Genomic DNA, 57,271 nt, shown 5'->3' on the forward strand with positions numbered 1-57,271 from the left:
GATGTGTATGTATTTCAGACTTGTTCTATTCCTATCTCGGGGCCCCACACCCCCCGAATCCCTCTCACCCCCCCGGAACACAGACGCCGGCGACCACGGCGGCATCGTGATGCCATCGTGATCGCCGGCGTCGAACCGTCCGTACCGGTGAACCGATTTATGGACATGAGGCGAATCCGGTACGGCGCGGCGGCCCTGGCGGCCGCCGCCTTTCTGCTGACGGGATGCGGCGGCTCGGAGTCCAGCAGCGACGCGGTCGGCAGCGCCGCCGCGCCCGCGGCGCCGGCCGCCGACGCGCCCACGGCCGAGGTCATGGCTCAGAGCGGGGACCGGGCGCCCGCCACGGGTGGCGGGAGCGGCGGGCAGGAGAAGGTCAGGATCGACCCGGCCGACCGCGCGATCATCTACCGGGCCGAGCTCACCGTCGAGGCCAAGGACGTCGCGGCGGCGGCCGACCGCGCGAAGGCGATCGTGACGGGCGCGGGCGGGTACGTCGCCGAGGAGCGCAGCGAGTCCTTCTCCCGCGGCGAGCAGTCGACGATCGCTTTCAAGGTGCCTCCGGCGCGCTACGCCGACGTGCTGGCCCAGCTCGGGCGCGACCTCGGGAAACGCACGGCGATGCGGCAGAACGCGCAGGACGTCACCGAGGAGGTCGCCGACGTCGCCAGCCGGGTGAAGTCGGCGGAGGCCGCGCTCGGGCAGTTCCGCACGCTGCTGTCGAAGGCGAACAAGATCGGCGAGATCCTGGAGATCGAACGGGAGATCACCAACCGTGAGGCCGATCTGGAGTCGCTGCAGGCCAGGCAGAAGGCCCTGGAGGCGCAGACCGGCATGGCCACCGTGACGCTCACCGTCGTGCCCCCTCCGAAGGCCTCGGCCCGGCACGGGCAGAAGGAGGACGCGTCCGGCTTCCTCGCCGGGCTGCGGGCCGGATGGGACACCCTGATCAGGTCGACCGTGGTCGCGCTGACCGTGCTGGGCGCGCTGCTGCCCTGGCTCGTCGTGGCCGGGCTGGTGTGGCTGGCCGTCCGGGCCGTCGCGCGCCGGGTGCGCCGCCGTGCCGCCCCGCCGGCCGGTCCCGTGCCCCCCGGTCCCGTGCCCCCCGGCTACGGGCCGGCCTCGCCCGCCGGGCCGGCCCCGAACCCCGCACAGCCGCCCGTCGCCCCGCCGGGCCCGCCCCAGGGCGATGGCCGGGACGAGGACCGGGACGAGGACCGGCGCCCGGCCGAGCCCGCGCGAGGGTAGCGCGCCTCAGCGCGCCCTCAGCGGGCCTCACCGGGCCTCACCGGGCCTCAGCGCGTCTCAGCGCGTCTCAGCGAGCCGACGACTCGTGGACGAAGTCGGTGAGCCGGGCGAGCTGGTCGGGGTCGGTCGAGGGGAGCACGCCGTGGCCGAGGTTGAACACGTGCCCCTCGGCCACCCGGCCGCGTTCGAGCACCTCCCTGGCCCGCCTCTCGACGACCTCCCAGGGCGCGAGCAGGATCGCGGGGTCGAGGTTGCCCTGCAGGGCCTTGCCCGCGCCCACGCGGAGCGCGGCCTCGTCCAGCGGCACCCGCCAGTCGACGCCCACCACGTCGGCGCCGGCCTCGCCCATGAGGCCGAGCAGCTCACCGGTGCCGACGCCGAAGTGGATGCGCGGCACGCCGAGGTCCGCCAGGCCCGCGAAGATCCTGCCGGTGTGCGGCAGCACGTAGGTGCGGTAGTCCTGCGGCGCGACCGCACCCACCCACGAGTCGAAGAGCTGGACGGCCGAGGCCCCCGCCGCCACCTGCACGCGCAGGAAGGCGAGCGTGATCGCGCCGAGCCGCTCCATCAGCTCGTGCCACAGCTCGGGCTCGCCGTACATCATGGCCTTGGTGCGGTCGTGGTTCTTGGAGGGGCCGCCCTCGATCAGGTACGACGCGAGCGTGAACGGCCCTCCGGCGAAACCGATCAGCGGGGTCCCGCCCAGCTCTCCGGTGAGCGCCCCGACCGCCTCCGTCACGTACGGGACGTCGTCCGGCTCCAGGGGCCGCAGGACCTCCATGCCCGCCTTGTCGCGGATGGGGGTCCCGACGACCGGGCCGACGCCCGGCTTGATGTCGAGGTCGACGCCGATGGCCTTGAGCGGGACCACGATGTCGCTGAAGAAGATCGCCGCGTCCGTGCCGTACCTGCGGACCGGCTGCATGGTGATCTCGACCACGAGGTCGGGCGTGGCGCAGGCGGTGAGCATCTCGACGCCCGCGCGCACCCTGCGGTACTCCGGTAGCGACCGCCCGGCCTGGCGCATGTACCACACCGGCGTGTACGGAACGGGCTCGCGCCGGCAGGCGCGGATGAAAGCGGAATCGGCGAGCTGGGGTTTCACGGGACCAGCCTGCCATGTCCCTGCGCCGCCCGGCGCCCGGACCCACGACCTGGGGTTCCAGAACGACGCGAAGAAGGCCGCTGATCGCGTAAGGTGAACCCCATCCCCTCCTGTGAGTCATCTCACAGCTCGGCAATGTGTTCGCCAATCGGCCATCCGGCATCGATTCCAATACCACTTTCGAGACACGCCGAGTGCGATGCGGGGAAATGTCGCCGGGACGTGCCAACGTCGGATCAGTCCCGAGCGACCGCCACGACCGTGGATCCGACGAGAGGCCCCGGAGCGATGACTTCGATGTGGAGTTCCCCCGAACGCCGCACTGAGCACTGTGCCGGCAGCGACGCCGCGCGCCCCGCCCGCCCGAGCAGCGCGGCGCGCGTGACGGGGCGGAGAGACCGCGCGGACGGCCGCGGCGACCGCCGGGACCGCACCCGCGGACGCGCCCCGATACGGACGGCCGGCCGGGTGACGGCTCGACTGGCGGCGACGGTTTGACGACTTCCCATGCCCCCCACAGCCACCCCCCTGCTTCGCGCTCTCCCGAATCCGACCTACTCTTCCGTCATGACCCTCGGTGAACCGCCCGCGCCTCCCGCCGCCTTCCGGCGCGCGCTGGAGACGCTGCGCCCCGCCGAGGTACGGCCGGAGATCGAGCTGGAGGACATCCCGGCGCCCCAGCGGCTCGCGCCGTACTCCGGTGCCGTCGGGGCGTCCGTGTACCGTGACGACGACGAGCTCGCCGTCGGCCGCCTGATCATGCTGTTCGACCCCGAGGGCCAGCGCGGCTGGGAGGGGCCGTTCCGCCTCGTCGCCTACGTACGCGCCGACATGGAGCCGGAGATGACCACCGACCCGCTGCTGGGGCCGGTGGCGTGGAGCTGGCTGACCGAGGCGCTCGACGCCCACGGCGCGAGGTACGCCGCGGTGGGCGGCACGGTCACCCGCGCTGTCTCGGAGGGATTCGGCGGCAAGGCGGACGATCCCGTCACCACCGAGATCGAGCTGCGGGCCTCGTGGTCGCCGCTCGACGAGGACCTGTCGCCGCACGCGGCCGCCTGGTGCGACCTCATGTGCCTGGCCGCGGGCATCCCCCCGCTGCCGCCCGACGTCGCCACGCTGCATCCGCGCCCCGCCCGCCGAGATGATCCGAAAGTTCCTTAGCCCGTGACAGAACCCGTAGTCCAGCCACTGTTGGAGCCGCGCGAGGGAATCCCGCCCGTCATCGAGGACTCCGCCGCGCTCGCGGCCGCCGTGGACGCCTTCGCCCGCGGGACGGGGCCGGTCGCCGTCGACGCCGAGCGCGCCTCCGGATACCGCTACAGCGGCCGCGCCTACCTGGTGCAGCTGCGCCGGGCCGGCGCGGGCACCGCGCTGATCGACCCGGTCAAGTGTCCCGACCTGTCCGCGCTGGACGAGGCCGTACAGGACGCCGAGATCGTCCTGCACGCCGCGAACCAGGACCTGCCGTGCCTGGCCGAGCTGGGTTTCCGGCCGCGGCGGCTGTTCGACACCGAGCTGGCCGGGCGGCTGCTCGGCTACGAGCGGGTGGGCCTGGGGACCATGGTCGAGCTCGTCCTCGGCCTGCGGCTGGAGAAGGGGCACTCGGCGGCCGACTGGTCGGCCCGCCCGCTGCCTGAGGACTGGCTGCGCTACGCCGCGCTCGACGTGGAGGTGCTGGTCGAGCTGCGCGACGTCCTGCACGGCGAGCTGGCCGCCTCCGGCAAGCTGGAGTGGGCGCTGGAGGAGTTCGCGTCGATCCTCGCCGCTCCCGCCCATCCGCCGCGTAACGACCCGTGGCGGCGCACCTCGGGCATCCACCGGGTGCGCACGCTGCGCGGGCTCGCCGTGGTGCGGGAGCTGTGGACGCTGCGCGACGAGATCGCGCGGGCGGCCGACCTCGCGCCGGGCCGCGTGCTGCCCGACTCGGCGATCGTGCAGGCCGCCCTCGACCAGCCGCGCACGACCAAGGCCCTCACCGAGATCACGCCGTTCGTCGGCCGCAGTGCCCGCCGCCACCTCAACGACTGGCTGGCGGCGGTGAACCGGGCCCGCACCATGCCGGAGACGGCGCTGCCGCAGCCCGTGGGGCCCGGGGACGGCCCTCCCCCGGCCAACCGGTGGGCCGACCGGGACCCGGCCGCCGCCAAGCGGCTGGCGGCGGCGCGGGCCGTCGTGGCCGCGCTCGCCGACGAGCACCGCATGCCGACGGAGAACCTGCTCCAGCCCGACGCCGTACGCCGGCTGACCTGGGAGCCGCCGGTGCCGATCAGCGAGGAGACCGTGGGCGACCGGCTGCGCGAGCTGGGCGCGCGGGAGTGGCAGATCGGCCTGACCGTCCATCCGCTGGCCAAGGCGCTCGAACGGCTGGAGATCAAGGGAGAGGTGTGACACGCGGGGTGACGGCCCGGACGGGAATTCCCTCTTCGGCTAGGCCCCGCACCATGTCCAGCTCGCCGTTCCGCCCGGGGCGGAGGACGACTTCCACACCCACGACAACGCCGGCGACCGTCTGGAGTTCCTCCAACCGGCGTGAGCACGCGGAGGCTCCCGGAGGCGCCCGGCCGTACCGGCGCGCCTCCGGGAGCCCGTTCGCTCAGCTCGCGTCGTCGTCGTTCACGACGAGCCGGGTGAAGCCGCCGCCGATCGTCGCGTTGACCGGCACCGAGGCGACCACCTGGTAGGACTGCGGCGCGGACGCCACAGCCGTGTCGCCGTTGACGGGCACCTGGAAGGACGCCTCCAGGGACCTGGCCGGGATGACGACCTCCTGCGCTACCGAGGCGACCACCGGGGCGGCCCCGGTCGCGATCGTCTGGATCTGGACCGTCACCGGCACGGCGCTCTCGTCCGACAACCGCACGGTCATCGTGGCCGTGCCCGGCCCGTCGCCCTCGTCCACCGTGGCGCCCTCCACCGACACCTGCGGCAGCCCGCCGGTGCGGGCCTCACCCGCGGTCATCGTGGTGAACGCGAGATCGGCGAGGTAGACCGCGCCCTTCCGGCTCGCACCCGAGATCCGGATCTCGCCGATCTGCTGCGGCTTGACGCCGGTGAGCGAGCTCAGCGGGACGCGGACCGTGCGCAGCCAGGTCTTGGGCAGCGGCGAGACCGTGCCGGGGAACGCCGTGAGCGCGTCGCTCACCTCGGACACCCTGACCGTCTGGGAGGCGCCCCGCTTGTCGACGATCTCGAGCGCGAGGTCCACGTCGCCGGTCGCCGTCTCGTCCCTCGCCGCGCGGAAGGTCAGCGCGTCGTAGCGGGAGACGTTCTGGTCCGGCTTGTCCAGGGGCACCGTCACCGTGCCCGTGGGGTCGCCCCAGGAGAACCGCAGCACCGGAGTCGAGGCGACGTTGTTCGCGTACGTCGCGGGCGTCCAGGAGGGCGCCTGTGAGGTGGTCAGCGTGGAGGCGCAGGACGGCAGGCCGCTCTGCGGCGAGCGGCCGAGCATCCCGGCGCAGACGACCGCTGTGGCCGAGCCGGAGACCCGCGTGGACGGCGCGAGCGACGTGAAGGGGGCCACGTCGAGGCGCCTGCCCGCGGGCGCCTGGGCGACGGCGTGCACGACGGCCCGCCCGGCGGAGGCGGGGGTGCCGCCGCTGCCGTCGAACAGCGGCAGCAGGCCCTGCTCGCCGCCCTGGACCAGGCGGAAGAACCCGGCGATGTACGCGGTGCCGACGGCGTACTGCTCGGCGGCGGTCAGCCGCGACGGCGCGGTGCCGCCGCAGACCGGGTCGTTGCGGTTCGACCAGTCGTCGGACGCGGGCGCGTGCGCCACTCCCGGGGTCCACTCGGTGTTGAAGAAGTTGTGGTCGGCGCCCATGACCATCAGCGAGGAGCGGAAGGCCGGGTCGCCGTCCGCGGCGTACCGGGAGTCGTCGTAGAAGTGCTGGCCCTGCTGGTTGGAGACGTCCCCGTCGCAGTACGGCAGGATGACGGCCATCGGCGTGCCGGGCAGGGTCGCCCGCGCGAAGTCCGTCGGCGCGAGCGGGAGCACCGCCCTGATCCCGTACGGCCTGGCCCGGCCCGCGTTCATCAGCGCGGCCTTGACGACGCCCTCGCCGCCACGTGAGTGGCCCATCAGGCCGATGTCGGACATGTCGAGGCGGCCCTTGAACAGGCTCACCAGCTTCGCGTCGCCCACGCCCTTGTCGGCGTCGGCGAGCAGGTCGAGGTGACGCATGACGACCTCGCCCCGGGCCAGCGCGCCCCGGTCCTCGCTGTAGGGGTTGTCGGCGGCGTTGACGCCGTTGGCGCTGACCGACACGACGACGTACCCGTGGCTCGCGAGCACGTCGGCGGGGCCGTCGTAGCCCTGGTAGCTGGCGATGGGCTGCTGCCCGGCCGGGCAGGGCCACTGGGTGTTGGACGTCGTCCAGGCCGTCGGGTTGTAACAGGCGGAGTGGCGGCCGTGCAGGAAGACGACGAGCGGGCGCCTGCCGCGGGCGCCTTCCGGCAGGTAGACCTTCGCCCGGATCTCGGCCTGGCGGCCGCCGAGCCCCTCCAGGGTGATGGCGGTGTCGCCGAGGTCGTACTCGTCGTGGGTCACGACGTACGAACCGGGAGCGGCGGGGTCGACGGGCGCGGGAGCCGGCTTGCCGTGCGTCTTGGCGGGCGCCGGAGCGGGTGTGGGAGCGGCCCTGCCGGTCACCGCCGCGGTGGCCTCGGGGACCTCGCCGTTCCAGGCCACGTCGACGGACGACGCCGTGACGACGGCGGGGTCGGGGGTGACGACGGTCAGCGTCATGCCGTCGGGAGACTCCTCGGCCGGGCCGAGCGACCGGCCGTCCGCCGCGAGTTCGGGGACGGCGTCGCGGACCGGCAGCGGCGTGTTCAGGTGGAGCGTGACCCGGTGGCCGCCGCCGACGGGTTCTACGGTCCAGGTGCCGTCCCCGCCGGTCGATGCGGTCGGGCCGGGCGGGCCGGGCGGCGCGGCGTGCGCGGGTCCCGCGAGGAGGGGTGTGGACAGGGCCGCGGCCGTGACGGCCGCGGCGAGCGCCTTGGTCCAGACGCGAACAGGAGAGCGCATTGGTTCCTTTTCGAGTGCAATGCCCCAAGAAACCCACTTACAGGATGGATTCTTGAGGTTTGTAGGGGTTGCATCCCGAATGAGATCGCTACCTGCGGCATGTACTGATTCCTGGTGGTTTCCCGCCGGTTAACGATCACTCACAGGCACGGCGGCCCCGCCGATCCCGGAACCGGTTACTGACCAGTAGCATAGGGAGCCGGAAGCTACCGACAAGTAGGAGCGAACCCGTGCCTGCGTCCCGTGAAGTCGTCTTCGTCGACGGCGTTCGGACGCCTTTCGGCAAGTCGGGCCCGAAGGGCCTGTACGCCGAGACGCGTGCCGACGACCTGGTAGTCCGCGTCATCCGCGAGCTGATGCGGCGCAACCCCGGCCTCCCTCCGGAGCGGGTGGACGAGGTGGCCATCGCGGCCACCACCCAGATCGGCGACCAGGGCCTGACCATCGGCAGGTCCGCGGCGGTGCTCGCCGGCCTGCCGAAGTCGGTCCCCGGCTACGCCATCGACCGCATGTGCGCCGGCGCGATGACCGCCGTCACCACCGTGGCGGGCGGCATCTCCTTCGGCGCGTACGACGTGGCCATCGCCGGCGGCGTCGAGCACATGGGCCGCCACCCCATGGGCGAGGGGGTGGACCCCAACCCCCGGTTCCTGTCCGAGCAGCTCGTGGACGGCTCGGCACTGGTCATGGGCATGACCGCGGAGAACCTGCACGACCGCTACCCGTCCATCACGAAGGAGCGCGCCGACGCCTTCGCCGTGGCCTCGCAGGAGAAGGTCGCCAAGGCGTACGCCGACGGCAGGATCCAGCGCGACCTGGTGCCCGTGGCCGCCCGCAAGGCCGCCGAGGGCTGGGGCCTGGCCACCGTGGACGAGGCGCCGCGCCCCGGCACGACGCTGGAGGGCCTGCGCGGCCTCAAGACGCCGTTCCGCGCGCACGGGCGGGTCACGGCGGGCAACGCCTCCGGCATCAACGACGGCGCGACCGGCTGCATCGTGGCCGCCGAGGACGTGGCCGGGGAACTGGGCCTGACCCCGCGCATGCGGCTCGTGTCCTACGCCTTCGCCGGGGTGGACCCCGAGGTCATGGGCATCGGCCCGATCCCCTCCACCGAGCGCGCGCTGCGTCTGGCCGGGCTGTCCATCGACGACATCGGCCTGTTCGAGATCAACGAGGCGTTCGCCGTACAGGTGCTGGCCTTCCTGGAGCACTTCGGCATCGCCGACGACGACCCGCGCGTCAACCCGTACGGCGGCGCGATCGCGTTCGGCCACCCGCTCGCCTCGTCGGGCGTACGGCTGATGATCCAGCTCTCGCGCGAGTTCGCCGAGCGGCCCGACGTCCGCTACGGGATCACCACGATGTGCGTCGGCATGGGCATGGGCGGCACCGTCATCTGGGAGAACCTCACATGAGCACGATCGAGACCTGGAAGGCCCTCCTGGAGGGCAAGAACGCCGACGAGGTGGTCACCAAGGCGCTCGTGCGCGACGTCGAGCTTCCGTACGGCGCGGGCACGATGGCCCTGATCACGCTCGACAACGGCCTCGACCACACCAAGCCCAGCACCTTCGGCCCGCACGGCCTGCTCGCGCTGAACGACGCGCTCGACGCGATCGCCGCGCGGTCCGACCTTGCGGCCGTCGGCGTCGTCGGCAAGCCGTTCATCTTCGCCGTCGGGGCCGACCTCAAGGGCGCGGCGGCGGTGTCCTCCCGCGAGGAGGCGCTGGCCATCGGACAGCTCGGGCACCACGTGTTCCGCCGCCTCGGCGAGCTGGACGTGCCGTCGTTCGCGTTCGTCAACGGCGCGGCGATGGGCGGCGGGCTGGAGATCGCGCTGCACTGCACCTACCGCACCGTCTCGTCCGGCGTCCCGGCGATCGCACTGCCGGAGTGCTTCCTCGGCCTGGTGCCCGGCTGGGGCGGCACCCAGCTCCTCCCCCGCCTCATCGGGCCGGAGAAGGCGCTGAAGCTCGTCATCGAGAACCCGCTGTCGCAGAACCGCATGATCAAGGGCCGCGACGCGTACGCCCTCGGGATCGCCGACGCGATGTTCGAGCCCGCCGACTTCGTCGAGGAGTCGCTGCGGTGGGCCGCCCAGGTGCTGCGCGGCGAGGTGACCGTCGAGCGGACCGACCACACCGCTGAGGACTGGGCCCCGGTGATCGACCAGGCCAGGACCCTCGTGGACCTCAAGCTGCGCGGGGCCTCCCCCGCGCCCTACCGGGCGCTCGACCTCGTGGCCCTGGCCCGTACGGCGTCGCGCGACGAGGGCTTCGCCGCGGAGGACGAGGCGCTGGCCGACCTGCTCATGAGCGACGAGTTGCGGGCCGGGCTGTACGCCTTCGACCTGGTGCAGCGCCGGGCCAAGCGGCCGGCCGGCGCGCCGGACAGGTCGCTCGCCCGCCCGGTCACCAAGGTCGGCGTGGTGGGCGCCGGGCTGATGGCCTCGCAGCTCGCGCTTCTGTTCGCCCGCCGCCTGGAGGTCCCGGTCGTGCTGACCGACCTCGACCAGGCCCGGCTCGACAAGGGCGTCGCGTACGTCCACGGCGAGGTGGACAAGCTGCTGGGCAAGGGCCGGATCTCCGCCGACCAGGCCAACCGGCTGAAGGGCCTGGTGACGGGGTCGCTGACCAAGGACGCCTTCGCCGACGCCGACTTCGTGATCGAGGCGGTGTTCGAGGACCTCGGCGTGAAGCAGAAGGTGTTCGCCGAGGTGGAGGAGGTCGTCTCCGAGACCTGTGTGCTGGCCACCAACACCTCCTCGCTGTCGGTCACCGACATGGCCGCCGGCCTGCGGCACCCGGAGCGGGTGGTGGGCTTCCACTTCTTCAACCCGGTCGCGGTGCTGCCGCTGCTGGAGATCGTCCGGGGCGCCGCCACGGACGACGCGACTCTGGCCACGGCGTTCGCGGTCGGCAAGACGCTGAAGAAGTCGTGCGTGCTGGTCAAGGACGCGCCCGCGTTCGTCGTCAACCGGCTGCTGACGCGGTTCATGGGCGAGGTCACGGCGGCCGCCGACGAGGGCACCCCGCTGGAGGCCGCCGACCACGCGCTCGACTCGCTCGGCCTGCCGATGACGCCGTTCGCGCTGCTCCAGCTCGTCGGCCCGGCCGTCGCGCTGCACGTCGCCGAGACCATGCACGCGGCGTTCCCGGACCGGTTCGGCGTCTCGCAGAACCTCGCCAAGGTGGTCGCCGCGGGCAAGCCGGGCCTCTACGGTCCGGACTTCCAGATCGACCCGGAGGTGCGGGCGCTGTTCGAGGGCGGCTCGTCCCCCTCGACCGGCGAGGAGGTGCGGCTGCGCGCGCTGCGGGCCCTCGCCCAGGAGATCAGGCTCATGCTCGACGAGGGTGTGGTGGCCGCGCCGCAGGACATCGACCTGTGCATGATCCTCGGCGCGGGCTGGCCGTTCCACACCGGCGGCATCACGCCGTACCTCGACAGGACGGGCATCTCCGAGGAGGTCACCGGCTCCCGCTTCCTTGCGCCCGGCGTCGCCTCCGTACCGGCCTGAGAGGCCGGCAGTGGAGCCGCCGCGCCACCCCGCGCGGCGGCTCACCGCTCAGGCGACAGGCGCTGACGTTCCCTTGCCGGTGGCGCCCCTGGATATCGGTACGAACGCGTCGATGCGGCACACGGGCATATGTCGCCCCTCCTCTGTAGTCTCTATGAGCAGGAAGGGAGCAGGCCATGACAGCGCAGCCGCACGACTTCGTGCCCGGCGAGACGCCGTTGCCGGAGAAGAACCTGCGGGCCATACGCGCGGCGTTGACCATCCCCCAGGACCGCGAGGCGTTCGACGCGGGACTGAAGGCAGTGCTCGACGAGGTCAGGGTCAGCCTGGACCTGGGTGCACTGAACGCGTTCGTACACCGGTGGTGGATCTCCGCCTGCGACTCGGTACGCGATCCCGAAGGCCGCCGACAGATGCACGAGCGGGCCGAACAGGTCCTGGCTGGCGGACCTCGTTCCGAGGGGAAGCCCTGGCGCGAGATTCTCGCCGCTCGCGGGATCGATGTGTAGGTGTACAAGCTCGTCATCGATCCGATAGCCGAAGAGCAGATCGCAGCGCTGCCAGACGAAGCGCTGCACCCGCTCGCGGAGTTGTTCACGCTTCTGGAGACCGCTCCGTGGAGCGGGGAACCGTACAACCAGGCCAAGCCGAGATCGAATATGCTCACCCACCCCTTCGGCGAACGGGGCCTAGCCACTTACGTCGTCCTAGAGGAGCAGCGTGAGAGCTACCTTGTTCGCATCGAATGGCCATAGCTATCCGCCGCCGAACTGATCACTCGACTGGACCTCGCTGCCCTGAGGGCTTGACGACGCGTCCGGTAGCGGGAGTTCCGACAGGAACGCCACACCGTACCCGGCGTGAACATCAGCGACGGCGCCATGCTTCTCCAGCTCTGCACGCAGCCGCTCTGCGCAGTGGGCAGCGGTGTCCAGTGGGGGTTGCCGGACCGAGATCAGCCGATCGGCCCCCATCAGGCCACCGCCCTGCAGCCGCTGTCCGGGCGGCCAAGGCACCGGACCTCCGACAACTCGACGGCCACACCGTCAAGGCGACACCGGGTGTTCGCCGAGGACTTCCGAGCGAAAGGCCAGCCCTTCCCCCGGCAGGCTCTACACCTGTCCATCTCCGTAACCATGGGATCAAGGGTCGGAATTCTCGTTCTCCCGAGCCCATCAGCATCCGCCGCGAAGCGCGAGAGTACGCCGAATCCCTGGGAGTCACCGCGTGACCGGCACCGGCAGAGTCCTGTACGTCATCGTCTGCGCCGCAGGGCCGGCCGGCGACGTCGGCAAGCTCGTCACCATGGCCCAGGACGACGGATGGACCGTGCAGATCGTCGCCACTCCGAACGCGCTCGACTTCATCGACGTCCCCGCGCTGGAGAAGCAGACCGGCCGCCCCGTCCGCAGCCGGTACCGCAAGCCAAGCGACCCCAAGCCCCCGAGGGCCGACGCCATCATCGTCGCCCCCGCGACCTACAACACCATCAACAAGTTCGCCCAAGGCATCGCCGACACCTACGCCCTCGGCCTCCTCGCCGAGGCCCCCGGCCTCGGCATCCCCGTCGTCGTCCAGCCATTCGTGAACAGCGCGCTAGCCAGCCGCACCCCGTTCCGGCGGGCGGTCGAGACGCTACGTGACGAAGGTGTGCACGTGCTCTTCGGTCCCGGCCAGTTCGAAGCTCACCCACCCAGCGCCGGGGCCGACCGCGTCGACTCCTACCCATGGCACCAGGCGTTGTCGGTGATCGCGCAAATCACCGGAGTCCCGGATAATCCCGCCGCCAATCCGATCAGGAGATGGGATCAGCATACTGACGCGCGGACACTCGCAACCATACTGATCAAGAAGCATGAGACCATGCCACGCCGAATACTCGCCCGACTCTCAGCCGCGCCGGGTGAAGCCGTCGATGCCGACACCCTGGGCAGGGGCGTGAACGCGACCCCAGAGCAGGTCGCCGAAGCGGTGAGCCGCATCAACTCACACGCCGAAGCCTTCGGGTTCATCCCACTCGTGACCTTCGAAGGTGCGGGATATCTCATTGATCCCTCGACGGCGCACGTCGTCGCTGATGCCCTGGCTCAAATCGACCGATAACGCCTTTCCCGGCAGCGACGACCTCATGCCAGGAGCGTTCGCCCCGACCACGAGAACCATGCCATGAGTCAGCAGACAGTAACCGATTCCGGATCAATGTCCGAGGAAGGACACGGACACTATGACGCAGCCCGGCGACTACGGCCTGCCTGGGTCGCTGAAGCGAGTGCTGACCGAGGTGGCGGCAGAACGAGCCGCCCAGGATGCGATGTGGGGCCTGCAGGACCACCCCGATGGCACCGGGCCCGCGTACGCGCCCGAGGCCGACCTGGCCAAGCGGGCCGTGGCCGACACCGCGGCTGAAGGCCGGCTGACGTGGCGGCACATCCTGCACGAAGAGGTGCTGGAGGCGTTCGCAGAGGATGACGCCGACCGCCTGCGCTGTGAGCTGATCCAGGTCGCCGCGGTCGCGGTCAAGTGGGTCCAGGACCTCGACAGACGCACCCAAACACCCGGCAGGCCTGCGACCGCACCAGCCGGGGAGGCTTGATGGCTGGGTTACGGAGGCGGGTTCTACCGGCGGCACGGCTATGCCGAGACCGGGCGGATGCTCGGCATCCCCGGCGGTCACGAGGACGTGCATGGAACACCGGGCGCCGAGGCTGAGCCGCCGCGCCACAGCGGCGCGGCGGCTCGCCGCGCTTCCACAAGGTCAGGCCGCGTGCCGGTAGGCGGGGTAGGTGAGGTAGCCGGCGTCGCCGCCCTGATACCAGGTGGACTGGTCGTGCGGCGCGATGGGGAGCCCCTGGCGCAGCCGCTCCACGAGGTCGGGATTGGCGATGAAGGCACGGCCGAAGCTGATCAGGTTGGCGCCGAGCCCCAGCCAGTGATCGGCCGCCGCCTTGTCCGTCTGCCGGGCGCCCATCGGGAAGACCGGGTTGACGATGAGCGTGCCGGGCCAGGCCTTGCGCAGTTCGACGAGCACGTCCTCGTCGGTAGTGGCCTCAAGGTGGACGTACGCCAGGTCCAGGGGGGCCAGCTCGGCGAGCAGCGCACCGTACAGCTCGGGGACGTCGGTCTCCTCCGCGCCCCAGATGCCCGCGCCGGGCGAGAGCCGGATGCCCGTCCGGGGGCCTCCCACCGCCTCGACGGTCGCGGACACCGCCTCCACGGCGAAGCGGATCCGGTTGGCGATCGACCCGCCGTACGCGTCGGTGCGCAGGTTGGCGGTGCTCGACAGGAACTGGGCGATGAGGTAGCCGTTCGCGCCGTGCAGTTCGACGCCGTCGAAGCCGGCGTCGACCGCCCGGAGCGCGGCCTGCGCGTAGGACAGGGCGTGCTCGGGCACCTCGGCGGTGTCCAGTGCCCTCGGCACTGGGGCGGGCTTGGGCCCTGCGGGGGTGAACACCTCCCCTGGGGCGGGGACGGCCGAGGGGCCCACCGGCCGCATTCCCGTGGTGTCGGGGTGGGAGACGCGGCCCCCGTGCATGATCTGGGCGAAGATGCGGCCGCCGTTGGTGTGGACCGCGTCGGTGACCGGCCGCCACGACGCGACCTGCTCGTCCGTGTACAGTCCCGGGGTGCCCGGGTTGGACTGCCCGACAAGGCTCGGCTGCACCCCCTCGGTCACGATGAGCCCGGCGGTGGCACGCTGGGCGTAGTAGGTCGCCATCGAAGCCGTCGCCAGGCCGCCCGCGGCCGCGCGGACCCGGGTCATCGGGGCCATCACCACACGGTTGGGCAGGGTCAGCGCGCCGAGCTGGTAGCGGTCGAAAAGGGTCGTCATTCCTGAGTGCCTTTCAGGGGTTCCTGCGGAAGGACGCGTCCGCCGGCTGGACACGGCGACTACGCTAAGACCTGACACTGACGTCAGATGCAAGCATTAGGCCCAGATTTTTCGACAGGAGGCGCGATGCGGATCGGCGAGTTGGCGTCGCAGGCGGGGGTGAGCGTCCGCTCCCTGCGCTACTACGAGGAGCAGGGCCTGCTCACCAGCACGCGCAGCCCCAGTGGCCAGCGCCACTACACCGACGACGAGGTCGAGCGGGTGCGGCTCATCCAGTGCCTGTACGCCGCCGGGCTCTCCAGCCGGACGATCGTCGAAGTGCTCCCCTGTGTCGACTCGCCGAGCGAGCGGAACTCCGACGAGGCGTTCGAGCGGCTGCTCCAGGAGCGAGAGCGGATCAGCCGGCACATCGACGAGCTCCTGCAGGCCCGCGACGCCCTCGACCGGCTCATCGACGTCAACCGCGCGCACCGCGCTCAGCTGACGGCTCGCTGACCATGCCCCGGTGTCAGGTCGCGTTCTCGCGTAGTTCCCTGGTGGCCGCCCGATAGGCCCCGGCGACGGCGAACATGTCCAGCGGCACCGGCGCCTGTTCCCTCCGGCCCGTAGGGCGCGCCGACCTCGTCCAGGTGCCGCCTGGACGCGCACAGGCGGCGTCGTAGTCGTCCAGGCCGCCCTCGACCAGCTCCTGGGCGGCGCCGGAGGCTGGGTCAGTCCGGAAGGAGGGTGCGCAGGGCCAGGTCGGCGACTGCGTGGAGCTCCTCGCGGGTACGGCCCGCGGCCGCCTGAACCGCGATGCCGTCGGTGATGGTGTGGACGAGCCGGGCCATGGTGGCCGGGTCGTGGCCGGAAGGCAGGTCGGGAGCGCGCTCAAGGCGCCGCCGAAGGGCCACCTCCCCGGCCATGCGGCAGGCCAGGGCCAACTCGCGGACGGGGGCGGCGTCGGGGCCGCACGCGTGAACGGTGTTGACGTTCAGGCAGCCAGGAGGCGTGTCGCGTCCGGCGGTCAGCTCGACCGCCCCCTTCACCAGGCGCTCGACAACCTCCCGGACGGTGGTCGCCGCCAGAGCCTCGGCCGCGAACGCCCCCGGACCGTTGACGTAGCGGTCGAGAGCCTTGGCGAACAGTTGCTCTTTGGTGCCGAACGCCGCATAGAGGCTCGGCTTGTTGATGCCCATCGCCGCGGTCAGGTCGGACAGGGAGGTGCCCTCGTAGCCCTGTCGCCAGAACAGTTCAAGGGCGTGGTCGAGCGCGACGTCGGGATCGAAGGCGCGGGGGCGTCCTCCGGGCATGCCGTTCCTCCTCAGTTTTGTACCTATCGGTACGTTACCTCTTGATTTCGCAGCCGGCCTCACTTATTTTCATACCGATCGGTACATAACTGAGGAGGCCGGTGACGTGATCAGGACCGGAGTGGTAGGGGCGAGCGGGTGGGCCAGGGCCTCGCATCTGCCTGCGCTGACGGCGCTGCCGGAGTACGAGGTGACGGCGGTCGCGACGACACGCCAGGAGAGCGCGGACCGGGTGGCGGCGGAGTACGGCGTGCCGCTGGCGTTCGCCGATCCGGGCATGCTCATCACCCACGACCAGGTGGAACTCGTCGTGGTGTCGGTAAAGGCACCCGAGCACGCCAAGGTGATCAGGGCCGCCCTGGAGGCGGGCAAGCACGTGCTGTCCGAGTGGCCGCTGACCGTCGACCCCGCCGAGGCGGCCGAGCTGGCCGATCTCGCCTCGGCCGCCGGGGTGGTGCACGCTGTGTGCCTGCAGGGCTGCCACTCGCCGGACGTGCGGTTCGTCGCGGACCTGGTCGCCGGCGGGAGGATCGGCCGCCTGGAGTCGGCGATCCTGGTGGCCTCCGGCAGTCCGCTGGGCGGCGCGAGCATCTCCCCGGAACTCGCATGGAGCACTGACCCCGCGGGAGGCACGTCGGTCCTGACGATCATGGCGGGCCATCTCCTGCCGATGCTGGAGCAGATGGCGGGCCGGCTGGTGGAGGTGACGGCCCGGCTTCCCCGACTTCACGACCAGGTCGCCGTCGCGGGGACCGGGGAGACGCTCGTCAACCGGGTGCCCGGCCAGGTGCTGCTCCACGGGCTCCTCGACAGCGGTGCCACCGCATCGGTCGCGGTGCACGGGGGCAGCGGGAGCCCCGACGGGTTCTTCGTGAAGCTCGTGGGCTCCGAGGGCACGCTGACCGTCACGCAGCCCAGGCCGGGTGTCTACATGCACTGGACCGACTGGGACATCCGGTCCGGCGAGGAGCGGGTGACCGTCCCCGACGCCTACCGTACCGTCCCCTTCGACCCGGCGGCCGGACCGGTGGCCAACGTGGCGGCGCTCTACCAGGAGATCGCCCGGGCGCTCGCCGAGGGGCGCCCTGCGTACCCCGACTTCCACGCCGCCGCGCGCCACCACCGGGTGCTCGCGGCGATCGAAAGCGCCGCGGAAACCGGCGGCACGGTCCGAGTCTCGTGACGGACCCCTCACCGCGCCCGCCGCGTACTCCCGCCGGTCCACCGGCGATAGCCTCTCGTGCGGACAAAACGGGAGGTCGCGGTGCCGGAACTGCTGATGGGGCTCAGCCTCGGCCTGGGCGCGGGCGTCACCCCCGGAGCGCTGCTGACGCTCGTCATCACGGCGAGCCTGCGCGGCGGGTTCCGCTCGGGGGTGCGCCTGGCCTGCGTGCCGCTGCTGTCCGACCTGCCCGTGGTGCTGCTCGCGGTGACGGCCGTCGGGGCGCTGCCGCAGGTGCTCCTGCGCGTGCTGTCGGTCGGGGGCGGGCTCTACGTCGTGTATCTGGGCGTGGAGACGCTGCGCGAGGCCCGTACGGCCCAGCCGCCCCGGCCCGGTGAGGACGCGCCCTCCTCCGCGAGGCAGGTCCTGCGCGGTGTGGTGGTCAACCTGCTCAACCCCCACCCCTGGCTGTTCTGGATCGCGGTGGGCTCGCCGGTCTTCGTCTCGGCGTGGGACCGGGCCCCGGCGTACGCGCTGGCCTTCGTGGGCGGGTTCTACCTGGTCCTGGTGGGTTCCAAGGTGGCGCTGGCGGGAGCCGTGGGGGCCGGCCGGCATCGGCTGACCCCCCGCGGCTACCGCCTGCTGCTGGGCGCGAGCGGCGTGCTGCTGGCCGCCGTCGGCGCCGCGCTCACCGTTCGAGGACTGCTTCCCCGGGGGTTGTAGCCGCCACCCTGCTGCGGCGGCGGCCGTACAGGAAGTAGACGGCCGTGCCCACGACCATCCAGGCGAAGAACCGGATCCAGGTCTCCACCGGCAGGTTGAGCATCAGGTAGGCCGAGGCCAGCACCGACAGGATCGGCACCAGCGGCACGAACGGCGTGCGGAAGGAGCGGGGCAGGTCGGGCCGGGTCCTGCGCAGGATCACCACCGCCACCGCGACGATCACGAACGCGAACAGCGTGCCGATGTTCACCAGCTCCGCGATGGCGCTCAGCGGGATCAGCGCCGCGAGCAGCGCGGTGGCCGCGCCGATGACGATCGTGATCCGGTACGGCGTGCGGAACGTCGGGTGGACCCGGGCGAGGGATCGGGGCAGCAGGCTGTCGCGGCACATCGCGAACAGCACCCGGCTCTGGCCCAGCATGAGGATCATCACGACGGTGGTGAGGCCGGCGATGGCGCCCACGCTGATCAGCGTCGCCATCCAGGGCTGGCCCACCGAGCGGAACGCGTCGGCGAGCGGGGCCGACGCGCTGAGCTCCGAGTAGTGCTGCATGCCGACGACCACGAGTGAGACCGCCACGTAGAGGATCGTGCAGACGACCAGCGAGACGATGATCCCGATCGGCAGGTCGCGCTGCGGGCGGCGGGTCTCCTCGGCCGCGGTCGCCACGACGTCGAAGCCGATGTAGGCGAAGAACACCAGGGCGGCGGCGGTGAAGACGCCGAAGACGCCGTACGCGACCGGCTGCACGCCGAACAGCACCTGGATGAGCGGGGCCTTCATGCCCTGCCCGGCGGCCATCAGGTGCGGCGGCGGGATGAACGGCCGATAGTTGGCCCCCTTGACGAAGAACAGCCCGGCGATGATCACGAGCAGCACCACGGACAGCTTGACCGCCACCATGGCGCCGTTGAACCGGGCCGACATCTTGATCCCGGCGACCAGCACCCCGGTCAGCAGGATCACGATCAGCGCCGCCGGGACGTTGAAGACGGCCTCGTCGCCGGCGATGGACGGCGGCAGGTAGATCCCGAAGTTCTTCAGCAGCGAGGCGAAGTAGCCCGACCAGCCCGAGGCGACCACCGCCGCGCCGAGTGCCAGCTCCAGCATCAGGTCCCAGCCGATGATCCAGGCCGGGAACTCGCCGATCGTGGCGTACGCGTAGGTGTAGGCCGAGCCGGCCACCGGGACCGTGGCGGCGAACTCGGCGTAGCACAGGGCCGCGAGCGCGCACACGACTCCGGCGATCACGAAGGAGATCGCGACGGCCGGGCCGGCCGTGTTGCGCGCCGCCACGCCGGTCAGCACGAAGATGCCGGTGCCCACGATGACGCCGATGCCGAAGACGGTGAGATCGAGAGCGCTCAGGCTGCGCCTGAGCCGATGTTCGCCGCCTTCGGCATCCTCAATCGACTGTTCTACCGGCTTCGTCCGGAAAAGGCTCATCCGCAGGCTCCTCATCACGTCGATGACCTGCAGACTTCCCGGTCACGCCGGGATTACTCATAGTTATCAATCGGTGGGCTGCGCCAGCCGCGCCGGATGGCTCTCCATCACCTGCGACCGGCGCGCCACGGCCTCCGTGATCTGACGGGCGAGGTCCTGCCCGGTCAGGCCGATGTCGGAGAGGATCTTGGCACGCTTGGCGTGGTCGAGGAACCGCTGCGGGATGCCGTAGGTCCGCACCGGCACGTCCACGTCGGCGTCGCGCAGCAGGCGCGCCACGGCGTCGCCCACGCCGCCGACCCGGCCGTTGTCCTCCACCACGGCGACCAGCTTGTGCGCGGCGGCGGCCAGCACCAGGGCCTGGTCCAGCGGCTTCACCCAGCGGGGGTCGACCACGGTGGCCGAGATGCCCTGCGCGTCGAGGAGGTTGGCGGCCTCCAGGCAGATCTCGGCCATCGAGCCGACCGCGACCAGCAGCACGTCGGCGTCCCCGGCGCGCAGCACGTCCATCTCGCCGAGCTTGCCGACGGCTTCGACGTCCGCGGGCAGGGCGCCCTTGGGGAAGCGGACCACCGTCGGGCCGTCCTCGATCCCGACCGCTTCGGCCAGCAGCTCGCGCAGCCGCGCGCCGTCGCGGGGGGCGGCCACCGACAGCCCGGGGATCACCTGGAGGATCGACAGGTCCCACATGCCGTTGTGGCTGGGGCCGTCGTCCCCCGTCACACCCGAGCGGTCGAGCACGACCGTGACCGGCTGCCGGTGCAGCGCCACGTCCATCAGGAGCTGGTCGAAGGCCCGGTTGAGGAAGGTCGCGTAGACCGCCACGACCGGGTGGAGGCCGCCGAGCGCGAGCCCGGCGGCGCTGGTCAGGGCGTGCTGCTCGGCGATGCCCACGTCGTAGATCCGGTCCGGGTACGCCTCGGCGAACGCCGCGAGGCCGGTGGGGTGGAGCATCGCCGCCGTGATCGCGACGACGTCCTTCCGCTCCGCGCCGATCTTGACCATCTCGTCGCTGAACACGTTGGTCCAGCTGTGCGGCTTGGGCCGCTCCTCGCCGGTCTCGATGTCGAAGGGCTGCGGCGAGTGGAAGCAGTCCTCGTCGTGGTTCTCCGCGTGCGCGTAGCCGTTGCCCTTCCGGGTGAGCACGTGGACGATGACGGGACCGCGGAAGCCCCTGGCGCGGCGCAGGGCCGCCTCCACGGCGCCCTCGTCGTGGCCGTCGATCGGGCCGACGTACTTCAGCCCGAGGTCCTCGAACATGACCTGCGGGGTCAGGATGTCCTTCAGGCCCTTCTTGATGCCGTGCAGCGTGTCGTAGAGCGGCGCGCCGACCAGCGGCACCCGGCCGAGGTTGCTCTTCACCAGCTCCAGCACGTGCTCGTAGCCCTGGGTCATCCGCAGGGACGACAGGTGGGAGGCGAGACCGCCGATCGTCGGCGAGTAGGAGCGCCCGTTGTCGTTGACCACGATGATCAGCGGGAGGTCCTTGCGCCCGGCGATGTTGTTCAGCGCCTCCCAGGCCATGCCGCCGGTCAGCGCGCCGTCGCCGATCAGCGCCACCACCGTGCGGTCCGTCTCGCCGCGCAGCACGAGCGCCTTGGCCAGCCCGTCGGCGTACGACAGGACGGTGGAGGCGTGGGAGTTCTCGATGAAGTCGTGCTCCGACTCGGCCCGGCTGGGATACCCCGACAGGCCGCCCTCCTGCCGCAGGGTCCCGAATTGCGCGGCCCTGCCGGTCAGCAGCTTGTGCACGTACGCCTGGTGGCCGGTGTCGAACAGGATCGGATCGCGGGGCGAGTCGAAGACCCGGTGGAGGGCGATGGTCAGCTCGACGACGCCGAGGTTGGGGCCGAGGTGACCGGCGGTCCTCGCGACCGTGGAGACCAGCAGGTCGCGAATCTCCTCTGCCAGCACCGGCAGTTGCCCGGCCTCAAGGCGCTTCACGTCGAGCGGATCCTTGACCGTCTCCAGAATCCCCACCGCTCATCCTTTCCGCTCGCCATCGAACGGATCGAGTCTAGTTCTAGGGAGGCCTGGTGGTATCAGGGGTTGCGCCGAACCTGCACAAGACCTTCCCGGTGCCGACGTCGATCCCGCTTTACCCGTCGCCGCCTCCTGCCCTACCCTCATGATCCACGCAAGGAAAGTCCGCGTTGCCGGGTCTTCGGGCCGTTCGCCAGATTCCTGACTATCTCTCTGTCCGCTTGGGATGCCCACTGATGATTCGCATAAGCCTCCGCGCGGCGTCCGTCGCGGTCACGGCGGTGGCGGGGGCCCTGTCCCTCACCGGTGCGGCTGGCGCGTCCGGCACGACGGCGACACCGGCCGCGTCGTCGGCGCGGCCCGTGCCCACCGGCCCGGGGGCGCTGACCAGGAACCCGCTCTACACCACGGGCGAGTTCGAATCCTCCGAGTGCACCGAGCCGAGCCGCCGGGCCGGCGACCCGGACTCCTACCGCGCCTACCTGGACGACCTGCTCGGCTGCCTCAACCACACCTGGAGCGAGGAGTTCCGGCAGGCGGGGCTGAGGTTCTCCCCGCCCAGGGTGCGTTACATCAGGAAGAGCGTGGACACGGGCTGCGGCCAGTACGTGGCGAGCTACGCGGCGGGCCTGTACTGCCCCAGGAACAAGACGATGTGGATCCTGCTGTCCGAGGAGGAGCTGTCCGACCCCACGGGGTTCGGTCTCTTCACGGTCGTCACCCACGAGTACGGCCACTACGCGCAGGACCGCGCCGGCATCCTGGCCGAGTTCGCCCGGCAGTCCTCCAAGGTGGGCAAGAAGCGGGCGGACGACCTCAACCGCCGCGTCGAACTGCAGGCCGAGTGCTTCTCCGGCGCCTTCGTCGGGAGCGTCTGGAGTTCACTCGGCCGCGACCGGCACGACTGGGACGAGCAGCTCAGGTGGGTCGCCGGCGACAGGTGGCACGGCAGGACGGGCAACATCCGCTACTGGCTCAAGCGCGGCTGGCACGGCAGAGGCCCGGAGGTGTGCGACACGTTCTCCGCCCCCGCCTCCAGGACCGCCTAGCCGCCTCAGGGAGCTACCCGGGACAGCGCTTCGAGGGGGTCGGCGAGCACCTGGGCGAAGGCCAGCTCCGCGGCCCCCATCAGCGTCGCGTCGTCGCCCAGGGCCGAGGTGCGCAGCCGCACCTGCTCCCGCGTCGCGCGCAGGGTGCCGGTGGCGATCCGGCTGCGCACCTGGGCGGCCGAGCCCAGGTAGATCTCCCGCAGGATGCCGCCGAAGACGACCATCTCGGGATTGAAGATGTTCACCAGGCTGGCGACGCCGAGCCCGAGCCAGTTCCCCACGTGGGCGAGGGCCTCCTGGGCCATCACGTCGCCCCGGTCCGCGGCGTCGACGACGGCGCGGACCGCGTCCCTGCCGATCATCTCGCCGTACCGGCCGGCGTGCTCCATCAGGGCCGGCTCCCCCACCTCGGCCTCCAGGCAGCCGCGCGAGCCGCACGCGCACGGGCGGCCGTCCGGGTTGACCACCATGTGGCCCACCTCGCCGCCGTACCCGCCGTACCCCCCGAGGAGCTGGCCGTTCACGATGATGCCGCCGCCGATGCCCACGTCGCCGTGCAGGTAGATCAGGTCGCGGCAGCCCGCGCCGATCCCGCGGGTGTGCTCGGCGAGCCCGCCGAGGTTGGCCTCGTTGCCCACCGCCACCGGCAGCCCGAGCGCGAGCCGCTTCGTCAGCTCCTCCCCCAGCGGCACCTCGAACGCGCCGATGTTCGGCCCGATCCTGACCACGCCGTCGGAGGCGCGGACCACTCCGGAGACCGCCGCCGCCGCGCCGACGCAGATCGTGTCCTCGCGCGTCTTGCGCCGCATCTGCCGGGCGAAGCCCGCCAGCGTCCCCACGACCTGCGCCATGTCGAACGGCCCGCGCGCCCGCGCGGCCTCCCGGCGGTCGAGGATCACGCCGCCGAGGCCGATCCGCGCGGCGGCCAGCCGGTCGACCCCGACCTCGAAGGCGAGCACGTAGACGCGGGCCGTCTCCGGGCGGACGACCAGCGACGGCCGTCCCGCCCGGCCGGTGTCCCTGGGCAGCTCCTCCCTGACGAGGCCGGCCGCCGTCAGGTCCGCCGTGAGCGCCATGATGGTGCTCCGGTTCAGCCCCATCAGCGAGGTCAGCTCGGCCCGCGAGGTGGGCCCTCCGAGGTGGACGTGCCGCAGCAGAGTCCCGAGGTTGTGCTTGCGGATCTCCTCCTGTGAGGGACCGGCGCGCATCATCGGGGCAGCCTCGGATTCCGTGGGGGTCGGGGGGGAACCTGAGCAGGTCAGGGGTCGGAGATCACCTTATCGGTCCCGATCACGTCATCTTCTGCCGGTCGCCGCCGCGCGCTTCCGCGACAGCGCGTCCACGCCCGCGGCGAGCAGGAGCACCGAGCCGGTCACGACGAACTTGACGCCGGCGCTGTAGCCCATGAGGCCCATGCCGTTCTCGATGACCGCGACCACCGCACCGCCGAGCAGCGCGTCGAGCGCCCGGCCCTTGCCGCCGAAGAGGCTGGTGCCGCCGATGACGGCCGCGCCCACCGCGAACAGCAGCACGTTGCTGCCGCCGGTGTTGGGGTCGACCGAGTTGGCCCGCGACGCCGCGATGATGCCGCCGATCGACGCCATGAAGGAGCAGATGACGAAGGCGGAGATGCGGATGCGGTCAACGTTGATGCCGGCCCGGCGGGCGGCCTCGGCGTTGCCGCCGACGGCGTAGATGTGCCGGCCGTACGCCGTGCGCCGCAGCACGAAGGTCCAGACGATCAGCAGGATCACGATCAGCGGGACGACGATCGGCACGCCCTTGAGCGACACGATCGCCGCGTTGCGGCTGCGCTCCAGGTTGAGCACGTACACCGCGAACCCGGCGACCACGGCGAGCGTCACGACCCGGGCGGCGATGACCGCGATCGGGGTGGCGACCAAACCGCGGCCCGCGCGGCGGCGCGCCTGCAGGAACTGGATGGCGGCGTACGCCGCGACGCCCACGACCAGCGCCGCCCAGCCGACGGCCGGCGGGACGTTCCTGTTCGCGATCGCGAGGATCGTCTCGTCGCGGATCGAGATGTTGGTGCCGTCCTTCACCAGCAGCAGCACGACGCCCTGGAAGGCCAGGAACGCCGCCAGCGTGACCACGAAGGAGGGGATGCCGAGCTTGGCCACCAGGGATCCGAGGACCAGGCCGATGACCGCGCCGGTGACCATCGCGGCCAGGACCGCGAGATACCAGGGCCAGCCCTGCAGGGTCAGCAGCACGGCGAGCACCGCCGCGCAGACGCCGCTCGCGAAGCCCGCGGACAGGTCGATCTCGCCGAGGAGGAGCACGAAGATCAGGCCCATGGCGATGACGGCGACCGCCGCCCCCTGGGTGAACAGGTTGGCGAAGTTGACCGCCGACAGGAACGCAGGGCGCAGGACCGAGAAGACCACGCAGAGGATGACGAGGCCGAAGACCGCGGGCAGCGCCCCCAGCTCGCCGCCCTTGACGCGCTCGATGTAGCCCTTGACGTGCACGCCGAGCGCGGACTCGGCGTTCTCCTGCTTGGGGAGCGTTTCGGTTGTCATGATGCCGCTCCGTTGCCGTTCTTGAGCCCGAGCTCCCCGCTGCGCCCGGAGGTGATCAGTTCCACGATCTGCGCGTGGGTCACTTCGGATGCCTTGACCTGGGCCGCCATCCGGCCCAGATACAGCGCCGCGATCCGGTCGGACACGGCGAAGACGTCGTTCATGTTGTGGGAGATGAGCACCACCGCGAGGCCCTTGTCGGCCAGGCGGCGGACCAGTTCCAGCACCTGCGCGGTCTGCGCGACGCCGAGGGCGGCGGTCGGCTCGTCGAGGATGACGACCTTGCTGTTCCACAGCACGGCCTTGGCGATCGCCACGGTCTGCCGCTGACCGCCGGACAGGCTGGAGACGTGCTGGCGCAGCGACTTGACGGTGCGGACCGACAACCCGGCCAGGGTCTTGGCCGCCATCTCCTCCATCGTGTCCTCGTCGAGGACCAGACCGCTGCGGCGCTCGCGGCCCAGGAACATGTTCTGGACGATGTCGAGGTTGTCGCAGAGGGCGAGGTCCTGGTAGACGATCTCGACGCCGAGCGCCGCCGCGTCCCTGGGCCCGCTCACGTGGACCCGCTCGCCCTCGAAGAAGTACTCGCCCGAGTCGATCGGGTGGATGCCGCCGATGCACTTGACCAGCGTCGACTTGCCGGCGCCGTTGTCGCCGACGAGTGCTGTCACCTCGCCCGGATAGGCCGAGAAGGCGACGTCGTGAAGGACCTGCACGGGGCCGAAGCTCTTGTTGATGCCGCGCAGTTCCAGGATCGGTCCCTGGGACACGATGGGCTACTCCGTAGATCGATGGGGCCGGTACGGCGCCGTTCTCCGGGCCGCCTCTCGTCGCTCCGGGCGGTGCGGGGCGCCCTGGTCCTTTCGGGACGGGGCGCCCCGCACGGTGCTCGTCGCGGCTCAGCACGTCACCCGCTCAGGGGGTCCGCGTCGCCGTACGCACCCGGTGGATGGATGTGCTTAGCTGATGCCGGCCTCGGTGCACTTGTCGGCGAAGTCGCCGGTGCACAGCTCGTCCTTGCTCACGAAGCCGTCGGCCACGACGTCCTTGACGTTGTCGAAGAAGATGGCCTGGGGCTCCAGCAGCACGGAGGGGACGTCACGGTTGCCCTCGGTGTCCTTGACCGAGCCGCTCGCCTGCGGCTGCTCGCCCTTGGCCAGCGAGACCGCGAGCTGCGCGGCGGCGTCGGCCTCCTTCTTGATGGCCTTGTAGACCGTCATGCACTGGTCGCCGGCGAGGATGTTCTGCAGGCCCTGCACGGTGGCGTCCTGGCCGGTGACCGGGACCTTGCCGTTCAGCTTCTGCTTCTTCAGCACCGAGATGGCGGCGTTGCCGAGGCCGTCGTTGGCGGCGAGGACGCCGGCGATCTTCGGCTCCTGGGTCAGCATCTGCTCGAAGATCGTGCCGGCCTGGGTGTTGTCCCAGTCCGGAACCGACTGGTCCGGGCCCTTCTTGTAGTCGCCGGAGTCGTACTTTGGCTGGAGCACGCCGTCGTAGCCCTGCTTGAACAGCGTGGCGTTGTTGTCGGTCGGCGAGCCGTTCAGCTCGGCGACGATCGGCTTGTCGGCCTTCTTGTCGGTCAGGCACTTGACCAGGCCCTCGCCCTGCAGCTTGCCGACCGCCGTGTTGTCGAACGACACGTAGTAGGAGGCGCTGCCGCCGAGCGTGAGGCGGTCGTAGTCGATCGTCGCGACGCCCTGCGACTTGGCCTTGTCCAGCACGGCCTTGCCGGTGCCGCTGTCGAGGTTGACGATCATCAGGACGGTCGCGCCGTTGGTGATCATCTGGTCCGCGATCGTCTGGAACGCGGTCTTGTCGCCCTGGGCGTTCTGGATGTCGTACTGCACGCCCGCCGTCTTGAACGCCTCTTCGAGGTACTTGCGGTCGGCGGTCTCCCACCGGGCGGAGGACTTGCTGTCCGGCAGGATGACGCCGATCTTGCCGGGCTTGGCGTCACCGGCGGCGGCCGAGGGGGCGCCGCTGGACTGCGCGGAGGTGTCACCGCTCTCGCCCCCGCAGGCGGTGAGACCGAGGGTGAGCGCCGCGGCCGCGGCGCCGATGCTGAGGATCCCCTTGCGCATGATGCGTGGGTCCTTTCTTTGGCTGGGGGTCTATGAGGGGGTGCGGCCGAGCCGGTGCCCCTTCCCGCCGTCTGGGCAGATCTTGTGGGCTGTAGGCACCTTGGCCACCCGGTACGGCAGGGGCCGGGTCACGGCGTTCACCGCTCCAGGGAATGTTGTTTGAGACAACGTAAGCCCAAAGCCGAGGTGGTGAAAGACACAGGACGGTAACGTTTGTTGTCCGCGGTAACAATGAAGAAACGCACGATCAACATCGGGAGGCGTTCCGTCCCGCCTGGCTCGACGGTCGATGGTGACATCTTCGTGACCCCCGGCCTCCTACTGTCGGCGGGGACGCCCCCCGTGTACGGCGGCGGGGCCGGGGATGCGGAGGCCGGTGATGCCCCAGCCCGTCCCGTCCTGCCAGTCGCCGCGCTGCCGTGCCGGCGGCCGTGAGGTCGTGCCCGGCCTGTCGCTGGAGATCGCGCCGGGCGAGCGCGTGGCGCTGCCCCGGGTGCCCGAGTTCGCGGGAGGCGCCCGCCTGAAGGAGTTCGCCACGCTCAGCGGGCGAGGCTCTGCCCGAGCAGCGCGCAGGCGGAGACGGCGGCCACCGTCAGGACGGCCGTACGGACCCGCCCGCCGTCGAGGTAGCGGCGCAGCGGCCCCGAGGCCGCGAAGCCGAGCAGGACGAAGGGCACCAGCACCGCCCCCGCGGCCAGGGCGCGCCCCGGGAGCCTGCCGAGGACGGCGAGGATGACGAGCGACTGCGCGGCGCTCAGGCAGAAGAACATCGCGAGCGTCGCCCGGATCTGCGGGCCGCGGGCGCTCTGGTAGACCAGGGCGATCGGCGGGCCGCCGATCCCGGTGGCCGTGCCGGTGATCCCCGAGAGGAACCCGGCGGCCGTCAGCGTCGCGCCGTTGCGCGGCACGGCGACGGCGCGGGCGGTCAACACGACGGCGACCAGCACCATCACGCCGACCAGCACGCCGAGCGTCGCCGTGCTCACGTAGACGACCACGAGAGCGCCGATCGCGCTGCCCGGCAGCCGGCCCAGCAGGGCCCACCCCGCCCCCCGCCACTCGGCCCTGCGCCACTCCCGGGCCAGGGTGAACAGCGGCATCGCCATGTTGACGACCTGGACCGCACCGGGCATCACCGCCGGATCGAGCAGCGTGATCAGGGGTGCGGCCACCAGGCCCAGCCCGAACCCCACCCCGCCCTGCACGACCGCCCCGATGAAGACCGCCACTCCCCCGATGAGCAGCAGCGCCACGTCGTGATCCATGCGCGGACCCTAGCGGCGCCCCCATACCGCCCGGCAACCGGTTATCCAGGGCCCAGGAACTCGGACAATCACCGTCAGTAATCGAAATATGTTGCGAGAGTAATCAGAGCCTTCGTAGACTCCCACGTGGCGACATCGCCGTAGCGCTTTTTGTAGACAGGATCGTAGCCTCGCGGTATGGGGAGCGAGCAACGCCACACGACGATCCGGGTCAGCGTCGAGATCAGAGACCTGATAGCGCAACTCTCGGAGCAGGAAGGCAAGAGCATGACCGCTTTGGTCGAGGACGCGGTGAGGGAGCACAGGAAGAAGCTCCGCTGGCAGCGTGTCGCGGAGCAGATGGAGCGGACGCGAAGAGAAGACCCGGAAGGCTGGGCGGAGTACGTCGCGGAGCGCGACCTGTGGCTGGGCCCTCCGTCAAATCGCATCGCCCCCGAGTGGGAAGGTCTGATCGATCTGCCCGAGGATCTCCCCGGCGAGTGCAAGGAGAGGGATGAGGGTTAGGCAAGGCGACATATGGTGGGCCGACCTCGGCGAGCCGATCGGCCGCGAGCAAGGGTACGGCCGGCCTGCCGTCGTCGTCAGCAACGACATCTTCAACAGGCTCGTACGGGACCCCGTGCTTGCCGTCCCGTTGACGACACGATTCCGCGGCTGGGACACGCACATCGAGATAGCGCCCGAGGAAACGGGTCTGCCGAAGACGAGCTGGGCGATGGTCGAACAACTGCGCGCGCTCTCACCTGAACGATTCGGCACAAGAATCGGAGTCGTTCCGCCCGACATACTGTCGGAGATCGCCGACTGGGTCGTCGACATGTTGTAGGACGGCGGCGCCCTCCTGGACGGGACTGAGATCCCGTCCAGGAGAGCGTCATGTCCGATAAGGATTCGGTTCAGCTCCTGGCGAGCCCCTCAGCTCTTGGCGAGCAGGGAGCGCAGGACGTACTGCATGATGCCGCCGTGACGGTAGTAGTCCGCCTCGCCGGGGGTGTCGATGCGCACGACGGCCTGGAACTCGACGTCCCCGGCCCGCACGGTGACGGTGGCGGGGGTCGAGCCGGTGTTCAGCTCCTCGACCCCGACGATGTCGAAGGTCTCCTCGCCGGTCAGGCCCAGCGACTCGGCGCTCTCACCCTCCGGGAACTGCAGCGGCAGCACGCCCATGCCGATCAGGTTCGACCGGTGGATGCGCTCGTACGACTCGGCGATGACGGCGCGCACGCCGAGCAGCGCGGTGCCCTTGGCCGCCCAGTCACGCGACGACCCCGAGCCGTACTCCTTGCCGGCCAGGACGACCAGCGGGATGCCGGCGGCCTGGTAGTTCTGCGACGCGTCGTAGATGAACGCCTGCTCCCCGCCCTTGGTGAAGTCGCGGGTGTAGCCGCCCTCCACGCCGTCGAGCAGCAGGTTGCGCAGCCGGATGTTGGCGAAGGTGCCGCGGATCATCACCTCGTGGTTGCCCCGGCGGGAGCCGTACGAGTTGAAGTCCCTGACCTCGACGCCGTGCTCGCGCAGGTAGCGGCCCGCCGGGGTGTCGGCCTTGATCGAGCCCGCGGGCGAGATGTGGTCGGTGGTGACCGAGTCACCCAGCTTGGCCAGGACCCGGGCGCTCCGGATGTCCGTCACCGGCTCGGGCTTGGCGGGCATGCCGTCGAAGTACGGCGCCTTGCGGACGTACGTCGACTCCGGGTCCCACTCGAAGGTGTCGCCCGTCGGGATCGGCAGCGACTGCCAGTGCTCGTCGCCCTTGAAGACGTCCGCGTAGTCGCGCTGGAACATGTCCTGGCTGATCGACTCCGACACGACGGCCGCGACCTCCTCGGGCGCGGGCCAGATGTCCTTGAGGAAGACCGGCTGCCCGTCGGAGCCGACGCCGAGCGGCTCGTTGTTCAGGTCGACGTCCATGGTCCCGGCCAGCGCATACGCCACCACGAGCGGCGGCGAGGCCAGGTAGTTCATCTTGACGTCGGGGTTGATCCGGCCCTCGAAGTTGCGGTTGCCCGACAGCACGGCGGTGACCGCGAGGTCGTTCTCCTGGACCGCGGCGGAGATCTCCGGCTCCAGCGGGCCGGAGTTGCCGATGCAGGTGGTGCAGCCGTAGCCGACGAGGTTGAAGCCCAGCTTGTCCAGGTACGGCTGGAGGCCGGACCGCTCGAAGTAGCCGGTGACGACCTGGCTGCCCGGGGCGAGCGAGGTCTTCACCCACGGCTTGCGCGACAGCCCCTTGTCCACCGCGTTCTTCGCCAGCAGGGCCGCGCCGAGCATGACGTACGGGTTGGAGGTGTTCGTGCAGGACGTGATCGCGGCGATCGTGACGACACCGTGGTCGATCTCGAACGAGGTGCCGTCCGAGAGCGTGACCGGGGTCGGCCGGTGCGGCCGCTCGCCGTTGCGCCGCACGGTGTGCGGCACGTCGCCCGCTCCACTGTGGGAGATCGCCGGAGAGTCCGACGCCGGGAACGACTCGGCCGACGCCTCGTCGGCGGGGCCCTCGATGCACTCGTCGGTGACGTACGTGCGGACCGCCGCGCGCCAGGCCGACTTGGCGTCCGCCAGCGGGATGCGGTCCTGCGGGCGCTTGGGCCCGGCGATCGACGGGACGACGGTCGACAGGTCGAGCTCGATGTACTCGCTGAAGACGGGCTCGGGCGCCGAGGGGTCGAGCCAGAGGCCCTGCTCCTTGGCGTACGCCTCGACCAGCGCGACCTGCTCCGGGGAGCGGCCGGTGAGCTTGAGGTAGTCGACGGTCTGGCCGTCGATCGGGAAGATGGCGCAGGTGGAGCCGAACTCGGGGCTCATGTTGCCGATCGTGGCGCGGTTGGCCAGCGGCACGCTGGAGACGCCCTCGCCGTAGAACTCCACGAACTTGCCGACCACGCCGTGCTTGCGCAGCATCTCGGTGATCGTGAGCACGAGGTCGGTCGCGGTGGCGCCGGCCGGCAGCTTGCCGGTCAGCTTGAAGCCGACCACCCGCGGGATCAGCATCGAGATCGGCTGGCCGAGCATCGCGGCCTCGGCCTCGATGCCGCCGACGCCCCAGCCGAGGACGCCGATGCCGTTCTCCATCGTGGTGTGGGAGTCGGTGCCCACGCAGGTGTCCGGGTAGGCCTTGCCGTCGCGGGTCATGACCACGCGGGCCAGGTGCTCGATGTTGACCTGGTGGACGATGCCGGTGCCCGGCGGGACGACCTTGAACTCGTCGAACGCCGTCTGGCCCCAGCGCAGGAACTGGTAGCGCTCGCGGTTGCGCTCGTACTCCCGCTCGACGTTGCGCTGGAAGGAGTCGGGATGACCGAAGAAGTCGACGATGACCGAGTGGTCGATGACCATCTCCGCCGGCGCGAGCGGGTTGATCTTCGCCGGGTCGCCGCCCAGGTCGCGTACGGCCTCGCGCATGGTGGCGAGGTCGACGACGCAGGGCACGCCGGTGAAGTCCTGCATGATCACGCGGGCGGGGGTGAACTGGATCTCCACGCTCGGCTGGGCGTTCGGGTCCCAGCCCGCGATGGCGCGAATGTGGTCGGCGGTGATGTTCGCGCCGTCCTCGGTGCGGAGCAGGTTCTCCAGCAGGATCTTGAGGCTGTACGGGAGGCGCGCCGACCCCTCGACGGCGTCCAGCCGGTAGATCTCGTATGACGCGTCACCGACGCGCAGCGTGTCACGGCTGCCGAAGCTGTTCGCGGACACGAAGTTCGCCTCCCCAGGGTTCCGGGCTTGTCACAGGTTTCGTGTGCATCCTCCCGCACGCACGGGACACTCCTGACAATTAGGTTGCCCTAACCTGTGCGGCTCGGCGGATGTCTCGACGTCAAGATATCCCTCAAGATATCTCGACATCAAGTTACTAGCGGGTAGGCCGACGGCCATAGCATCGACGTCGGCAAACAGCCGGATTTTTCGGCTTTCGGGAAGTTCCTACGGATGCTTCGGGCGCGTCCCCGCTCAGGCGGGCATCAGCCGCAGGCAGAACAGCGCGATCACCACGATCGACAGGGCGGGGCCGAGGAACTGCTTCTCGAACGCCTTGCCGGTCTTGATGCCGATGTCCCACGGCAGGAGCCAGCGGCCCTTGATCGGCCATAAGACGGGACAGCCGCGCTCGGTCAGGCAGTCGCCGATCACGTGCACCAGGCAGCCGACCCCGATGGCCAGCCCCAGCCAGGAGTAGGTGACGCCCAGCGACATGAAGGTGAGGAACAGCCCCGCGGTGAGCCCGATGTTCACGACGGCGGAGGTGAGCGTCTTGCCGGGCACGCCGATGCCCACGGCGCGGATCGCCAGGCCGATCATCAGCACGACCAGGATGTCTCTGCCGATGGCGTAGCGATCGCCGAGCAGGTGCGCGCCCACTCCCATCAGGACGCTGAACAGCAGCGAGTGGGTGGCGTGCCGGTGCCCGCCGCTGACGAAGTTCACGCCCTTGCTGAGCAGCCAGGTCACCGGTCCGAACGTCTGGGCGATCGTGGCACTGGGGTGGTCGAGATCGGGCAGCATGGCCGCGCCCGCGCACACCACGGCGCCCGCGACGAGCTCGGGCGGGGTCAGGATCGGCCCCGTCAACGTCGCCAGCTCCGGATGTCCCACCGCCTCCGGCAGCGCCACCAGGGCCGGCGCGACCGCCAGCCACACCGCGGCCCCGCTGAGGGCGTGCGAGTGCCCCATCATGACAAGATCACGCTTCGAGAGCGTACGGCAAAGCACCGACAAATTCCGCGAAGCACCCACCCGCCGGGCGCGTGTCGCACCCCCACCCCACCGCACCGCACCGCAACGGGGGCCGGAACGACAAAGACGGGATCGTCCCGCTCCAAGAGCACCCCCCAGCCCTCTCAGAGCAGAACGATCCCGTCTTCGTGAGAGATAACGCTACGGTCTCGGGCCCTGTTCCCCCTAATCGAAAAACTCCCTCGTGAGCTATGTCACTCTTACCCGAGGATTGTCGGCAGAACAATCGCGATATATCGTTGAGCCATCGAGAACGAATCGTGAACCAGAAGGGGGCACTGCGATGAGTTCGGCACACGCGGTCGGCGGGCCCTGGGCCCGCCCGGAGTTCGGACACAGTCACGAGTTCGGGCACGAGTTCAGGCACGAGATGCGCCGTCACATGCGGCGCGCGTTGCGGGAGACGTTCATGAAGGGGGCGGCCATGTGGCAGCAGGAACATCACGAGGGCGGCGGCCCTCACGAGCACCGGCACCGGGGCGGCATGCGGGGGCGCGGCCCATGGGGCGGCTTCGGGCCCGGCGGCCCGTTCGGCCCGCCGTGGGCGGGCGGCAACTTCCCGTTCGGCCCCCGGGGGTTCGGACGGCCCAGGAAGGCCAAGCGCGGTGACGTACGGGCGGCGATCCTCGCCCTGCTCGCCGAGGAGCCGCGCAACGGCTACCAGATCATCCAGGAGATCGCCGAGCGCAGCCAGGGCGGCTGGAAGCCCAGCCCGGGCGCGGTCTACCCGGCGCTGCAGCAGCTCACCGACGAGGGTCTGGTGCGCGCGGAGGAGACCGACGGACGCAAGACGTTCCAGCTCACCGAGGCCGGGCGCGCCTACGTCGCGGAGCACGGGGACGAGGTCCGGGCTCCCTGGGAGGAGATGACGCCGGACATCGGGAACGACGTCCACGAGCTGTTCGACCTGTCCAGGCAGGCGGCGTCCGCACTGTTCCAGCTCGCCCACTCGGGCACCGAGGGGCAGGTCAGGCAGGCCAAGCAGGTGCTGGCGGAGACCCGCAGGAAGCTGTACCAGATCCTCGCCGACGGCGACCCCGCGGAGGAGTGACGATGGTCTCCCCCGACGAGGTCTCCCCCGGCGAGCCCGCCGCCGGAGGCGGCGCACACCCCTCCCGTGGCGGCGACGCGCCGAGCACCGGGGCTCCGGGCCGCTCCGCGTCGGACGGCGGCCGGCTGACGGGCGACTCCCCGCGTGGCGACTCCCCGCGTGGCGACTCCCCGCGCGGCGGGTCTCCGGGCCACGGCTCCCAGGGCGATGCCCCGCATCACGGCGGACCGCCGAGCGGCGGGCTGCGGACCGGCGGGCTGCGGATCGGCGACCGGGAGCGCGACGAGGTGACACGGCTCCTGCACGACGCGTTCGCGCAGGGCCGCATCACCCGCGAGGAACTCGACGAGCGCCTCGACGCGACGCTCTCGGCGCGCACGGCCGAGGACCTGCGGCGGGTGACCGCCGACCTGCCCGGCGCGTGGCCGGGCGACGCCTGGACGGGCGACGCCTCGCACGATGCGGCGAACGGCGGCCGTTGGGCCGGTCACGCGCGGGCCGGGGGCCCGTGGCGCCCGGGGTTCCCGCCCGTCGGCGTGCCCGGTTTCCCGGGCTCCCCCGCGGGCACGCGCCCCGGGCCGTACGGCGGGCCCTGGGCGGGGGCCGCCGCGTTGGGCCACCTCCCCGGGCCGCCCTGGGCCCGGCGCCACTGGCACCCCCACGGTCCGGCCTGGGGGCACCACCCCGCCGCACGCATGGCCGGGCACAGGGCCGCGATGCGTCCGATGAGGGGCGGGCTGCCGCTGGTCGCGATCGCCGCCGTGGTGATCCTGACCGTCGCGCTCGCCTCGGGGGTGGCCTGGCCGCTGTTCGTCGTCCTCAGGCTGCTGTTCGTCGCCTGGCTGGTCTCGGCGGTCGTGGGCCTGGTCCGGCACCGTCACCGCGTGCGGCGGTACGGCGCGGGACACCGCTGAGCGGCGGGGTTCCTCGCACCCGCCCGGCCGCCGTACGCGGTTGACCGGGCGGCCGGGGAATTGGGCCTTGACCGGAGATCAAGAGCGGCCAACTATCGACATGTCGCCCTCGGGGGAGAGTTTGCGGCCACGCCGACGAACGGAGGGTGAGATGAAGCCGGCCGAGCCAGATCCCGAGGTGGTGCAGGAGACCGAAGGAACGGCGGGGACGAGGCAGATCAGGATCAGGCTGCTGGACGCGGCGGAGACGGCCGTGTGCAGCAACTCGACGGGGAACTGACACCCACCAGACGTCCGCGGAAGACCCACGCGCGCCACGTTTCCAGATCCGGGCCGGAGCCGTGCGCGCTCCGACCAGCGATTCGGCTTCGGCCGAAGGAGGCTCCATGCCCGGAGAAGCGTTCGAGCACGTCAGACAGGCCGCGGGAGAGGTGCTTCCCGCGGCGGAGTACCGGACCGAGCTCTACGACCACCTGCGCCGGATCGAGGGCGTGGTATGGAAGCTGGAACGCGCCCAGCACTTCCACGAACCCGACACCCCGAGCTGGGTCGCCATGATGAGCGGAGACTGGGACCGGTCGCTCGCGCTGATGGACGAGATGCGCTTCGCCGACGACCTGCCGCCCCGGGCGGAACTGCGCCGGCTGCGGATCGTCGAGATGCCGCCGACGCCGTACCTGCAGTGGGAGATCGTCCTGCTCGCGGCGCGCACGCGGGCGGGCGAGCGGGCACGGGCGCTGCACGCCCGGTCCGTACGGCACCTGGAGAGCCAGGCGCCGCTGCCCGAGCTGCTGATCCTCGACAGGGACCTGATGTACGAGGTCCTCTACGACGAGATCGGCGCCCATGTCGGCGGGCGGCGGATCACCGACACCCGGGTCATCGAGGGCTGCGCCCGGGCCGTCGCCGAGCTGTACGCCGACGCCGAGGACATGGTGGCCTTCCACGACCGCGAGGTCGCGCAACTGCCGCCTCCGGTCGCCCGGCGGATCCTGTCCCGCCCCGGCCACCCCTGAGGCGCCCCCACCCGGCGGGACAGGGCTCAGGCCCTGTCCCGTCCGTGCTCCTCCAGCACCGCGCGCAGGGTGGCGAGCGTCACGGCGGTCCGGGCGAGCTCGGCGGCCGGGACGGCGGCGGTGCGGGCGGCCAGCTCGTCCTCAACGGTCGGGCGTGCCGCGGCCAGGAGACGGGAACCCTCGGGCGTGAGGCTGAGCACGGAGGACCGCCGGTCCTCCGGATGCGCCGCACGCACGCACAAGCCCGCGTTCTCGAGCCGGTCGACGGCCTTGCTGACGGCTCCGACGGTGATCCCCACCTCCCGCACGATGTCGAGCACCCGGCACCCGGGGCGGCCGCCGATGATTTCCAGGAACTCGAACTGACCCAGGCCGATGCCGTGCTCGGCGCGCAGCCGGTCGCTCACCGTGTTGTACAGCCGGGTCTCGACACGGACGAGGTCGGTGAACAGGCGAGTGATGTCCGTCACAGCCGCCGCCTCGATAGATTCCAAGGAATCATCTTCCATGGAAACAGGTTGAGGATCAGAGGTGCATTCCACGGAATGCATCTTCTCACCCCCGACACCATGGAGGTCCGGATGACCCGCCTGCAGCGCGAGGCCGTCGACGCCCTGCACCGTAACGCCCCCGTCCCCCCGAACCCGACTCTGGCGGAGCAGCGCGCCGGATTCGCCCGCGCCCTCTCCCGGCCCCTGCCCGACGACGTCGCGGTGCACGAGACGGTGCTCGGCGGCCGTCCCGCGCTCGACCTGACCCCGGCCACCGCCACCGGCCGCGGGCGGCTGCTCCACTTCCACGGTGGCGGCTACGTCCTGGGGTCGCCCGGCACGCACGCGGGAGTCACCGCCCGGCTGGCGCGCCGCGCCCGGCTGCGGGCGACGTCCCTGGACTACCGGCTGGCCCCCGAGCATCCTTTCCCCGCCGCGGTGGACGACGGCCTCGCCGCCTACCGGGCACTGCTCGACGAGGGCGTGCGGCCGGAGGAACTGGTGCTCGCCGGCGACTCCGCGGGTGGCGGGCTGGCCGTCGCCACCCTGGTGGCGGCCCGCGACGCCGGCCTGCCGCAGCCGGCGGGCGCCGTCGTCTTCTCTCCGTGGGTCGACCTGACGCTCGGCGGCCAGAGCATGCGCACGAAGAAGGACGCCGACCCGATCTTCACCCGCGAGGCGATCCAGGCGTTCGCCACCCCCTACCTGGCCGGCCAGGATCCCACTCAGCCGCTGGCGAGCCCCGTGTTCGCCGACCTGCGGGGCCTGCCGCCGCTCCTGGTGCAGGCCGGCTCGAACGAACTCCTGCTGGACGACGCCGTCCGGCTCGCCGGGCGCGCGGCCGCGGACGAGGTGGAGGTCACGCTGCGGGTCTGGCCGCAGGTGCCGCACGTCTTCCAGAACCACTTCGGCCATCTCGACGAGGCCGACGAGGCGCTCGACGAGGCCGCCCGCTTCCTGTCCGCACGCGTGCGGGCCGGGCACGAGGCACCGGTGGACCGGCGTCCGGGCCCGGAAGACCCCGGAGCGGGCCGTCCCTGACCGCCGCGGTCGATCCCGTCAGGCGTGCGGCGAGCGCAGACGGGCCATCTCGGCCGCGATGGCCTCCAGCCCCCAGTGGGCGTTCAGCCCGCTGGGGTTGGGCAGCACCCACAGCGCCGTCCCGCCGACCGTCTCCTCCTGCGGGCCGATCCGGGCGGCGGGGCGGGCGAAGGCGACGCGGTAGGCCGACACCCCCGCTATCGCCAGGACGCGGGGGCGGACCTCCGCCACCAGCCGCGCGAGCCGCGCGCCGCCCTCGCGGAGCTCCTCCGGGGCCAGCTCGTCGGCCCGGGCGGTCGCCCGGGCCACGATGTTGGTGATGCCCAGCCCGTACGACGGGAGCAGGTGCTGCTCTGACGGCGCGAGCCTGCGCGGCACGAGACCGGACAGGTGCAGCGCGGGCCAGAACCGGTTGCCCGGCCGCGCGAAGTGGTGACCGGTCGCGGCCGAGTAGAGGCTGGGGTTGATCCCGCAGAACAGCACGTCGAGCCGGGGGCCGAGCACGTCCTCGATCGTCGCGTTCCTGGCCGCCTCGAGGTCGGCCTTGGTGGGGGCCATGCGCCGATCGTAGGCGCTCTCCCACCCTGCCGTTCGGCCGGGCAGCGGCGGCTCTGCGAGCCGGGGGCTGTGGCTGGTTCGAGAACTGGCGTCGGCCTTGGTCTGGCACGAGAGCGAGGTGGGCCGTGTGGTCTGGTTCACGAACGGCTGACCGGCGACGCTCATCAGCCGTTCCCGGCAGCCGTGATCCGGTCTCGCAGGTCGCGCGCTCTGGCGTCGTCGAACTCGGCCAGCGCGGCGAGCGCTTCCTGCCGGAGGGACGTCGTGTCGTCACCGGCTGCCGCCTGGGCGATCGCTGTCATCATGTTCGCCAGCGCGATCGCCAACTGCCATTGATCGTGTAGCTCTCGGTGGACGGCCGCCGCACGGCGATGGAAGTCGAGCGCCTCCGCCGGCCGGCCGAGCGCTCGATACGCCTCCCCTGTGGCATCCAGGGCCCGCGCCTCCCTACTGCGGTCGCCCAGGCGCCGCTGGATGCTCGACGCGCGCTGGAACGACACCAGAGAGTCGGCTACGCGTCCGGCGGCCAGTTGCACCCGGCCGTGCTCGAGCAGCCAGTAGCCCTCCCACATCAGGTTGGCTCGGTCTCGCGCGATGCTCAGCGCTTCCTCTATGTGAGCTGAGGCCTGATCGAGGTGTCCGGCGTCGCGTCGCGCCATCGACAAAAGACGCAGGGCGTTCCCCTGCCCGTCCGGATACCCCAATTGACGGAAACCGTCGAGCGCCCGTCCGGCGAAGTCCGCGGCCTCGTCAAGGCGGCCCATTTCATAGTTCGTCTCGGCGAGGTTCGCCAGTACGGTCGACTCCCAGCGGGGCTCGTCAATCGCCCGGAGCGCGTCGAGGCTCTGTGCGAAGTCGGCGTGGGCCTGACGCAGGTGCCGACGGCGGAGACCGACCAGCCCCAGGGCGTTGAATGACATGGCCTCCCCGAGGCCGTCCCCGATCTCCCTTCTGAGCGCGAGTGCCATGCGGTGATGCTCGGCGCCCTTGTCGAGCTGGTGGGACTGGACGTATGCCTTGCCGAGGCTTTCCAGCACCTCCGCCTCGCCGTACGCGTCACCGGCGCGGCGGGCGGCCTCCAGCCCGATCGAGGCCAGTCCGAACCACGCCTCGAAGGGGTTGTGCCGGGCACAGTAACCGCGGGCGACGGCCGCGATCTGCCAGGCGAGGTCGTCCAACCCCTGTTGCGCGGCCACCCGTACCGCGGCGACCAGGTTCGAAAGCTCGGCGTTGAACCAGTGCAGCGCCTCCGCGTATCCGGGGAAGGTCAGCGCGCCGACGGACGGATCCGGCTGTCCCAGGCGGATCGGCCGGTCAAGCGGGGCCAGCGTCTCCTGGGCGTGCGCGGCAGTGCGTAGGTACCAGGTGACCACCCGCCGCAGAACCTCCTGGAGACTCTCCGCACTCTCCTCACCGATGGCCTGGTCCACCGCGTAGGCGCGCATCAGGTCGTGGAACTGGTAGCGGTCGGGGCCGATCTGCTCGATGAGGTGAGCGCCCACCAGCGTGTCGAGCATCTGCCGGGCCTGCCCCGGGGTGCTCGCGACGGTCGCGGCGACGACGGGCACCCCGAACTCCGGGGTCGGGTGCAGTCCCAGCAGCCGGAACGCCCGTGCGGCCGGTTCGGGCAGGGCCCGGTAGGACCAGGCGAAGACCGTGCGCACCGCGTCGGCTTCGTCACCGCTCTCGGCGGTGAGGGCGTCCCAAAGGGCCGACTCGTCACGCAAATCCTGGATCAGCTCACGCAGCGGCATCCAGGGCCGGCTGGCGGCGCGCTCCGCCGCGATACGCAGGGCCAGCGGAAGCCGGGCACACAGGCGTGCGAGCTCGGCCAGTTCCTGCGGGTCGTCCTCTCCCCGGTAGTCCGCGGTCACCCGGCGGATCAGCTCCAGCGCCTCCGACTCGTGCAGCGTGTCCACGGTGACGCGGTGCGCTCCCTCACGCACCATCAGCCCGGACAGGCGGTCCCTGCTGGTCACGATCACCAGACAGGTGTCCGTACCCGGCAGCAGCGGGCGGACCTGAGCCGCCTTCGCCGCGTTGTCGAGCACCACCAGCATCCTCCGGCCCGCCAGCAACGAACGGTACATCGCCGAGCGGGTTTCGAGATCCGGCGGGATCGCCGCCGCCGGGACGTCCAGAGCGCGCAGGAACCGGTCCAGAACCTCGCTGGCGGTGACCGGCTGACCAGGGTCGTACCCGCGCAGGTTCACATACAGCTGACCGTCAGGGAAGCGCTCCCGGATCTGATGCGCCCAGTGCAGCGCAAGCGCGGTCTTCCCGACCCCGGCGGTGCCGGCGATCACGCAGACGCCGTTCGACCGGAACAGGTCCCCGTCGGGGATCAGGACTCTCCGGAGCCTGTCCAACTCGTTGACCCGGTTGACGAACCCTCGGACGTCACCGGGCAACTGCCGGGGGACGTGCGCGGGCGCGGACACCGGCCCGTGGAAATGCACACCACCGTGCACGTCCCGTGCCTGCACCACATCGCCTGCGGTGCCTGACAGCTCCGAATGCGTACTCCCGTCGTGCCGGTCGCCACTGCCTTCCGGTCTCCTGGACCCCAACGTTTCCCTTCCCTCTGATCCCCCGAGACCTTGAAGAACGGCGGCATCCCGGAACCTGACGTCGGGCGTCAGGCACCGGAATGGGAGAGCTGGAGCGCGGCCCGGTTGCGGGCGAAGTAGTCCGTTATGTCTTCACCTACCCGGTACAGGCTCTCGATCAGCGCCCTGCACCGGCTGACCAGCGAACGGTCCGTATACCGCACACCGCCTGCGAGAACGCCGTGCTCGTCATAGAGCACCTCGTACATGACGTCGTCGCCCAGGACGACCAGTTCAGGCAGTGGATTCGCCGTCTCCAGCGGCCGCACCTCGTTCGCACCGACTATGCGCACGAGACCGCCGTATTGGTGCCGCATGCGAAGAAGTTGCAACTCCCAACGTAGATAGGGAGTTACCGGTTCTTCTACGACTCGTACGCGCCGGGTCCGGAAGCCGGCTGTGTCAATGCGCCGGTAGTAGTCCTGGATGGCGTCTCGTCGCTCGTCCAGCAGCCGGATTGACCTCTTCCAGTCGCCGGCCGAATACGCCGTCCAGCTCGCGTCCTCCGGCTCTTCGAACGCCTGTCGCCGCTCCAGCTTCCAGAAGTCATGCTCTCGTATCGCCCAGAAATGCTCACCGAAGTCATCTTGGTAGGCGCGCCGGGTAAGTCTTTCGCCAGGGAATGTCTTGAGAAGATCACGCATCAGGTAAGTCCGCCTTGGCCGCGATGAGCATGACCCGGGGAATGATAACGAGTTTTTCGTCCTCGGCGATGACCACGCTCTCGGGCAGGCGTGATGCATAGGAACTCGTTAGATCTCTTCCGATCACCGCAATATCTCCGTTGTCGAGCTCCCATATGTCGGGACAACCATCGTCATTCCCGGTGCAGCCCAGTTCGGCTGCCGATTTGCCGAGCCGCCGGACCATCGTCGCCGACGGGTCCGCCTCCCATGCACGAGCCATCGGTGCTCTCCTTCGCAGATGCGTAAACCGAAATTCGGTTATGTTCAGGGAAATTTCGTCAACGGTCAGGAGGGACGGCAGGCGCCATCTCGGTAATCCAGATCGATCCATCACCGCAGGTCATTTTCGATCCGTTTGCCGGCGCAAGGGCGGTGCGCAGCAGTGTCATCCAGTTACCGTCAATCTGGGCGAACGGCCCGCGCTGCCCGAACAGCCCGAACCGGAAGGCGCGCACCTGGTTGTGGATCTCGCGTGCACCGCGGCTCCAATCCACGAACATGAAGTCCGGCTCCATCCAGCCGGCGTAGCTCGCATCGGCCTCGTCCTGGGGCTCACCCTCGGCACCAGCTGCGGCCGCCTCGATGGCGGCAGGGAGCAGCTCTGCTATGACCCTGTCCAAGTCACGCCACAACCGTTCAGTGACCAGGTCGTCTTCGATGCGGATACCGCCTTTGCGCACGAGGATGTTCCCGCGGTCGAACTCCTCGTCCATCCAGTGGATGGTGACTCCGGTCTCCGGGTCTCCGTTGCGAACCGCCCAGTGAACCGGTATAGGCCCTCGATAGCGAGGCAGCATCGAGGTGTGCACGTTGATGGCACCGAGGCGCGTGGCCCGCAGAGCCGCCCTCGGAAGTTTCCAGGGAAAGCCGTACACGACGATGATGTCCGCCCGATACCCGGCCAACGCCTTCGCCAGCCCGCCTGCCGTACCCGGAAGCAGGAGATCCATGCCTGCCGGCAATGCTCTACCGATATCAGCGATGGTCTCCGCGGATCGGTTGCTGGTGGTACTTCGCTGGCGCACCGATCGGGCGTGCACAAATGCGATAGGTGTGTGTCCGGCCGCAACACATGTTTCGTACAGAAGCCGGAAACCGCTCACACCAAAAGAAATCAGGACCACACGCAGGCCGTCCGACACGCTGAATGGCTCCCTCACCGTCGCCCGATTGAGCATGCTCTATGCAGTACGGCTTCGCCGTGTTCTCCGGTTTGACGGAACGGCCGACAAACCAACCGGGCAGTCAGAGGTCGCTCTCGCGGCTCTCCGGTGTCGAACCGCCGGAAGCGCCGAAGCGCACCGTTCCGCGGATGTCCCGAGCTTGAAGGACGGAGCCGTGCTGAGACCCTCCGCTGATCACGTTCTGCACGCCGGGTGATCTTATCGTCGAATCAGGGGCCGCGCGACGCGCTTGAAGCATTCCGTGCAGCGTCAGTCCTATTCCCGCTATCGCCGCCAGCGCTCCGATGACGCTCGCCATCTTGTCCGCCTCGTCGAGACCGAGCGCCGAGAGGTAGACCGCGGTTCCCGCTACGACGGCAACGATGAGAAGCCCGCCCACCCATAGTGATAATCGACCTGGCATGACTTCCATCCTGAGCGTTTCAGACGGATATGACTAGCCCCCAGCAATTGGCGAACCAGGCCAGTCACATCCCGCTCCAGGAACGAAACCCGTTGTGATCATTATTTCGCGAGAACGGACCGGCGCACATCGCGGGCATCGGGCCCGTGCGCGCTCTCACCGGCGATGGCCGACCGCGTCCTGCGGGGCGGCGTCCTCAGCGGAAGGGCCCCGCCACCTCGTCGAGGGCCTGCTCCATGATCTGCGAGAGCGGGCGGGCCTCCTGCTCCTCGATCCAGACGTGCGCCGCGATGCGCAACGCGACGAGGAAGGCGGCGGCGACGATCCGGGACCTCAGGTCGGCGGCGGGATCTCCCGCTCCGTCGCGGTCGGAGATCGCCTGGACCAGTTCCCGCTCCAGTGCGGCGTGGTTGGCGAGCTGCCGGGCGAGCAGGGACGGGTGGCGCTTGGTCAGCGAGGTGCGCACCGCCCACTCCCGGTCGGGCTCGCCCACGTCCTCCAGCGTCTCGCGCACGGCGCCGCGTAACGCCTGCCAGCCCGACTCCCCCGCCGGCCGTTCGCGGACCGCCCGGACCAGAGACCGGACGCGCTGCTCCTCGCCGTAGAGGAGGGCCTCCTCCTTGCTGCCGAAGTAGTTGGAGAAGGTCCGGCGCGAGATGTTGGCGGCCTCCACGATGTCGTCGACCGTGACCTGGTCGAGCCCGCGTTCCACGGCGAGCCGCAGCGTGGCCTTGTGGATGGCCTGCCGCGTCTCTGCCTTCTTACGCTCGCGCAATCCCGCCGTCGTCTCCATGGTGGGCTCAGCTTAGTCGCTAAAACATTGCCCACCGAGCAAAGTTGCCCACTGGGCATGTATCGTTGGATGGTAATCCCCTTCGAACTCGCATTGGAGGCTGCGCGTGAGCGCACCCACGCTGCCGGAGACGGGGGCCAAGAGCCACCGGCAGGTACTCGAAGCGCTGAGCGGCCTGCTCCTCGTCCTGTTCCTCGCGATGATCAGCAGCACGATCGTGTCGGTGGCGCTGCCGCAGATCATCGGCGCCCTGAACGGCACCCAGTCGCAGTACACCTGGGTGGTCACCGCGGCCCTGCTCACCACGACCGCCTCGACCCCCATCTGGGGCAAGCTGGCCGACCTGTTCAGCAAGAAGCTGCTGCTCGAGATCGCCATCGGCATCTTCCTGGTCGCCTCGCTGGCCTGCGGTTTCGCCCAGAACACGCCGATGCTGATCGCCTTCCGCGCGGTCCAGGGCCTGGGCATGGGCGCGCTGCAGATCCTGGTACAGGTGATCATCGCCGCCATGATCAGCCCGAAGGAGCGGGGCAAGTACAACGGCTACCTCGGCGCGGTCATGGCCGTGGCCACGGTCGGCGGGCCGCTGCTGGGCGGTCTGATCACCGACACGTCCTGGCTGGGCTGGCGGTGGTGCTTCTTCCTGCCGATCCCGTTCACCGCGATCGCGCTGATCGTCCTGCACCGTACGCTCGACATCGCCTCGGTCCGCCGTCCTGGCACGTCGGTGGACTACCCCGGCGCGCTCCTCATCGCCGCCGGCGTGAGCATCCTGCTCATCTGGATCACCTTCGTCCGCAACTCCTTCGACTGGATCTCCTGGCAGACCTTCGCCATGGTCGGCGCCTCGGTCGTGCTGCTGGGCATCGCCGTCTGGGTGGAGTCCGTGGTCCGCGAGCCGGTCGTCCCGCTGCACGTCGTCCGGCGGCGCACCCCGGCCCTCGCGATCCTCGCCAGCCTGGCTGTCGGCATGGCCATGTTCGGCGGCGCGGTCTTCCTCGGCCAGTACTTCCAGATCGGCCGCGGCTACTCCCCCACCGAGTCGGGCCTGCTCACGATCCCGATGATGCTCGGCGTCCTCGTGTCGTCCACGATCTCGGGTCGGATGGTGTCCCGCAGCGGGCGGGTCAAGCCGTACATCCTCGTCGGCTCGATCGTGCTCACGCTCGGCTTCCTGGCCCTGTCCACCATCGACCACGACACCTCGCTGGTCATCGTCGGCGCCGGGATGCTGGTGGTCGGCGCGGGCGTCGGCATGTCCATGCAGAACCTCGTCCTGGCCGTGCAGAACACCGTCCCGCTGCGCGAGCTGGGCGCGGCAAGCGGCGCCATCACCTTCTTCCGCTCGCTGGGCGGCACGATCGGCGTCTCGGTCCTGGGCGCGGTGCTGGCCAACCAGGTCACCGAGAACATCGCCACCGGCCTGACCAAGGCCGGCATCCGGGTGCCCGCGTCCCAGAGCGGTGGCAGCGGCAGCCTCAACATGGGGGCGCTGCCCGAGCCGATCCGCACCATCGTGCGCGCCGCCTACGGCGACGCCACCGGCCACATCTTCCTGATCTCGGCCTGCATCGCGGTCGTCGGCATCCTCGCCGTGCTGTTCCTGCCGCAGGTGCGGCTGCGCGACAGCGTGGACCTGGCCGAGCCGGCCGCCGGAGCGGACGCGCCCGCCGCGGCCGAGTCCCGCTGAGCCCCGCCTTCTGAGCCCGGCCCCCCGAGCACCTGAGTACGACCGGGTACGGCCCCCGGGTGCGGCTCCCGCCTCACGGGCGGGCGGCCGTGCCCGGGGGCCTTCCGGTCACAGGCGGGGGTCGACCGGTTCGGACTCCAGCGCGAGGACGGCGAAGACCGCCTCGTGGATCCGCCACAGCGGCTCGCCCTCCGCCAGCCGGGCGAGCGCCTCCAGGCCGAGCGCGTGCTCCCGCAGTGCGAGCGAGCGCTTCCTTCCGGTGAACCTGCGCCGCAGCAGGTCGAGCGACTCGGTGTAGTCGGGGCCGTAGATGATCCGCAGATACTCACGGCCGCGCACCTTCACGCCCGGCTGCACGCGTCCCTCATGATGGGCGGCCGGCTTGACCACCATGCCCTCGCCCCCGGCCTCGGTCAGCGCCGTCCACCACACGACCGCCGCCTCCCGCTCCTCCGGCGAGTCGAGAGAGACGAAGACGTGGCGGGTCGGCGTGACGAGCGGCGAGTCCATCAGGCCCAGCGTCCTCAGGTGCCACTCGTGCGGCTCCTCCACCGCCGTCGCCCTGCCCTCGCAGGCGAGGACCTGGAACGGCGCGAGCCGTACGCCGTCGAGACCCGAGACCGGCCAGCAGTAGCGGGCATAGGCGTCGCGGAACCGGGCAGCGTTGTGGGCACGGCGGCGGGTGCGGTCGAGCAGAGCGCCTACATCCAGGCCACGTCCCGCCGCCATCTCCAGCGCCGCGACCGCCTCGGGCAGCGCCGCCCGGGCGGCCGCCCCCACCGAGGCGTACTGGTCGCGGATCAGCCCCTCGGCCTTGGCCGACCACGGCAGCAGCTCGCAGTCGAGCACCACCCAGTCGGTCTCCAGCGCCTCCCACAGCGGCGCGGCCGCCTCGCGCAGCCGGTCCACCAGCTCCGGCATGTGCTCGTCGAAGAAGGGCCGTCCTGTGCGGGTGTAAACGCTGCCCGTCGTGCCGTCGGCGACGCCGAAGCGGCGGGCCGCGGCCTCCGGCGTCCGCGCCAGCACGGCGATCGCCCGCGAGCCCATGTGCTTCTCCTCGCACACCACCCGGGTCACCCCCGCCTGGGCGAACTCGTCGAACGCCTCGGCCGGGTGCTCCAGGTAGCCCTCCAGCGCGGAGGTCTCCGGCGGGGCCATCGTCGGCGGCAGGTAGACCAGCCAGCGGGGGTCCACGGCGAACCGGCTCATGATCTCCAGCGCGGCGCGGGAGTTCTCCTCCGCGATCCTGATCCGGCCGCCGAACCGCGTCTCCACGAAGCGGGTGCCGTCCACGTCGCCGATGTCCAGCACACCGGGGTCACGGGCGGGGGTGGCCGCGGCCAGCGGCCGTACCGGCTCGTACCAGACCTTCTCGGCCGGGACCGAGACGAGCTCACGCTCGGGGTAGCGCAGGGCGGTCAGCCGCCCGCCGAAGACCACGCCGGTGTCGAGGCAGATCGTGTTGTTGACCCACTCCGGCTCGGGCACCGGGGTGTGGCCGTAGACGACCATGGCCCGCCCCCGGTAGTCGTTCGCCCAGGGGTAGCGCACCGGCAGGCCGTACTCGTCGGTCTCCCCGGTCGTGTCGCCGTACAGGGCGAACGAGCGCACCCGCCCGGAGGCCCGCCCGTGGTAGGCCTCCTTGAGCCCGGCGTGCGCGACCACCAGCCTGCCGCCGTCGAGACGGTAGTGGCTGATGAGACCGTCCATGAACGTCCTGGCGGCGGTGCGGAACTCCTCCGGCTCGGCCGCGAGCTGCTCCAGCGACCGCTCCAGGCCGTGGGCGACCCGCACCTTGCGGCCGTCGAGGGCCCGGACCAGCTTCTGCTCGTGGTTGCCGCAGACGCACAGCGCGGTCCCGGCCGCGACCATGCCCATGACCAGCCGCAGCACGCCCGGCGTGTCCGGGCCGCGGTCGACCAGGTCGCCGACGAAGACCGCCGTACGCCCCTCGGGGTGGACGGCGCCGTCCGGCCCGACCTCCCAGCCGAGCTTCACCAGCAGCGACTCCAACTCGGACCGGCAGCCGTGAACGTCGCCGATGATGTCGAACGGCCCGGTGAGGTGGGTCCTGTCCGTCCACGCCTTCTCGTACGTGATGGCGACGTCGTCGATCTCGTCGCCGCGCAGGACGTGGACCCGGCGGAAGCCGTCCTTGGCGATCTTGCCGAGCGACCGGCGCAGCTCCTTGCGCTGCCGGGCGATCACGTGGGGGCCGAAGGCCCGGTCGGGGCGGGAGGCGTTGCGGGCGCGCGCCACCTCCTCCGGCACGTCGAGCACGATCGCGTCGGCCAGCACGTCGTGCGATCTGGCCAGCTCGATGAGCTTCTTGCGGGCCTCCCACTGCACGTTGGTCGCGTCGACGACCGTGAGCAGGCCCCGCCGCAGGCGGATGCCCACGATGTGGTGGAGCAGGTCGAACGCCTCGGGCGTGGCCGTCTGGTCGTTCTCGTCGTCGGCGACCAGGCCCCGGCAGAAGTCGGACGAGACGACCTGGGTGGGCGCGAAGTGCCGGGCCGCGAACGTCGACTTGCCGCTCCCGGAGATGCCCACCAGCACCACCAGCGACAGCTCCGGCACGCTGATCTCGGTCACGGCCGCTCCTCCCTCCTGCTGAAGACCGCCATCTGCGTGGGCGGGCCCACCTCGGGGTCGTCCTCGCCGACCGGCCGCAGATCGGCCGCGTAGCCGTACGTCTCACACACGCCCGCCACCCACCGGGCGAACTCCGCCCGGCTCCACTCGAACCGGTGGTCGGGGTGGCGGCGCGCCCCCGCGAGCAGCTCGTACCTGACGTTGTGCTCCACGTTGGGCGTGGTGACGATCACGTGTGGGGGCCGCGCCGTGCCGAAGACCACGCGTTCGAGCGCGGGCAGCCGCGGCGGGTCCACGTGCTCGACGACCTCCATCAGCACCGCGGCGTCGTACCCGGCCAGGCGCGCGTCGGTGTAGGTCAGCGAGCCCTGGAACAGCTCCAGCCTGGCCCGCTTGGCGTCCGGCATCCGGTCGGCGCGCAGGCGGCGCTTGGCCAGCGCGAGCGCGCGGGCCGACACGTCCATGCCGGCCACCTTGGCGAAGACCGGCCTGGCGAGCAGCGCCGACAGCAGCTGCCCCGAGCCGCAGCCGAGGTCGAGCACGGTGCGGGCGCCGACCTCCTCGAGCACCGCCACGACGGCCTCTCGCCGCAGCGTGTTCAGCGGCACCCGCTCCTCACCGGACCCGTCGCCGGGGACGGGCTCGTCGTCCGGGCCCGGGGTGGCGTCGCACGTGTGGCCGGGCTCGGCAACACCGGACTCGGTGACGCCGGAGTCGGTGACGCCGGACTGGGTGACGCCGGGTTCGGTGACGCCGGACTCGGTGACGCCGGACTCCGCCGGCCCGGCTCCTTCGACCGGCGCGGCGAAGCCGGGGGCCTCGGCACCCGGCTCCTCCTCGACCGGCGGGTCCAGGCTCTCCTCCACGTCGTCGCCGAGCTCGGCGAGACGGGCGAAGGCGGTGCGGGTGAGCGCCCATCGGCGGCCGAGGTAGCGGCGGGTGATCAGCCCCTTGTCCGGATGGTCGGCCAGCCAGCCCTCTCCCGCGCGGACGAGCTTGTCGACCTCGTCGCTCGCCAGCCAGTAGTGCTTGGCGTCGTCCAGCACGGGGAGCAGGACGTACAGGTGGTTGAGCGCGTCGGCCAGGCGCACGTTCCCGCGCAGCGCGAGCCGTACGTACCGGGACTCGCCCCATTCGGGGAAGCCGGGGTCCAGCGGCACGGCCTCGGCGCCGACCTCCCAGCCCAGCGGCCCGAACAGCCGGTGCGCGAGATCGGCCCCTCCCCGGCACGGCAGCGCGGGCAGGCCGATCTCCAGCGGAATCGGCCCGTCCGCGAGGTCCTGCCGGGAGGCGCACCGCCCGGTCCGGGCCGTACGGAACACGTCGGCGAGCGCCGACGCCAGCAGGGAGGACGCGGCGTACGGCCGGTCGTTGACGTACTGCCCGAGGGAGAAGTCGGGCGAGGACGAGCCCCGGGAGCGGGCCAGCCGCACGGGGTCGACCTCCAGCAGCAGCGCCGCGGTGCACCGGTCCTCGCCCGCCTCGGGGTAGAAGACCCGCGCGGTGCCGAACGACTGCTCGAACTCCTGCACCCGTTCGGGGTGCTTGTGCAGGAGGAAGCCGAGGTCCGTGGCGGGCCGCAAGGTCGTCGAGATCGTGAGGAGCACCCGGCAAAGTGTGCCGGATGCCCCCTTCGACCGGCTATGGCTTTTCAGATGTGCGGCAGCGCCCTTTTCACACGTGCGGCAGCACCCTTTTCACACGTGCGGCAGCACCTCGGCCGCGATCAGCTCCAGGTGCTCCAGGTCGTCCAGGTCCATCACCTGGAGGTAGACACGCTCGGCCCCCATCTCGCCGAACCGGCCGATCTTGTCCACGACCTCCTGCGGGGTCCCGGCCAGGCCCGACGTCCGCAGGCCGGCGACGTCCTGGCCGATCGCGGCGGCCCGCCGGGCGACCTCCGCCTCGTCCCTGCCCACGCAGACAGTCTGCGCGGCCGACAGCAGCACGGTCTCGCGTCCCACCGCCTCGCACGCCGCCCGCACCCGGTCGAAAGCGGCCCCGGTCTCCTCGGGGAGGTGGAACGGCACGTTGTACTCGTCGGCGAACCGGGCCACGAGCCGCGGCGTGCGCTTGGCGCCCCCGCCGCCGATGATGACCGGCGGCCGGGGCCGCTGCACCGGCTTCGGCAGCGCCGGGGAGTCGACCACCTGGTAATGGGCTCCTTCGTAGGAGAACGGCTTGGCCGCCGCCCACAGCCCCGTGATGATCTCCAACTGCTCTTCCAGGCGTTCGAACCGCTCCCCGACGGGCGGGAACGGGATGCCGTATGCGCGGTGCTCCTCCTCGAACCAGCCGGTGCCGAGGCCCAGCTCCACCCGGCCGCCGCTCATCTGGTCGACCTGGGCCACGCCGATCGCCAGCGAGCCCGGCAGCCGGAACGTGACGGGGCTGACCAGCGTGCCCAGCCGGATGCGCGAGGTCTCCCTGGCGAGGCCGGCCAGGGTGATCCACGCGTCGGTGGAGCCGGGTCCCGGGTCTCCGGGCCCGATCCGGGAGTAGTGGTCGGACCGGAAGAACGCGTCGAACCCGAGGCGCTCGGACGCCTGCGCCACCCTGAGCAAGTCGTCGTAGCTCGCCCCCTGCTGGGGCTCGGTGAAGATCCTCAGTTTCATCCGTCCATTATCCCCGCCCCCGCGTCCGCGGCTTGCTAGAGTGCGAGCCGCCTGTGCGCAACGTGTTCGCATCGCAACTCAGGGTGGTGAGCGTGGACTCCGCACGTCATTCCCGCGAAGCGGGCCGCCCCCCGCGCTCCCTCGTCCTCCTGGCGTCGGCCGCGCTCGTCGCGGGCACCGGCGCGGCGTTGTGGGCGCTGCCCGCCGCCCCGCCCGGCGGCTGGGACGTCGCGCCCGCTGTCACGTCCGCACCCACGACCACGCCCACAGGTGAGCGGACTCCGGCCCCAGCGACGCCGGAGACGCTGGTCGCCGCGCGCCAGACGGTCGCCTCGCCGGCCCCGCCCGGCGCCGCTCCCCCCTACGGCGAGCCCGCGGCCGGTTACCGGGGCTTCCTCGACGCCGCCGGGGTTCCCCGCCCCGAACTGCTGGACGCGGGCGTGCGCTCGTTCGCGATCGGCCACGTCGTGGCCGGTCCGGGCGGCTGCAGTCCCCACTGGGCGGGCGCGGCCCCACGGGGTGGGAACTCCGTCGCCGCGCGGATCGCACGGCTGCGGGCCGACGGCGGCGAGGTGTGGCCGGCGTTCGGCGGGCCGTACGGGCAGGAGCTGTCGGTCACCTGCGAGAACCCGGCCCGGCTGCTCGCGGCCTACCGCCACGTCGTGGCGGCGCTCGACCCGTCCGGCGTCGACTTCGAGGCCGGCGGCTCGGCCGGGCCCGCCGCCGTCCACCGCCGCGCCGCCGCCATCGCCCGGTTGCAGCGCGATGCACGGGCCCGCGGCCGCCCGCTGCGTGTCACGTTCACGCTTCCCGCCTCCCGGCTCGGCCTGGAGCGCGCCGACCAGGAGATGCTGCGGACGGCCCGCGAGGAGGGCGCGGAGATCGAGTCCGTCGGCCTGCTCGTGCCGATCGCCTCCGGCGTGTCCAACCTCCACGACCTGGCCGTCGCGGCGCGGACGGCGCGCCTCCAGATCGCCGCGGCGCTGGACGTGCCGCCCGACCGGGCATGGCGGCGCATGGGCCTCGCGCCGGTCCTCGCCGGCAGCGGCGACCTCGGTCCCGGTGAGGCCGGGCGGCTGGCCGCGTTCCGGGCCCGCAACGGCCTGGGCTGGCTGTCCGTGCGGGGTGCCCGTCCCTCCGAGCAGGTGCTGCGGATCCTCACGGGGCCGGCGTCACCGGCCTCACCCGTCACGACGTCGCATCCCACGCCGGACGGCCACCCCAGCCCCTGACCGGCCCCTGACCGGCCCCCGTCGCTTCCCGGCCTCGCCCGTCGCGCCGGCGGCGCCGGGACGCCTCACTCGTGCTCGCCGTGAGCGGGAGGAGCCGCGAGGACCACCTTGCCCTGCCGTGGCCCCCGGGCGGCGGCCGCGTGCGCCTCGGCCGCCCGGACCATGGGGAACACCGCCTGCACGGGAACGCGGAAGCGCCCTTCCGCCGACAGCGCGGCCGCGAGGGCGAGACCGTGCCGCCCGTCCGGCTCGCCGCCGAGCTCACCGAGGGAGATGCCGACCCCGAGCTCCGGGCCGGTGAAGTCCGCGATGGTGAGCACCGACGCCGGCGTACCGGTGATCGTGACGAGTTCGCGAAGCGAGCCGGCGCCGGCGACGTCCAGCGCGAGATCGACCCCTCCGGCCGCCAGAGCGCGGACGCGCTCGGCAAGTCCGGGCCCGTAGGCGACCGGGACCGCGCCGAGCCGGGCGATGAAGGCGTGGTTCTCCGGGCGGGCCGTGCCGATCACACGGGCGCCGCGGGCGACCGCCAGCTGGACGGCGACGCTGCCGACGCCGCCGGAGGCGCCGTCGATCAGGAGCGTCGTTCCCTCGCGTACGCCGAGCCTGTCGAGCGCCCGGGTGGCGGTCTCGACGCTCGTGCCCGCGGCACCGGCCTCCTCCCACGACATCGAGGGCGGCTTGGCGGCCCAGAACGCCAGCACGGCGAACTCGGCGGAGGCGCCGCCCAGCCGCGAGACGTCGACGGCGCCGAAGACCTCGTCCCCGGCGGCGACCCCGGTGACGTCCGCGCCCACCTCGTCGATCACCCCGGCGGCGTCGACGCCGGGGATGTGCGGCAGGGGGATCCGTCCGCTCGACGGCGACGTGCCGGAGCGCAGCGCGAGGTCGACCGGTGCGACCCCGGCGGCCCTGACCCTGATGCGTACCTCGCCGGGACCCGCGTGAGGTTCGGGGAACCCCCCGACGGCGAGAACCTCGGGGGGACCGAACCGGTCGAACCGCACCGCGAACATTTCAGCGTCCGGGAACATAATCACCTATCCGGCTGTTTCCGACTGGCCGTCGACCACGGTAGGCGAGGAAACCGGAGCGGCTTGCGCGGATCGCCGGAAGTGAGAGGGGCGCGGACGACATTGACTCGGAAACCCCGAATGGACGCGGAGCACAACAGGCGCCACATCGTGGCGGTCGCCCGTGCCGCGTTCGCCGCGGACGGGCTCGACCTGCCCGTGCACGAGATCGCCCGGCGTGCGGGCCTGGGCGTCGCGACCGTCTACCGGCACTTCCCGTCGCGGCAGGACCTCGTCGGCGCCGTGCTCGCCGAGCAGGTGGCCGTGTGCCGCGCGCAGATGCGTGCCGCCCTGGACGACCCCGACCCCTGGCGCGCGCTGCGCGGAACCGTCCACCGGTTCGCCGAACACCAGGTGCGGGACCGCGGACTGAACGAAGCGCTGCTCGGCTCCCACCCGGCGGGCGCCGCCTTCGCCGGGCAGCGCCGCGCACAGGGCCGAAGGCTCGAGCAACTTGTCGAGCGGGCCCGGAGCGCGGGCGGCGTCCGTCCCGAGCTGTCGGTCGAGGACGTGATGATCGGCCTGAGAGCCATCGCCTCCTTCCGCGCCGGTTCGCACGAGAGCGCGGCCGTGGCGGTCCGGAGGCTGGCCGACCTCCTGGTCGCGGGGATGTCCCGTCCTCGGCCGTGAGACGGCGCCGGGCTCAGTCCCTGACGAGCAGCGCCACGCACTCCACGTGGTGGGTCATGGGGTACTGGTCGAAGGCCCGCAGGTCCTCCAGCCGGTAGCCGTGCTCGCCGAACCAGGCGACGTCCCTGGCCAGCGTGGCCGGGTCGCACGAGACGTACACCACGCGCGAGGCCTCCAGGCCGGCGACGCGCTCGACCACGGGACGGCCGAGACCCGCGCGGGGCGGATCGGCCACCACCAGGTCGGCCCGTTCGATCCGCAGCCGGTCGAGCGCCTCCTCGACCCTGCCCCGCTCGATCCGCGCCTGCGGCAGGTCACGCAGGTTGAACCGGGCGTCCTGCGCCGCCTGTGGCTCGGACTCGATGCCCAGCACGGCGCCCTCGGGGCCGACGGCCTCGGCGAGCCCGGCGGCGAACAGGCCGGCGCCGCAGTAGAGGTCGAGCGCCCACTCCCCAGGCTCCGGCCGGCCCAAGTCGAGCACCGCGCCGAGCAGCGTGGCCGCCGCGCCCGGGTGAACCTGCCAGAAACCGCTCGCGGTGACCCGGAAGTCCCGCTCGCCGACCCGCTCGGTCAGCGAGGCCCGGCCGCGCAGCGCGCGCGTGCCCCGCCTGCCCTCGTCGAGCAGGACCGCGGCGTCCACCTCCGGGATGGCCGCCCGGCGGCGCGGGACGGGTTCGACGATCACGGCCCGATCGCCGCCGGAGGCCGCCACCACCTCGACCGAGGCGGCCCCCGGCCAGGCGAGGCGTTCGGCGCCGACCTCCTCGACGCCGGGGTGCGCGATGAGGCACTCGGTGACGTGCTCGATCTCGTGCGACCGGTGCTTGCGCAGCCCGGCCGTGCCGTCCCGGTCCACGGCGAACCGCACGCGGGTGCGCCATCCGAGGCCGTCCTCCGCCCCCGGCACCTCCTCGACCACGACCTTGAGGTCGAGGCCCGCCAGGCGCCGGAACTGCTCGGCGACCACGTCGGCCTTGAGCCGGCGCTGCGCCGCCGGCGACGCGTGTTGCCAGTCGCAGCCGCCGCAGCGGCCGGGACCGGCGAACGGGCAGGGCGGCGTGACCCGGTCGGGTGAGGGCTCCAGGATCTCGACCGCGTCGGCGCGCAGGAACCGCGCGGTCTCCTCGGTGACCTCGGCGACCACCCGCTCGCCGGGCAGGGCGTGCCGGACGAAGACCACCCGGCCCTCGTGCCTGGCCACGCACCAGCCGCCGTTGGCGACGGCGTCCACCGTCAGTTCGAGCCGTACGCCGCCCATGTCGGCCTCTTTCGTGTCGGTCATGCCTTGACCTGCGTGTCCTTAGGTGGGGGCTGGTAGGAGCGGCGGGAGGCGCCGGGAGCGGCCGGCTCCCTGCGGCCCTTGAGACGGTCGGAGGAGGCGAGCTGGAACGGCACGCTCGTGACCATGACCCCGGGCTTGAACAGCAGCCGGCCCTTGAGCCGCAGCGCGCTCTGGTTGTGCAGGAGGTGCTCCCACCAGCGGCCGACCACGTACTCGGGGATGTAGACCGTCACGACGTCGCGGGGCGAGCGCCGCCGCAGCGACTTCACGTAGTCGAGGATCGGGCCGGTGATCTCCCGGTACGGCGAGTCGAGGATCTTCAGCGGCACCTCGATGCCGCGCCGATCCCACTCGTCCTTGAGCCTGTTCGCCTCGTCGGCGTCCACGCTGACGGTCACGGCCTCCAGGCTCGACGGGCGGGTGGCCCTGGCGTACGCGAGCGCGCGGAGCGTGGGCTTGTGGATCTTGGATACGAGCACGATCGCGTGGTTGCGGGCGGGCAGCAACGACTCGTCGACCTCGAGCCCTTCCGGCGCGGCGAGCTCCTCGGCGACCCGGTCGTAGTGCCGCCTGATGCCCTTCATCATGAGGAACAGCACCGGCATCGCGATGCAGACGATGTACGCGCCGTGGGTGAACTTGGTCGCCAGGACGACGACGAGCACGAGGCCCGTCATGACCGCGCCGAAGCCGTTGATCAGGCGCGAGCGCATCATGTGGAAGCGCGCCCTCGCGTCGGTCTCCGTCCTGAGGTGCCGGGTCCAGTGCCGGACCATGCCGATCTGGCTGAGGGTGAAGGAGACGAACACGCCGACGATGTAGAGGTTGAGCAGCTTGCTCACGTCGGCGTCGAACGCCCAGATCAGCAGACACGCCCCGGCCGCGAGGATGACGATGCCGTTGCTGAACGCGAGGCGGTCGCCCCGGGTGTGGAGCTGACGCGGCAGGTAGCGGTCCTGGGCGAGGATCGAGCCGAGCACCGGGAAGCCGTTGAACGCGGTGTTGGCCGCCAGGAACAGGATGAGGGCGGTCACCGCGGCGATCACGACGAACAGGAACGAGCCGTGGCCGAAGACGGCCGAGGCGACCTGCGCGATGATCGGCTGCTGGTAGTAGCCGGGCCCGGCCGGGTGGCCGTCGATGATGACGTTGCTGGCCACGAGCGCCGGGTCGGTCAGCTTCACCCCGGACTTGAGGCCGAGGAAAATGATCCCGCTGAACATGGTGACCGCGATGAGGCCCATCATCAGCAGCGTCGTCGCGGCGTTCTTGCTCTTGGGCTTGCGGAAGGCCGGCACGCCGTTGCTGATCGCCTCGACGCCGGTGAGCGCCGCGCAGCCGGAGGAGAAGGCGCGCAGCACCAGGAACGCCATCGCGAATCCGGCGAGATTGGCCTGCTCCCCGATGATGCGGTAGTCGGCGGTGGGGGCGCGCAGGTCGTCGCCGAGCACGATCAGCCGGAACAGGCCCCACGCGACCATGCCGATGACGGCGATCATGAAGGCGTAGGTGGGAACGGCGAACGCGACACCCGATTCCCGGATGCCGCGCAGATTCATGATCGTCAGGAGTACGACGATGGCTATCGCGACGAGTGGACGGTGTTCGGCGACGAAGGGAATCGTCGCGCCCACGTAGTCGGCGCCGTTGGCGACCGACACCGCCACGGTCAACACGTAGTCGACCAGCAGGGCGCTCGCGACGGTCAGTCCCGCGGTCGGTCCCAGGTTCGTCGTGGCCACCTCGTAGTCGCCGCCGCCGCTGGGATAGGCGTGCACGTTCTGCCGATAGGAGGCGACCACCGTGAGCATGACGAGGACGACCCCCGCCGCGACCCACGGGCTGACGCTGTAGAGGGCCACCCCGCCGATCGACAGGATGACCAGGATCTCCTGCGGCGCGTACGCCACCGAGGACAGCGCGTCACTGGCGAAGACCGGCAGTGCCACGCGCTTGGGCAGCAGCTGGTGGTGGAGCTGGGTGCTCCGCAGAGCCCGCCCCACGAGGAGCCGCTTGACAAGATCTGGCACCTTCGACACGTCTGTTGAGCCTAGTCCCCCGGTGCCGTGCCCGGGTCATGCGGTGTGCGGCACTGGCGACATACTGTCTGCATTAGGAGACCGCCACAACCCACGGCGGGGGAGCATGCATATTGTGATCATGGGATGCGGACGGGTCGGCTCGACCCTGGCGCACATCCTTGAGGACAACGGGCACTCGGTCGCCGTGATCGACCGCGACCCGCAGGCGTTCCGGCGGCTGCGGGCCGGCTTCCGGGGCCGCAGGGTCACCGGCATCGGCTTCGACCGCGACGTGCTCGAAGAGGCCGGCATCGCCTCGGCCGCCGCCTTCGTCGCCGTGAGCAGCGGGGACAACTCCAACATCATCTCCGCCCGGGTCGCGCGGG

At 71.3% G+C, this 57,271-nt stretch carries 51 protein-coding genes (1 of these 51 cut by a window edge); 24 read left to right on the plus strand and 27 right to left on the minus strand.

All coding sequences use genetic code 11. The features are described 5' to 3' along the window. Positions 1-165: 165 nt before the first annotated feature. The gene (locus ABZ857_RS37975) at positions 166-1,245 is read left to right on the plus strand and encodes a DUF4349 domain-containing protein (RefSeq protein WP_357053628.1); all 1,080 of its coding nucleotides are present in this window, start codon (positions 166-168) and stop codon (positions 1,243-1,245) included. 67 nt (positions 1,246-1,312) lie between these two features. Here the strand turns inward: ABZ857_RS37975 and hemE are convergent, their stop codons facing one another. Continuing rightward, positions 1,313-2,350, minus strand: coding sequence for a uroporphyrinogen decarboxylase (gene hemE, locus ABZ857_RS37980; protein ID WP_357053631.1), 1,038 nt, complete (start codon positions 2,348-2,350; stop codon positions 1,313-1,315). A 567-nt stretch (positions 2,351-2,917) separates the two neighbouring features. On the opposite strand from hemE, the gene ABZ857_RS37985 reads away from it, so the two are divergent. Both ABZ857_RS37985 and ABZ857_RS37990 read left to right on the plus strand, forming a co-directional pair. Further along, on the plus strand, positions 2,918-3,514 hold the full coding sequence (locus ABZ857_RS37985; RefSeq protein WP_142563873.1) for a DUF3000 domain-containing protein: 597 nt from the start codon (positions 2,918-2,920) through the stop codon (positions 3,512-3,514). Positions 3,515-3,517: 3 nt separating this feature from the next. Beyond that, entirely contained in the window at positions 3,518-4,741 is a 1,224-nt protein-coding gene (locus ABZ857_RS37990; RefSeq protein ID WP_357053635.1) for an HRDC domain-containing protein, read from the plus strand. Between the two features lie 205 nt (positions 4,742-4,946). On the opposite strand, the gene ABZ857_RS37995 is transcribed toward ABZ857_RS37990, so the two are convergent. After that, the gene (locus ABZ857_RS37995) at positions 4,947-7,379 is read right to left on the minus strand and encodes a hypothetical protein (protein ID WP_357053638.1); all 2,433 of its coding nucleotides are present in this window, start codon (positions 7,377-7,379) and stop codon (positions 4,947-4,949) included. Positions 7,380-7,609: 230 nt separating this feature from the next. On the opposite strand from ABZ857_RS37995, the gene ABZ857_RS38000 reads away from it, so the two are divergent. The 6 genes from ABZ857_RS38000 (at position 7,610) to ABZ857_RS38025 (ending at position 13,489) form a co-directional block, all read left to right on the plus strand. Continuing rightward, positions 7,610-8,794 (plus strand): thiolase family protein, encoded by a 1,185-nt coding sequence (locus ABZ857_RS38000; protein ID WP_357053641.1) that lies wholly within the window; start codon positions 7,610-7,612, stop codon positions 8,792-8,794. Then, complete coding sequence (locus ABZ857_RS38005) at positions 8,791-10,896, plus strand: 3-hydroxyacyl-CoA dehydrogenase NAD-binding domain-containing protein (RefSeq protein WP_357053644.1); 2,106 nt, start codon at positions 8,791-8,793, stop codon at positions 10,894-10,896. Before ABZ857_RS38000 ends, ABZ857_RS38005 begins: the two co-directional genes overlap by 4 nt. Positions 10,897-11,072: 176 nt before the next feature. Then, positions 11,073-11,405, plus strand: coding sequence for a DUF6247 family protein (locus ABZ857_RS38010; protein ID WP_357053647.1), 333 nt, complete (start codon positions 11,073-11,075; stop codon positions 11,403-11,405). Then, positions 11,406-11,651: a hypothetical protein gene (locus ABZ857_RS38015; protein ID WP_357053650.1), complete on the plus strand. Its 246-nt coding sequence runs from the start codon at positions 11,406-11,408 to the stop codon at positions 11,649-11,651. It abuts the gene before it with no gap. A 472-nt stretch (positions 11,652-12,123) separates the two neighbouring features. Continuing rightward, a complete protein-coding gene (locus ABZ857_RS38020) occupies positions 12,124-12,999 on the plus strand; it encodes a flavoprotein (protein WP_357053653.1) in 876 nt (291 codons plus the stop codon). A gap of 121 nt (positions 13,000-13,120) precedes the next feature. Continuing rightward, positions 13,121-13,489: a hypothetical protein gene (locus ABZ857_RS38025; RefSeq protein ID WP_357053655.1), complete on the plus strand. Its 369-nt coding sequence runs from the start codon at positions 13,121-13,123 to the stop codon at positions 13,487-13,489. A gap of 162 nt (positions 13,490-13,651) precedes the next feature. Here ABZ857_RS38025 and ABZ857_RS38030 read toward each other — a convergent pair whose 3' ends face one another. Beyond that, complete coding sequence (locus ABZ857_RS38030) at positions 13,652-14,725, minus strand: alkene reductase (protein ID WP_357053658.1); 1,074 nt, start codon at positions 14,723-14,725, stop codon at positions 13,652-13,654. 126 nt (positions 14,726-14,851) lie between these two features. On the opposite strand from ABZ857_RS38030, the gene ABZ857_RS38035 reads away from it, so the two are divergent. Further along, positions 14,852-15,220 carry a MerR family transcriptional regulator gene (locus tag ABZ857_RS38035; protein ID WP_357053661.1) on the plus strand — a complete coding sequence of 123 codons (369 nt, stop codon included), beginning with the start codon at positions 14,852-14,854 and terminating at the stop codon, positions 15,218-15,220. Between the two features lie 215 nt (positions 15,221-15,435). On the opposite strand, the gene ABZ857_RS38040 is transcribed toward ABZ857_RS38035, so the two are convergent. Next, positions 15,436-16,017, minus strand: a complete 582-nt coding sequence (locus ABZ857_RS38040) for a helix-turn-helix domain-containing protein (RefSeq protein WP_357053664.1) — start codon at positions 16,015-16,017, stop codon at positions 15,436-15,438. Positions 16,018-16,123: 106 nt separating this feature from the next. Between ABZ857_RS38040 and ABZ857_RS38045 the strand changes: the two genes are divergently transcribed. Both ABZ857_RS38045 and ABZ857_RS38050 read left to right on the plus strand, forming a co-directional pair. Further along, positions 16,124-17,200: a Gfo/Idh/MocA family oxidoreductase gene (locus ABZ857_RS38045; protein WP_357053668.1), complete on the plus strand. Its 1,077-nt coding sequence runs from the start codon at positions 16,124-16,126 to the stop codon at positions 17,198-17,200. A gap of 57 nt (positions 17,201-17,257) precedes the next feature. Then, a complete protein-coding gene (locus tag ABZ857_RS38050) occupies positions 17,258-17,902 on the plus strand; it encodes a LysE family translocator (RefSeq protein ID WP_357053671.1) in 645 nt (214 codons plus the stop codon). Here ABZ857_RS38050 and ABZ857_RS38055 read toward each other — a convergent pair. Next, positions 17,868-19,349 carry an amino acid permease gene (locus tag ABZ857_RS38055; RefSeq protein ID WP_357053674.1) on the minus strand — a complete coding sequence of 494 codons (1,482 nt, stop codon included), beginning with the start codon at positions 19,347-19,349 and terminating at the stop codon, positions 17,868-17,870. The genes ABZ857_RS38050 and ABZ857_RS38055 overlap by 35 nt on opposite strands. Positions 19,350-19,415: 66 nt before the next feature. Continuing rightward, positions 19,416-21,329, minus strand: a complete 1,914-nt coding sequence (gene dxs, locus ABZ857_RS38060) for a 1-deoxy-D-xylulose-5-phosphate synthase (protein WP_357053677.1) — start codon at positions 21,327-21,329, stop codon at positions 19,416-19,418. A gap of 239 nt (positions 21,330-21,568) precedes the next feature. Here dxs and ABZ857_RS38065 point away from each other — a divergent pair, with 239 nt between their 5' ends. After that, positions 21,569-22,381: a neutral zinc metallopeptidase gene (locus ABZ857_RS38065; RefSeq protein WP_357053680.1), complete on the plus strand. Its 813-nt coding sequence runs from the start codon at positions 21,569-21,571 to the stop codon at positions 22,379-22,381. Positions 22,382-22,386: 5 nt separating this feature from the next. On the opposite strand, the gene ABZ857_RS38070 is transcribed toward ABZ857_RS38065, so the two are convergent. The 5 genes from ABZ857_RS38070 to ABZ857_RS38090 form a co-directional block, all read right to left on the minus strand. Next, positions 22,387-23,592, minus strand: coding sequence for an ROK family transcriptional regulator (locus tag ABZ857_RS38070; RefSeq protein ID WP_357053683.1), 1,206 nt, complete (start codon positions 23,590-23,592; stop codon positions 22,387-22,389). Positions 23,593-23,676: 84 nt separating this feature from the next. After that, on the minus strand, positions 23,677-24,924 hold the full coding sequence (locus ABZ857_RS38075; RefSeq protein ID WP_357053686.1) for an ABC transporter permease: 1,248 nt from the start codon (positions 24,922-24,924) through the stop codon (positions 23,677-23,679). Next, entirely contained in the window at positions 24,921-25,697 is a 777-nt protein-coding gene (locus ABZ857_RS38080; protein WP_079316459.1) for an ATP-binding cassette domain-containing protein, read from the minus strand. Before ABZ857_RS38080 ends, ABZ857_RS38075 begins: the two co-directional genes overlap by 4 nt. Positions 25,698-25,886: 189 nt before the next feature. Continuing rightward, positions 25,887-27,008, minus strand: a complete 1,122-nt coding sequence (locus ABZ857_RS38085; protein ID WP_142559901.1) for a substrate-binding domain-containing protein — start codon at positions 27,006-27,008, stop codon at positions 25,887-25,889. 539 nt (positions 27,009-27,547) lie between these two features. After that, positions 27,548-28,273: a sulfite exporter TauE/SafE family protein gene (locus ABZ857_RS38090; protein ID WP_357053690.1), complete on the minus strand. Its 726-nt coding sequence runs from the start codon at positions 28,271-28,273 to the stop codon at positions 27,548-27,550. A 177-nt stretch (positions 28,274-28,450) separates the two neighbouring features. On the opposite strand from ABZ857_RS38090, the gene ABZ857_RS38095 reads away from it, so the two are divergent. After that, a complete protein-coding gene (locus ABZ857_RS38095) occupies positions 28,451-28,777 on the plus strand; it encodes a ribbon-helix-helix protein, CopG family (RefSeq protein WP_357053692.1) in 327 nt (108 codons plus the stop codon). Next, complete coding sequence (locus ABZ857_RS38100; protein WP_357053695.1) at positions 28,767-29,099, plus strand: type II toxin-antitoxin system PemK/MazF family toxin; 333 nt, start codon at positions 28,767-28,769, stop codon at positions 29,097-29,099. The genes ABZ857_RS38095 and ABZ857_RS38100 overlap by 11 nt, the downstream gene beginning before the upstream one ends. 89 nt (positions 29,100-29,188) lie before the next feature. Here ABZ857_RS38100 and ABZ857_RS38105 read toward each other — a convergent pair whose 3' ends face one another. Both ABZ857_RS38105 and ABZ857_RS38110 read right to left on the minus strand, forming a co-directional pair. Then, complete coding sequence (locus tag ABZ857_RS38105; protein WP_357053698.1) at positions 29,189-31,963, minus strand: aconitate hydratase; 2,775 nt, start codon at positions 31,961-31,963, stop codon at positions 29,189-29,191. A 255-nt stretch (positions 31,964-32,218) separates the two neighbouring features. Next, a complete protein-coding gene (locus ABZ857_RS38110) occupies positions 32,219-32,938 on the minus strand; it encodes a metal-dependent hydrolase (protein ID WP_357053701.1) in 720 nt (239 codons plus the stop codon). Between the two features lie 346 nt (positions 32,939-33,284). Here ABZ857_RS38110 and ABZ857_RS38115 point away from each other — a divergent pair, with 346 nt between their 5' ends. From ABZ857_RS38115 to ABZ857_RS38130, 4 genes are all read left to right on the plus strand, one after another. Beyond that, a complete protein-coding gene (locus ABZ857_RS38115; protein WP_357053704.1) occupies positions 33,285-34,052 on the plus strand; it encodes a PadR family transcriptional regulator in 768 nt (255 codons plus the stop codon). Between the two features lie 2 nt (positions 34,053-34,054). After that, positions 34,055-34,966 carry a DUF1707 domain-containing protein gene (locus tag ABZ857_RS38120; RefSeq protein ID WP_357053707.1) on the plus strand — a complete coding sequence of 304 codons (912 nt, stop codon included), beginning with the start codon at positions 34,055-34,057 and terminating at the stop codon, positions 34,964-34,966. Positions 34,967-35,117: 151 nt separating this feature from the next. Then, positions 35,118-35,246 (plus strand): hypothetical protein, encoded by a 129-nt coding sequence (locus tag ABZ857_RS38125; protein ID WP_357053710.1) that lies wholly within the window; start codon positions 35,118-35,120, stop codon positions 35,244-35,246. Positions 35,247-35,352: 106 nt separating this feature from the next. After that, the gene (locus tag ABZ857_RS38130) at positions 35,353-35,982 is read left to right on the plus strand and encodes a DUF6879 family protein (RefSeq protein WP_357053713.1); all 630 of its coding nucleotides are present in this window, start codon (positions 35,353-35,355) and stop codon (positions 35,980-35,982) included. A gap of 26 nt (positions 35,983-36,008) precedes the next feature. Here the strand turns inward: ABZ857_RS38130 and ABZ857_RS38135 are convergent, their stop codons facing one another. Continuing rightward, positions 36,009-36,452: a MarR family transcriptional regulator gene (locus ABZ857_RS38135; RefSeq protein WP_357053716.1), complete on the minus strand. Its 444-nt coding sequence runs from the start codon at positions 36,450-36,452 to the stop codon at positions 36,009-36,011. Between the two features lie 75 nt (positions 36,453-36,527). Here ABZ857_RS38135 and ABZ857_RS38140 point away from each other — a divergent pair, with 75 nt between their 5' ends. Next, positions 36,528-37,514, plus strand: coding sequence for an alpha/beta hydrolase (locus tag ABZ857_RS38140; RefSeq protein WP_357053719.1), 987 nt, complete (start codon positions 36,528-36,530; stop codon positions 37,512-37,514). Between the two features lie 18 nt (positions 37,515-37,532). On the opposite strand, the gene mug is transcribed toward ABZ857_RS38140, so the two are convergent. From mug to ABZ857_RS38175, 7 genes are all read right to left on the minus strand, one after another. After that, positions 37,533-38,072, minus strand: coding sequence for a G/U mismatch-specific DNA glycosylase (mug, locus tag ABZ857_RS38145; RefSeq protein ID WP_357053722.1), 540 nt, complete (start codon positions 38,070-38,072; stop codon positions 37,533-37,535). A gap of 164 nt (positions 38,073-38,236) precedes the next feature. Beyond that, complete coding sequence (locus tag ABZ857_RS38150; protein ID WP_357053725.1) at positions 38,237-40,558, minus strand: tetratricopeptide repeat protein; 2,322 nt, start codon at positions 40,556-40,558, stop codon at positions 38,237-38,239. Between the two features lie 152 nt (positions 40,559-40,710). Then, positions 40,711-41,325 carry a DUF6879 family protein gene (locus tag ABZ857_RS38155; RefSeq protein WP_357053728.1) on the minus strand — a complete coding sequence of 205 codons (615 nt, stop codon included), beginning with the start codon at positions 41,323-41,325 and terminating at the stop codon, positions 40,711-40,713. Continuing rightward, a complete protein-coding gene (locus ABZ857_RS38160) occupies positions 41,318-41,587 on the minus strand; it encodes a hypothetical protein (protein ID WP_357053731.1) in 270 nt (89 codons plus the stop codon). Before ABZ857_RS38160 ends, ABZ857_RS38155 begins: the two co-directional genes overlap by 8 nt. Before the next feature lie 58 nt (positions 41,588-41,645). After that, entirely contained in the window at positions 41,646-42,509 is an 864-nt protein-coding gene (locus tag ABZ857_RS38165; protein WP_357053734.1) for a formyltransferase family protein, read from the minus strand. Between the two features lie 103 nt (positions 42,510-42,612). Next, on the minus strand, positions 42,613-42,930 hold the full coding sequence (locus tag ABZ857_RS38170) for a hypothetical protein (RefSeq protein WP_357053737.1): 318 nt from the start codon (positions 42,928-42,930) through the stop codon (positions 42,613-42,615). A 220-nt stretch (positions 42,931-43,150) separates the two neighbouring features. Then, the gene (locus ABZ857_RS38175; RefSeq protein WP_357053740.1) at positions 43,151-43,747 is read right to left on the minus strand and encodes a TetR/AcrR family transcriptional regulator; all 597 of its coding nucleotides are present in this window, start codon (positions 43,745-43,747) and stop codon (positions 43,151-43,153) included. Between the two features lie 199 nt (positions 43,748-43,946). Here ABZ857_RS38175 and ABZ857_RS38180 point away from each other — a divergent pair, with 199 nt between their 5' ends. Then, a complete protein-coding gene (locus ABZ857_RS38180; protein ID WP_357053790.1) occupies positions 43,947-45,437 on the plus strand; it encodes an MDR family MFS transporter in 1,491 nt (496 codons plus the stop codon). Between the two features lie 108 nt (positions 45,438-45,545). Here the strand turns inward: ABZ857_RS38180 and ABZ857_RS38185 are convergent, their stop codons facing one another. The 3 genes from ABZ857_RS38185 to ABZ857_RS38195 all read right to left on the minus strand — a co-directional run bounded on the left by ABZ857_RS38185 (position 45,546) and on the right by ABZ857_RS38195 (position 50,647). After that, a complete protein-coding gene (locus ABZ857_RS38185) occupies positions 45,546-48,032 on the minus strand; it encodes a polynucleotide kinase-phosphatase (protein WP_357053742.1) in 2,487 nt (828 codons plus the stop codon). Continuing rightward, positions 48,029-49,639 carry a 3' terminal RNA ribose 2'-O-methyltransferase Hen1 gene (locus ABZ857_RS38190; protein ID WP_357053745.1) on the minus strand — a complete coding sequence of 537 codons (1,611 nt, stop codon included), beginning with the start codon at positions 49,637-49,639 and terminating at the stop codon, positions 48,029-48,031. Before ABZ857_RS38190 ends, ABZ857_RS38185 begins: the two co-directional genes overlap by 4 nt. Before the next feature lie 90 nt (positions 49,640-49,729). Beyond that, the gene (locus ABZ857_RS38195) at positions 49,730-50,647 is read right to left on the minus strand and encodes an LLM class F420-dependent oxidoreductase (RefSeq protein WP_357053747.1); all 918 of its coding nucleotides are present in this window, start codon (positions 50,645-50,647) and stop codon (positions 49,730-49,732) included. A 92-nt stretch (positions 50,648-50,739) separates the two neighbouring features. Between ABZ857_RS38195 and ABZ857_RS38200 the strand changes: the two genes are divergently transcribed. Continuing rightward, the gene (locus tag ABZ857_RS38200; RefSeq protein WP_357053750.1) at positions 50,740-51,879 is read left to right on the plus strand and encodes a hypothetical protein; all 1,140 of its coding nucleotides are present in this window, start codon (positions 50,740-50,742) and stop codon (positions 51,877-51,879) included. Between the two features lie 65 nt (positions 51,880-51,944). Here the strand turns inward: ABZ857_RS38200 and ABZ857_RS38205 are convergent, their stop codons facing one another. Next, positions 51,945-52,895 (minus strand): NADP-dependent oxidoreductase, encoded by a 951-nt coding sequence (locus ABZ857_RS38205; RefSeq protein ID WP_357053753.1) that lies wholly within the window; start codon positions 52,893-52,895, stop codon positions 51,945-51,947. A 138-nt stretch (positions 52,896-53,033) separates the two neighbouring features. Here ABZ857_RS38205 and ABZ857_RS38210 point away from each other — a divergent pair, with 138 nt between their 5' ends. Then, on the plus strand, positions 53,034-53,582 hold the full coding sequence (locus ABZ857_RS38210; RefSeq protein WP_357053756.1) for a TetR/AcrR family transcriptional regulator: 549 nt from the start codon (positions 53,034-53,036) through the stop codon (positions 53,580-53,582). Positions 53,583-53,595: 13 nt separating this feature from the next. Here ABZ857_RS38210 and ABZ857_RS38215 read toward each other — a convergent pair whose 3' ends face one another. Continuing rightward, on the minus strand, positions 53,596-54,864 hold the full coding sequence (locus ABZ857_RS38215; RefSeq protein WP_357053759.1) for a class I SAM-dependent RNA methyltransferase: 1,269 nt from the start codon (positions 54,862-54,864) through the stop codon (positions 53,596-53,598). Continuing rightward, a complete protein-coding gene (locus ABZ857_RS38220) occupies positions 54,861-56,903 on the minus strand; it encodes an APC family permease (RefSeq protein WP_357053761.1) in 2,043 nt (680 codons plus the stop codon). Before ABZ857_RS38220 ends, ABZ857_RS38215 begins: the two co-directional genes overlap by 4 nt. A 106-nt stretch (positions 56,904-57,009) precedes the next feature. On the opposite strand from ABZ857_RS38220, the gene ABZ857_RS38225 reads away from it, so the two are divergent. Further along, a protein-coding gene (locus ABZ857_RS38225) for a TrkA family potassium uptake protein (protein ID WP_357053764.1) crosses the window boundary here: on the plus strand, positions 57,010-57,271 show its start. The gene runs 407 nt beyond the window's last position; only the first 262 of its 669 coding nucleotides appear in the window; the start codon lies at positions 57,010-57,012; the stop codon falls past the right edge of the window.

Origin of the sequence: Microbispora sp. NPDC046933, assembly GCF_040644635.1 — a bacterium.
Lineage (GTDB): Bacteria > Actinomycetota > Actinomycetes > Streptosporangiales > Streptosporangiaceae > Microbispora.

Coding starts and splice junctions, on each gene's coding strand:
- ABZ857_RS37975 (WP_357053628.1), top strand. CDS start 166: ATGAGGCGAATCCGGTACGGCGCGGCGGCCCTGGCGGCCGCCGCCTTT.
- ABZ857_RS37985 (WP_142563873.1), top strand. CDS start 2,918: ATGACCCTCGGTGAACCGCCCGCGCCTCCCGCCGCCTTCCGGCGCGCG.
- ABZ857_RS37995 (WP_357053638.1), bottom strand. CDS start 7,379: ATGCGCTCTCCTGTTCGCGTCTGGACCAAGGCGCTCGCCGCGGCCGTC.
- ABZ857_RS38005 (WP_357053644.1), top strand. CDS start 8,791: ATGAGCACGATCGAGACCTGGAAGGCCCTCCTGGAGGGCAAGAACGCC.
- ABZ857_RS38010 (WP_357053647.1), top strand. CDS start 11,073: ATGACAGCGCAGCCGCACGACTTCGTGCCCGGCGAGACGCCGTTGCCG.
- ABZ857_RS38025 (WP_357053655.1), top strand. CDS start 13,121: ATGACGCAGCCCGGCGACTACGGCCTGCCTGGGTCGCTGAAGCGAGTG.
- ABZ857_RS38030 (WP_357053658.1), bottom strand. CDS start 14,725: ATGACGACCCTTTTCGACCGCTACCAGCTCGGCGCGCTGACCCTGCCC.
- ABZ857_RS38035 (WP_357053661.1), top strand. CDS start 14,852: ATGCGGATCGGCGAGTTGGCGTCGCAGGCGGGGGTGAGCGTCCGCTCC.
- ABZ857_RS38040 (WP_357053664.1), bottom strand. CDS start 16,017: ATGCCCGGAGGACGCCCCCGCGCCTTCGATCCCGACGTCGCGCTCGAC.
- ABZ857_RS38055 (WP_357053674.1), bottom strand. CDS start 19,349: ATGAGCCTTTTCCGGACGAAGCCGGTAGAACAGTCGATTGAGGATGCC.
- ABZ857_RS38065 (WP_357053680.1), top strand. CDS start 21,569: ATGATTCGCATAAGCCTCCGCGCGGCGTCCGTCGCGGTCACGGCGGTG.
- ABZ857_RS38070 (WP_357053683.1), bottom strand. CDS start 23,592: ATGATGCGCGCCGGTCCCTCACAGGAGGAGATCCGCAAGCACAACCTC.
- ABZ857_RS38075 (WP_357053686.1), bottom strand. CDS start 24,924: ATGACAACCGAAACGCTCCCCAAGCAGGAGAACGCCGAGTCCGCGCTC.
- ABZ857_RS38085 (WP_142559901.1), bottom strand. CDS start 27,008: ATGCGCAAGGGGATCCTCAGCATCGGCGCCGCGGCCGCGGCGCTCACC.
- ABZ857_RS38090 (WP_357053690.1), bottom strand. CDS start 28,273: ATGGATCACGACGTGGCGCTGCTGCTCATCGGGGGAGTGGCGGTCTTC.
- ABZ857_RS38095 (WP_357053692.1), top strand. CDS start 28,451: ATGGGGAGCGAGCAACGCCACACGACGATCCGGGTCAGCGTCGAGATC.
- ABZ857_RS38100 (WP_357053695.1), top strand. CDS start 28,767: ATGAGGGTTAGGCAAGGCGACATATGGTGGGCCGACCTCGGCGAGCCG.
- ABZ857_RS38110 (WP_357053701.1), bottom strand. CDS start 32,938: ATGGGGCACTCGCACGCCCTCAGCGGGGCCGCGGTGTGGCTGGCGGTC.
- ABZ857_RS38115 (WP_357053704.1), top strand. CDS start 33,285: ATGAGTTCGGCACACGCGGTCGGCGGGCCCTGGGCCCGCCCGGAGTTC.
- ABZ857_RS38120 (WP_357053707.1), top strand. CDS start 34,055: ATGGTCTCCCCCGACGAGGTCTCCCCCGGCGAGCCCGCCGCCGGAGGC.
- ABZ857_RS38125 (WP_357053710.1), top strand. CDS start 35,118: ATGAAGCCGGCCGAGCCAGATCCCGAGGTGGTGCAGGAGACCGAAGGA.
- ABZ857_RS38130 (WP_357053713.1), top strand. CDS start 35,353: ATGCCCGGAGAAGCGTTCGAGCACGTCAGACAGGCCGCGGGAGAGGTG.
- ABZ857_RS38140 (WP_357053719.1), top strand. CDS start 36,528: ATGCATCTTCTCACCCCCGACACCATGGAGGTCCGGATGACCCGCCTG.
- mug (WP_357053722.1), bottom strand. CDS start 38,072: ATGGCCCCCACCAAGGCCGACCTCGAGGCGGCCAGGAACGCGACGATC.
- ABZ857_RS38155 (WP_357053728.1), bottom strand. CDS start 41,325: ATGCGTGATCTTCTCAAGACATTCCCTGGCGAAAGACTTACCCGGCGC.
- ABZ857_RS38160 (WP_357053731.1), bottom strand. CDS start 41,587: ATGGCTCGTGCATGGGAGGCGGACCCGTCGGCGACGATGGTCCGGCGG.
- ABZ857_RS38175 (WP_357053740.1), bottom strand. CDS start 43,747: ATGGAGACGACGGCGGGATTGCGCGAGCGTAAGAAGGCAGAGACGCGG.
- ABZ857_RS38180 (WP_357053790.1), top strand. CDS start 43,947: ATGATCAGCAGCACGATCGTGTCGGTGGCGCTGCCGCAGATCATCGGC.
- ABZ857_RS38195 (WP_357053747.1), bottom strand. CDS start 50,647: ATGAAACTGAGGATCTTCACCGAGCCCCAGCAGGGGGCGAGCTACGAC.
- ABZ857_RS38205 (WP_357053753.1), bottom strand. CDS start 52,895: ATGTTCGCGGTGCGGTTCGACCGGTTCGGTCCCCCCGAGGTTCTCGCC.
- ABZ857_RS38210 (WP_357053756.1), top strand. CDS start 53,034: ATGGACGCGGAGCACAACAGGCGCCACATCGTGGCGGTCGCCCGTGCC.
- ABZ857_RS38215 (WP_357053759.1), bottom strand. CDS start 54,864: ATGACCGACACGAAAGAGGCCGACATGGGCGGCGTACGGCTCGAACTG.